The organism is Desulfitobacterium metallireducens DSM 15288, from assembly GCF_000231405.2.
Lineage (GTDB): Bacteria > Bacillota > Desulfitobacteriia > Desulfitobacteriales > Desulfitobacteriaceae > Desulfitobacterium_A > Desulfitobacterium_A metallireducens.
On the sequence record NZ_CP007032.1, the window covers coordinates 2246624 to 2304294 of the forward strand.

Consider the following 57671-nt stretch of genomic DNA (forward strand, 5'->3'; position numbering starts at 1 on the left):
CGTTACCATTTCCTCGCCAATCAAGACACGATGCTTCTCCTTTTCAATCTGTAGCTTGCCAAACAAGAGAGCTGAGGAGTTTCCTAACAAGTTCCCGCTCGTCCGACGAAGCAGAGCTTTGACACGTGCCACTAATTCTTTGGTGCTAAAAGGTTTAACTAAATAATCGTCAGCCCCAAGTTCTAACCCGAGGACACGATCAAACTCCTCCCCTCGTGCAGTCAGCATAATAATCGGGATAGTAGAGACTTGTCTAACCTCACGACAGACATGCCAGCCATCCACCTCAGGCATCATTAAATCAATAACTAAAAGCGCATAGCTACCCTTGTGAAACTTCTCTAAGGCTTCCTTTCCATTTTCCGCTTCTTCAACCGTAAATCCTTCATTTTCTAAATACATGCGCACTAAATGCCGAATTCGTTCTTCATCATCAATAACTAAGATGGGCTCCACTGGGCCTTCCCCCTTTGCTCTAATTTTAACCTAGAGAAGTGAAAAATTCGTGAACGATCTATTAATTATTAACAAAACCTTTCATATTCCTTTAATCCATTTCGTTTGAGGATTATCTTCATCCCAACGTATTGCAATTAAGTCAAAACGGATGGGTGGCCATTCTCTATATTGACGACTTAAAAGAAAATACTCTGCAATCCGTTGTAAGCGACCTCTTTTTTTAGACTGGATCGATTCTTCTCCCCACCCAAATTTGGGGGTAGATCGAGTTCTAACCTCAATAAAGATCAGCCTATTCCCCTCTAGGGCAATTATGTCCATTTCCCCAACAGAACACCGAAAGTTTCTCATGAGGATTTTTAGCCACTTGCTTACTACGATTTGAGCAGCAAGATTTTCCCCTTGTTGTCCTCTCTCTTTTTTTGGTCCTGCAGACAATTTTTCGTCCTCCCTAGGGGATGACAAGTCATCCAATAATTTTATTTATATCTACTTTAACATATTTTTCCTATCTTGTCCCTTCGAACATGACGTCCTATCACCCACTAAAAAAAATGAAGGGATCCTCTCATTTCGAGGATCCCTTCATAAAATAAACCCATTGTTTGACTTGGATTATTTCACCAAGCTCGTGGCAGCCGCTATCGCCATTTGAGCAAGCGGTGTCGGATAAATACCAAGAGCTAAAGTGATGATTAACGTAAACACCATTGTGAATTTTGATGATCCGTGTACAGGAATATCAGGTAGTCCTTCCCCTTCTGTCCGGAACATAGCTTTAACAACACCAAGATAGTAATAAACAGAGATCATACTCATGACAAATCCGACATAAGCAATCCATACATACCCTTGATCCATTACAGCCGAGAAGAGATAGAATTTACCAACGAACCCTGCCAATGGAGGAATACCAGCTAAAGATAGAACCGAAGCAGTCATTACAACCGCAGCTAAAGGAGATCGTTTCGCTAACCCTGCGAAATCTTTGATTTCAGAGCTTCCCTGTGCTTGCTCAACATGAGTTGCAACAGTAAAGGCTCCCATATTCGCGAAAACATAAATCATCGCGTAGAAGAGTACAGCTTTAATTCCGCCAATAAAAGTCGAAACCGAAGGAGTCGCTACCGCAATAACACCGATTAACATGTAACCTGCTTGCGCAATACTGGAGTATGCTAACATCCGTTTGATATTAGTCTGTGGAATCGCAATAAGGTTACCCACAATCATCGTGATTGCTGCAAGCACTAAAAGCAGTGTTTGTCCCGTTTGAGCAAACGATTGACTATACATCATGAGGAGATAGAACCGAATTAAAGCCGCAAAGCCAGCAGCTTTAGATGCGACAGCAAGAAAAGCCGTAATAGGAATTGGAGCTCCCTCATAGATATCGGGTGCCCACAGATGGAAAGGTATCAATGAAATCTTGAAACCAAAACCTGCAAGCAAGAATACCGTAGCCAACACAGTTGCCGGCGACACATCCGTCCCTAAAGCTTGAGCAATCATAAACATTTGAGTAGAACCGGTCAAGCCATAGATCAAACTGATGCCGTAAAGCAAAATGGCTGACGAGGCTGAGGCCAGTACTAAATATTTAATCGCTGCCTCAGAAGCCTTGCCATCATTGACCCGATACCCTACAAGAATAAAGAAAGTAATCGTCATAAGCTCAAGCCCGATATACATGGTGATTAAATCACTGGCACCTGCCATGAGCATCATACCCAAGGCTGCCGCCATAATTAGAGGATAAAATTCACCACGATGAACAGGCAATGTGCTGACATAGCCTTTCGAGGAAAGTACGACCAGCAACGCAGCAATCAAAAATAAGATTTTAAAGTACACTGCGAATTGGTCATGCATGTACATCCCTTGAAGGAAGGCTGCTCGTTCTCCATAAAAGAAATCATAGAACGTATAGGCGAGTGTTCCCAGCAAAGCAAAAACGGTTAATGGGAACATTCCTTTTCTCTCACCTGGCGGGATCAGAAGGCCGATAACTAATAGCCCAAGGCTCAGTACTGCCATGATGATTTCCGGAGTGAGTAAAGCGAAATTGAGATCCATCATTAGAACAACCCTCCAATCGTCGCCTGACCCACAGTTTCAAGCACCTTGACTAGACCTGAGGAATAAACCCCAGAATCAATAAGTTGGAAAAGACTGTTCGGGAACATCCCCGTTGCAAATATGACAAGGACTAAGACGATAACCGGCACAAGTTCAGCTCCACGGATATCCTTGAGATGATCCCACTCGGAACGTCGAGGTCCGAACAGAACGTTCGCAATTACACGCAAGGTGTACACTGCGGTAAAGACAATCCCGATCACTCCAAAGACGGCTTGTGCGGGCATCACTTTAGCAACACCGTTAAAGATGGTAAACTCAGCGATAAAGTTCACTGTTCCTGGAAGACCCAGACCTGCCATACCTGCAATTAAGAAACCAGTAGCTAAGCGGGGCATTTGATGAGCAAGTCCCCCAAGATCTGCAATATTCCGAGTATGCGTCTTCTCATAGATAAACCCGATCATGGAGAAGAAGAGCGCTGCCATAACACCATGAGCGAACATCATGGCCACCGCACCATCAATACTCGTCACATTAAGAGCTGCTATAGCCAGTAAAACATTCCCCATGTGACTGACGGACGAATATCCAACAACATACTTTAAGTCTTTTTGGGCCAAGGCAATAATGGCTGCGTAAAGGATGTTCACGATGGCCAAGACTGCAATGATTGGAGCCCAGAACCTTGCCCCTAAAGGAAGTACCATCAAGCCTAAACGAATTAACCCATAGCCCCCAATTTTCTTAAGGACACCAGCATGGATCATACTGACTGCTGTTGGAGCACCAGCATATCCATCAGGAGACCAAGAATGGAACGGGAACATGGATATCAACGATCCAAAACCAAACAGGAACAAGCCGAAAACAAGAATCTGGAAGTTCTGATCATAATGAAGCTGTGCAAGCTGCGCAAACATAAATGTCGGACCTTGTCCTAATGCAGCCAACTGATGTGACGCATTAAGATAAAGCGCAACCATCGCAACGAGCATGAAAGCAGACCCGATCAAAAGGTAAATCGTTAGTTTCATCCCTGCATATTCTTTGCTGACTCGTTTATCGGAACCCCAGATAATAACCATAATATAGATCGGGATAACCACGATTTCATAGCAAAGGAAGAAAATGAACAGGTCAGTCGCAATAAACGTTCCCATAACCCCAGTGATTAAGATAAGGAGGAGAACAAAGAAATCTTTAACCCGCTTATCCGTATTCCACGAGGAATACACAGCCGTAAAGCCGATCAAGTTGGTTAGGAGAAGCATGGGTAGACTAATCCCATCCACGCCGAAACCAAGATTCACTCCGATATCACGAACCCAAGGAATCGTCATCGTGAACTGCATTCCACCAGCAGCTTTGTTATACGCGAAGAATAGAAAAATCGAAAGAGCCAGTGAAATAAAGGTGCCCAAGGCTGCTACAATTTTAATCGTCTTCGATTCTTCTCTCGGAAGGAAAACAATAACTAACAGCGCAAGGATTGGCGCAAGTAACGTCATGAGTAGAATATAGGAGTTAGACATTATTTCACACCTCCTAGCATCGCTAAGGGATTAAGAGCTGAAAGTTGTCCTTCTCCCACCGCAAAGACGAGATAGAATACGACTACAGCAAAGAAAAACACCAAAGCGTACGTTTGTAGTTGTCCTGTCGATGTACGACGTAAACCACTTGCAGCGCCACGGACAGTCAGGGCAATACCGTTGATAATTCCATCAATGATATAGAGATCAAACCAGTAGAGCACTTTAGCAACGAATCCATCCATAACCATAGTAATAAGCCATTGGTAAATCTCATCGATATAGTATTTGTTCTTCAGAATCTTGTAGACTCCTGGAAAACGAGCAACAACATCATCTGCTTTAATCGCTTTTTTCATATAGACAGTATAAGCTAGCCCAATTCCCAAAAGTCCAGCGATTACCGATATACCCGCTAAACCCCAGTTCATAGCTTCATGCTCAAATTCTCCATAATGAACAAAGTAAGCAAAATTATGCTCAGGAAGAGCAGCCCAACCACCCACAACGCTGAAGAAAGCCAAAATCATAAGCGGTATGGTCATTGATTTTGGAGATTCATGAGGATGATTTTCGGGTTTTGCATCACCCATAAAAGCGACAAAGAAAAGTCGACTCATATAAAACGCGGTCAAGAAAGCCGTGAACAAACCTACAGCATAAATAACAGGATGGCCATTATTCAAGGCTGCTGCAAGGATTTCGTCTTTCGAGAAGAAACCGGCAAATGGAGGAACGCCAGAAATCGCTAAAACACCAATCGCAAAGGTAACCGTGGTAATGGGCATTTTCTTATACAGACCGCCCATGTCCCAAATGTTTTGCTTTTCATGAAGGGCATGAATAACTGATCCTGCTCCAAGGAACATCAACGCTTTAAAGAAAGCATGTGTCATTAGGTGGAACATAGAGGCCGTCAAGGCTCCAACTCCTAAAGCAAACATCATATAACCCAGTTGACTTAAGGTCGAATAAGCGAGAATCCGCTTAATATCATCCTGGGCGATAGCAATTGTGGCTGCAAAAATTGCTGTAAAGGCACCCAATCCTGCAATGAATTGAAGAGCAACAGGAGATGCATGATCAAAGAGGAAGTACATCCGAGCAACCAAATATACCCCTGCAACAACCATGGTCGCTGCATGGATCAAAGCACTTACCGGCGTAGGGCCTTCCATTGCATCTGGCAACCAAACGTGAAGTGGGAACTGACCGGATTTTCCGATCGGTCCAATAAACACAAGGATAGCCATAATTGTCAGGTAACTTACGCTGCCAATTAAGGCGAAATCTTGGAAGTTTGTCGCCATTTGGGCAGACAAGGAACCAGCACCATAGAAATCTAACGTACCGAATTGCTTGTATAGGAACAAAATTCCCAAAAGCAGTCCAACATCCCCAACACGTGTTGTAATGAATGCTTTTTTAGCAGCTTCACGTGCCGAAACTTTGAAATAATAATATCCGATTAACAGATAGGAACAAAGACCTACCAACTCCCAAAAAACAAACAGCTGCAGGAGGTTCGTTGCTAAAACTAAACCTAACATTGAAGCCGCAAACAAGGATTGATAAGCATAGTAACGAGAGAACCCTTTGTCCCCATGCATATAACCAAGCGAATAAATTTGTACCATCGAAGCTACAAGTGTAACCACAAAGAGCATCATCGCACTGATCGGATCGATTAAGGTTCCGAAATCAATTTTAAGACCACCGATACTCAGCCAGTTCACGGTACTCATTACAGGATTTTCAACCACTTCTGTCCCAGAGGAAATTACACCTATGCCTATACCTATGGCTAAGCCTAAAGATGTAAGAATCGCTAGGATTGAGATTGTGGAAGACAGTCCTTTGGAGCGCTTCGTGATAAAGGCAATGATGAGAAACGAGAGAAAGGGCAAGAATGGGATTAACCATGCCCATTGAAAGAGATTATGCATTTCCTTGAACACCTACCTTCTCCATAGACTCTCTACCACTTCAGCCAGTTGAGGTCATCAACATTAGTCGTCTGACGATTACGGAAAATCGTGATGACTAGAGCAAGTCCGACCGCGACTTCAGCTGCAGCGACAACGATGACAAATAAAGCCGCGACTTGGCCAATTAAGGGATTGATGGCCGAATTTGTCCAGGGCGTAAACCGACTAAAGGCAATAAAGTTAATATTCACAGCGTTGAGCATCAATTCGATTGACATCAGGACTGCTATGAGATTTCTTTTAGAAAAAACCCCATATAATCCAATACAGAAAAGCATTGCCCCGACAAGGAGATACGTTGAAAGTCCTACACTAATGTTCATTTATGCTCTTCCACTCCTTTCGCAAGGATCACAGCACCGATTAAAGCAATCGTCAAGAGGAAGGCCGCCGCTTCAAAGGGGACCATATACCACTGAAAAAGCAAAGCAGAAAGATCAATTGTTCCACCCGCAGCGGGTGCCAAAGGTAGAATCCGCCAACTTTCATTCGTAAGAATGACTAAAGCGATTAGAGCAAAGAGTAATCCAGCAACGCAGACTCCCCAAGTCCATTTACTCGTGTTCGGGTTGCTTACGGCTACATCGCCACGTAAGGTCAACATGACCGCAAAAATAACCAGAATGGATACTGCTCCTGCATACACTAGAATTTGTGCTGCTGCTAGGAACTCAGCATTTAATAGAACATAGAGTACAGCCACTCCTAAAAAGGATAGTGCGAGGAAAAGGGCACTGTGTACAATATTCTTTGAGGTAACGACTCCCCAAGCAGCTGAAACTGCTATGATCGCGAAAATGAAGAATACAACCGTCGCCATCGTGCTCATTCGGTGCCCTCCTTCCTGTTTCGCTTCGAACGCTCGATCATATCCCATTTCAAATGTTCAGGATAATAAACTGCGTTTTCATATTCCTGCGTCAACGTCAAAGCCTTAGTTGGGCAAGCCTCAGTACATAAACCGCAAAATAAACAACGTCCAAGGTTCATCTCGTAGGATTTCAAAACTTTTTTCTTCGTTTCTTCATCCTTTTCACTATTAATGGCAATAACTTTGTTCGGACAAGCATTCGCACACATCATGCAGGAAATACATTTATCCGGGTCAAGTCCCATCGAACTACGAACCGTTGTAGGAAGTTCGGGTTTTGTCTCAGGATAAAATTCGGTAACATTGGGTTTCAACATTTTCTTAAACGTAATATTTAGTCCTGTAAAAAGTCCTTTACCAAATAACACTCTGTCACCCTCCAATCACGAGCTGGTAAATATAGATTCCCAGTCCCGTAAGTACGATGTTGAGAAGCGAGAGCGGCAACAAGACTTTCCATGCGAAATGCATTAACTGGTCAATTTTGATCCGTGGGAATGTCCAACGAACCCACATCATAAAGAAGATGAGAACGCCGGTTTTCAACCAGAACCAAACCCAACCGGGTAGGAAAGCCGGACCTTGCCAGCCACCTAAAAACATGGTAGTCGCCAAAGCGCAAACCGCAGTCATATTTCCATACTCACCAAGGAAGAATAACCCCCAGCGTAAACCAGTATACTCTGTCATCGGACCCGCAAGAATTTCCTGATCTGCTTCTACAAGGTCAAACGGAGCACGGTTGACTTCAGCAATACTTGCAATCACATAGATCACAAAAGCGAGTGGTTGTAAGAAGATAAACGGAACATAGCTTTGAGACTCAACAATGTTGCTAAGGTTAAACGATTGGGTGATCATTACTACCCCTAGTAAGGAGAAGATAAGGGGGATTTCATAACTAATCATTTGAGCGACAGCCCGTAAACCACCGATCAAAGAGAATTTGTTATTTGAGGCCCACCCTGCAATCAAAAAGGCAATCGTGGAAATTGAAGACATTGCTAAGAAATAGATTACACCGAGATCAAGATCGATTGGCGCCATCCCTTTTCCATAAGGGATAACGGCTAAGGTCATCAAAGGAAGTGCAAAGACAATCATTGGAGCCACTTTAAAGAGAAAGCGATCTGCTCCAGCAGGAGTTATATCTTCCTTACCGATTAGCTTTAACGCATCAGCAATAGTTTGAAACCATCCCCGGGGGCCTAAGCGATTCGGGCCCGGTCTTAGAGACGCCCAACCCGCAATTTTCCGTTCTACCAGAATGAGAACCAATGCTGCTAGAACAATAATGACAATAACCGCGATTAGCCCAATAATTGTCATTGTTAAGTCCGCCCAAATAGACTGGGGATCTGTAAACAAACCGCGGATGGCAGCTGCAATAGTCAGTGGTATTTGATTTAAAGCTTCCATCATATTCTCCCCTCGTTGAGAGTATTTCTACTTATCCACTTCTCCGAGTACGGCATCCAAGGTCGCAAAATTGACGACAAGATCTTGGATATTTGAGCCTATACAAATTTCGTTTAACACCTGAATGTTGATAAACGTTCCTGTACGGATTCTTAACCGGGCAGGTTTTGGAGAACCATCACTTACAATATAAAAGCCTAATTCACCTTTGGGATTTTCAACACGATGATAAACTTCCCCAACAGGCGGCTTAATCAATTTGGGTACTTTGGCGATAACCGGTCCATCTGGAATATTCTCCATCGCTTGTTGAATAATCTTGGCACTCTCTTGCATTTCATAAATACGGATCATATTTCGGTCATAGGAATCGCAACCGTGAAGTACAGGAACCTTAAAATCAAAGCGATCATAAATTCCATACGGTTCCGCTTTACGCACATCATAATCAATTCCTGAAGCACGAATGACTGGACCCGTCAGTGAGAGATTTTGGGCCACTTCCTTTGACAGTATTCCTACATGCTTCATTCTACCCATTGCAATTTCATTACCCAGGTAAATGCCATAATATTCTTCGAGCATATCTGGGAAATCTTCCAGGAACGATTTTAGCGCTGGCCAAAACTCTGCAGGAGGCTCGGAGCTTACTCCACCAATTCGCATCATATTCGTGGTCATTCGGTTTCCAGAAATCATTTCGTAGATGTCCAGAATTCTTTCTCGATCACGGAAAGGATATCCCCAAGTTGTCCAACCCGCTATATCGAGTGCTGCACTCGCAATAAATACCTGATGACTGGCAATACGAGCTAATTCAGCATAGATGACACGTAGAAACTCTGCCCGTTCAGGAATCTCAAGTCCCATGAGTTTCTCGACCGCTTGAACGTAACCCATTTCGTTGTGGGGCGATGCAAGGTAATCTAAACGATCCATATAAGGGATAACTTGGGTATAAGTGCGACCTTCAGCTAATTTCTCAATACCGCGATGCAGATAACCCAATTTAGGTTCAATTTTGGTTACAATTTCGCCCTCTAGATGAATGACCATCCGAAACACACCGTGCATACTCGGGTGCTGGGGGCCCATGTTAAGAATAAGTTCTTCGGTTTTTGCTTCCGCCACGGTTCAACCCCCCCTATTCATTTTCCGTTCGTACACGCGTGATATCGCGGACTTCTTCTGATTCTATGACATAATCCTTACGTAACGGGAATCCTTCAAAATCATCCCACATATAAATCCGTTTTAAATTGGGATGACCTTTGAACTGGATACCAAACATATCATAAGCTTCACGTTCCATAAAATTCGCGCCCGCCCAAATCCGAGTGACCGAATCAATAACGGGGTTTTCATGATCGAGAATCGCTTTGACTCTGAGTTTTTGTGGGCCATTCCAACTTGTTAAGTGATAAACCACTTCAAAGTGATCTCCGCCATCTACTCCACCTAAGTCGTGGAGAAAATCACAAGGAACCCCTTCGAAACTCTTGGCCGCAGTCAAGACTTCCGCAATATAGGTAGCCTGGATCTTTAAGACCAAGGTACCTATTCCTTCTTCCACTTCTCCGCCAACGCGAGCCGCTAATTCGTCAACACGTTTTCTTAAAATCTCTTTATTTTCCATGTTTCATTAACCTCACCTTAGCTGGGTAGCTAACTTTTTGTTGAAGTTGCAACAACCCAAAGATTAAGGATTCTGGACGCGGAGGACAACCCGGAATATAGACATCAACCGGAACAACCTTATCCACACCAGTATTCATGGCATAAGAATCTACGAAAGGACCTCCACCACTTGCACAGCTACCCATGGCAATAACCCACTTCGGCTCAGGTATTTGATCATAAACTCGACGAAGTAAGGGAGCCATTTTACGGGTACATGTTCCTGCAACGATCAGTACATCCGCCTGACGTGGTGAAGCACGGAAGACTTCCCATCCAAAACGAGCGAGGTCAAAGCGAGGTCCACCCGTTGACATCATTTCAATTGCGCAGCAGGCCAAGCCGAAAGTTACTGGCCAAAAAGAATGCCCTCGAGCCCAATTCAGCGCCTTGTCAATATTGGTGACCACGGCATTTTTTTCAGCCATCAATTCGGCCTCGCGCATCTCCTTCTCTTTTGCTACATCCACTCTAAAGCACCTTCTTTCCATGCGTACCAGAAACCAAGGAGTAGAATTGTAATAAATACAAACATTTCAACAAAGGCAAAGGTTCCCAGCTTTTGGAACGATAATGCCCAAGGATAAAGGAATACCGTTTCTACATCGAATGCTGTAAAAACAATTGCATAAAGGAAGTAATTACTTTTGAATCCTAACCATGTTCGCCCAATGGTCTCATTACCACTTTCAACGGGTTTGAGTTTTTCTGCGTGCGGTTTATTTGGAGCAACTAGTTTTGGCAACGCCATCATGATTAGATTAAGTGCAATTGCTCCAATGAGAAAAATACCTACAGCAGCAAAATTATCGGACATCTTCCTTACCCCCCCTCCTTAAAAATAATAAATTATTTCAATAAGCCAAACTCATTTTGCCATAATCATTCATACGCGTCAATGATCAGGCTTAATTCATAAATATTCTGAGTTTTAGCTTAAATTCAGCTAACTGATGTCTTTTCCTCCACAGGAGAAAAGCTTCGGCGGTGAATAGGACACGGGCCGTATACTTTGAGCGCCTCTAAATGTTCTTTTGTTCCGTACCCTTTGTTTCGGTCAAACCCATATTCTGGATATATCTTATGGAGTTCAACCATCCAACGATCACGGGTAACCTTCGCCAATATCGACGCTGCCGCAATACTCGCGCTAAGAGAATCACCCCTAATAATTCCCTTCTGGGGAATCTTAATCTGGGTCAATTCCAAAGCGTCAATCAACAAGAACTGAGGACGTATTCTTAAATCTTCTACAGCTCGCTTCATCGCTAGTTTCGTCGCTTGTAAAATATTAAGCACATCGATTTCGGCCGATTCTGCACTTCCAATAGCATACCCCAAAGCTTGACTTTTAATTTGCTCAAATAGTTTTTCTCTTCTACTCTCTGATAATTTTTTTGAGTCATTGAGCCCTGGCAAATCAAATCGAGCAGGGAGAATACAGGCAGCAGCCATAACCGGGCCTGCTAGGGGTCCCCGTCCCACTTCATCAATCCCCGCAACATAGAGAAAACCTTTTTCCCAAAGTCCTTTTTCTTCTGCGAGCAGGCCTTCAATTCTCTGCTTCTCTGCCCTTTGTGCCAAATCGTGCTTACGGTGGCGCGCAACAAGACGCCGAATCCCTTCTCTAGAATCTTGAACGCAGAGCTCTAAAAATTCCTCGGATGGTTCCGACTTCATGATATCTTCCACCTCACGAATGCTCAATTGAGACAATTGTTTCAATGGACTTCTCTTCTTTCCCCAATATTATTGAATTCGACGTCAAATGTTACTTCCCTTTTTTGTATACAAAATTATAATATATTAAATTTCTATATTACTATATAAATATGTTATATACGGTCCAACGTCATTTTCCCCAGAGCACCCGCTCGAAATTCACGCAAAAAAATTTGGGACGCTTTAAGGATATCCACTTGTCCTCCTTTAATTAAACATCCCCGACTTCGCCCGATACCTTCAAGCGTCAATTGAGCTGGTTCTTGTGTATACCGCTCTAAAGAAGTCGGATAATATGCTTTAAGCTGCATTAGCAACCACTCGGAGAGCTCTTCCTGATTGAGTACCTCATCCCGAATAGTGCCTGTCGCGGCGAGTTTATTTCCCACTTCTGGATCTTCAAATTTAGGCCAAAGCAAACCCGGTGTATCCATAAGTTCTACTTTATCATGGATGCGAATCCATTGATTGCCTCGTGTGACTCCCGGCTTATTCCCTGTCTTCGCTTTTGCGCTTCCAGTCAGTTGATTGATCAGTGAAGATTTCCCAATATTGGGAATTCCAATGACCATTGCGCGGATACTTCTGGCACGTACACCTTTAGCTGCCATCCGCTCCTGTTTACCTGCCATTAGTCGTTCCAATTCAGGAACAATCTTCCCAACCCCGAAACCTGCCGTAGCACTTACAGCTAAAACAGGGCTTGTCTTCTTTAATTCATTAAGCCAAATATCAGTCCATTGAGGGTCGGCCAGATCTGCTTTATTTAAGAGGACAATTTTGGGTTTGTCTTTAATCAATTGTTGCAAAAGCGGATTACGACTACTTTCGGGCACACGTGCATCGCCTAGTTCAACAACGACATCTACCCACTTTAATTGATCTAAAAGTAATCGTTTAGCCTTTGCCATATGACCAGGAAACCATTGAATACTCATGAAAACACCTTCAACTCTTCCTAAACTTCTTATATTCTATGGAGAAGCTCATTATTACTGGAGAAATTTAATACGCTGTAAGGGATAATAAATCATCGTAGCCTTACCGATAAGATAATTATAGGGAAGTAACCCCCATTCCCTTGAATCTTCACTCTGACGTCGATTATCGCCGAGCACAAAAACGTTTTTCTGGGGAATCGTTTCTGGTCCAAATGGGGGGTAATCTCCCGGTTTCAAATAAGGCTCATTAACCAATTGGCCATTGATAAACACCTGATTATCTTTTAATTCAACCGTTTCACCTTCAAGCGCTATAACGCGCTTCACAAACGTCCGACTTGGGTCACGAGGATATGCAAAAACTAGAATATCTCCACGTGATGGTGCTCCAAAACGATAAGAAAGTTGATTTACTAGGATTCGATCTCCAGACGTAATGCCGGGCTCCATGGATGCTGAAGGGATTAAGTAAGGTTTAAACACAAAGAGTCGCAAAAGTATACCAATCAATATAATTCCAATCAGAGTCCAAGTCAGTCCGCCTAATCTCATCTTTTGTCTCATAATAATATTCCTCCCCGTTCAAAAGAACTCCTCTTTAGTATGAACAAGGGATTTATAGAGCATACACTCAAAATTTTATCCTGGAGACCCAAGCCAGAAAAAGAAACTTGGCCAAAGCCAAGTCTCAATGCAAAAAAATCCAATTAAAAAGGACTGGATGAATCCAGTCCTTTTTAAACTAGCGACGATCGCGAATCCGAGCAGCCTTACCGGAAAGCTGACGGAGATAATACAATTTAGCGCGACGCACTTTACCGTGGCGAACGACCTCAATCTTGTCGATTCGAGGAGAGTGGAGTGGGAAAGTTCTTTCCACACCGACGCCATAAGTAACACGACGTACCGTAAAGGTTTCGCGAAGTCCGCCACCTTTCACTTTGATGACGACGCCTTCAAAAGCCTGAATACGTTCCCGAGTTCCTTCCACGACTTTAACGTGAACACGTACAGTATCTCCGGGACGGAAGGTAGGAAGATCCTTTTTCATCTGTTCTTCTTCAATCATGCGAATATAATCCATTTAAATTCCCCCCTTCCTTGCTTAGATGTTCATCACTGAGCCGGTTTAAACGACTTCTAAACAGCGAGCGGACCATCCATCATACGTCAGTATATATTTTAGCATATGGTTTGCAAGCTCGCAACCATAAAAAATATTCTTATCAGTGTCCTCGAAGTCGATCAAGAATAATCGAGGCAGCGGATCGAACAGAAAGGTGATTCCATTCTCCCGGGCCATATACCGGATCCAGAATCAGGTCACAACTCTCCAACACATCGTGAATCAAGCCCCAGCCCGTTCCAAAAAGAAGCAGGACCGGGTCATCCGTCTCTTCAATGCGTTGTCTAAGTGCAGGATAGCTAGTCGTATTAGGATTTTGATGGGCATCTGTAGCTACTTTTAATGCTTTTCGCCCCTGCTCCTGCGCGATGTCCGCTTCAACTTCAGATATATCGAACGCTAGACGTACCCGAGAAAAAGCTTCCTGGCGATTCTGATTATACTCCGACCCGAAGCCTTCTTGCCAATACCCCATAATTCGTCCAGCCAATGCCCTCTGTGCTTCAGCCGGGTGAACGATATAATAACGCTTCGCCCCAAATGTTGTCGCACTCCGAGCTATGTCATGGATATCCAAATTCGTGATCGAAGTTGCGATCGTTTCCATGTTCTTATTATAAACTGGTGCATGAATCAAGGCGATATACAAGTCACCCATTCAACTTCCTCCTATTTCGTTTAGGCTTAGGCTTAAGATGCTCCCACCGAGCGTGTTCCTTCCTAATCTCCGGATATTCCTCAGCGAGTTCCTCGAGAAGAGAATAATCTCCAGGCAAAAACTTGATATTCGGAATCATATCTGGGCGTATTAAGAAAGTCCTCCGGAGAGATTCTTTACGTCGCCAAGCTTCAATTCGTGCATGATGACCGGAGAGCAATACTTCAGGGACTTCCATTCCTTCAAAGACAGATGGGCGAGTATATTGCGGATACTCCAACAAACCTGCACTATGCGAGTCTTCTTCGAAGGAAGCACTCTCGCCAAGTACCCCTGGTAGGAGACGAGCTACCGCATCGATCATGACCATCGCCGCAAGTTCTCCTCCAGTTAAAACAAAATCTCCTAACGAAACTTCCTCATCAGCCAGAGAACGAATCCGCTCATCAAAGCCCTCATAATGCCCACATATAAAAACAAGCTCATCCGCACTGCTCCAGTTTTGAGCTCGTTTCTGATTAAAAACTTGACCCTGCGGAGTCAGCATGATAATCCGACGCTGGCCTTGAGCCAGTGGAAGATCACGCACGGCAGCATAGAGCGGTTCTGGCTTTAAAACCATCCCTGCTCCACCTCCATACGGAACATCATCTACATTTTTATGTTTACTTAGGGCATAATCCCGGAAATTAATAAGCGCTATGTTGATCAGCTCATTATCTTGCGCTCTCTTTAAAATGCTTTCCTGCAAAGGAGCAAACATTTCTGGGAATAACGTAAGAACCGTAAATTTCATCATTGAGATTCATCCTCCAGGAGACCAGGAGGTAGCTCTACCTCCATTCTGCGTCCAGGAACATCAACCTTCTTAACAACACTTTTCAGTGCAGGAACACAGATTTCTCTTTGTTCCCCTTTAACGAGGTAAACATCATTTGCGCCTGTTTCAATAACCTGGGTTAAAACACCAAGGCAAATCTCACCTTCAAACACTTGCATTCCTTCTAGTTCGAAGTAGTACCAGCCTTCCTTCAGTGGAGGTACATCGGCTCGATCGATTTTCACTGCTGAACCCCGAAGTTTATCCGCCTCTTCCCGGGTCTCGATTCCCTCCAAGGTTAAATAGACCTCATCCTGATGGACTCGGGCTTTCAGAATTTTGAAGGATCGCGTCACTCCCTTTTGCTCGAGGGAAACCCTATCCAGCTTTTTGAACCGCTGCGGATTGTCAGTAATGGGATATACTTTAAGCTCACCTTGAACACCATGCGATTTAATCACTTCACCGATTAGAACCTCATTCATTCAGAAAGACTCTCCTTCCCTAAAGAGAACGCTATGCTTTAATAAGTACTCTAACGTCAAAAAGGGCTTAAAGCCCTTCTTAACGTTACTGATCAATGTCGACATGAACTCTACGTCCATCTTTTACTGCAGCTGCTTTCACGATTGTACGAATGGCATTAGCGATTTTACCCTGTTTTCCAATAACCTTGCCCATATCTTCCGGAGCGACCGTCAATTGCAAATGAACAGCTCTCTCCGAATCGGTTTGAGCGACCTGGACTTGGTCTGGGTGATCAACTAAAGCCATTGCGAGGACTTCTACGAGTTCCTTCACAGGAACCACCCCCAACCATCCACTTACTTTTTAGATTCGTGGAATTTAGCCATAATACCGGCTTTACGAAGCAAAGATTTAGCAGTATCCGAAGGTTGAGCACCGGTAGCCAGCCATTGGAGGACTTTTTCCTCATCAATTTTCATGATTGCCGGATTCTTCGTCGGATCATAATAGCCAATTTCTTCAATAAAACGTCCGTCACGGGGAGCGTTAGAATCAGCTACGACTAAACGGTAAAACGGATTCTTTTTAGCACCCAAACGGCGTAAACGAATTTTAGTTGCCATACTCTATTCACCTCCTCAAAAGAGTACTTGATCATTTCATAATATTAATTCTCCAAGGGAGAAAAATAACGTTCTTAACGGGTAATCTTATTGTCCAAAAGGAAACTTAAAACCGGGTTTTTTACCCTTCTTTCCTTTTTTCCCTTTAGCCCCAAGCATCCCCATTCCAGGCATTCCGGGCATTCCGGGCATTCCAGGCATACCGCCTGCAAATTGCTTCATCATTTTTTGCATTTGTTCAAACTGTTTAATCAAGCGTCCCACTTCTTGAATGCTCGTCCCGCTCCCCTTAGCAATCCGTCGTTTACGGGAATCTTTAATAATTGCCGGTTTGCGGCGCTCCTCCGTTGTCATGGAACGAATAATCGCTTCGACGTGAGCTGTATCTTTCTCATCGATCTGCACATCTTTGAGCTGTTTTCCTACTCCAGGAATCATTTCAAGAATCGAGGACAGAGGGCCCATTTTCTTAATCTGCTGCATTTGATCCAAAAAATCATCGAGCGTAAATTCCTGCTTGCGCAGTTTTTGCTCCATTTCTCGGGCTTGTTTCTCATCAAAAGCGGATTGGGCTTTTTCAATCAGGGTAAGAACATCACCCATCCCTAAAATTCGAGAAGCCATACGCTCCGGATAGAAGGGCTCGAGCGCCTCCATTTTTTCCCCAATACCTGCGAATTTTATGGGACAACCGGTTACAGCCTTAATGGAAAGAGCAGCTCCACCCCGTGTATCTCCATCAAGTTTAGTGAGGATAATGCCATCAACCCCGAGTTCACTATGAAAACTCTCCGCGACATTCACTGCATCCTGCCCCGTCATTGCATCAACAACAAGTAGAATTTCATGAGGTCTAACGGTAGCTTTAATATCGCGCAACTCACCCATCAGTTCTTCATTGATATGCAACCGCCCGGCTGTATCAATAATCACGACATCTTGGCCCTGACTATTGGCGTGGCGAATACTCTCTTGAGCAATTTTCACTGGGTTCTCCCCATCTATGGAAAAGACCGGAACCTTGATCTGCTCTCCCAAAACTTGGAGTTGTTTTACGGCAGCCGGTCGATATATATCGCAAGCAACCATCAGGGGGTGTTTTCCCTGTTTCTTAAGCAAGGTCGCTAACTTAGCCGCGTGCGTTGTTTTACCTGCTCCTTGCAAACCAACCAAAAGAATCACCGTTGGCGGTTTGGAGGAAATATTAATTTTGCTTGAAACGCTGCCCATTAAGGCAACCATTTCTTCATTAACAATCTTAATAACGTGTTGAGCTGGAGACAAGGATTCCAGAACTTCCTGTCCAATGGACCGTTCCTTAACCTTGGCCACGAACTCTTTAACCACTTTATAGTTCACGTCGGCTTCAAGTAAAGCCATCCGCACTTCGCGCATTGCTTCACTGACGTCTTCTTCCGTGAGCTTTCCTTTTCCTTTTAAGCGTTTAAAGGTTTCTTGAAGTTTATCACTTAATCCTTGAAACATACCTGTCCCCGCTTTCTAGGAGGATTCCATTACATTAAACACATCATTGAGCTGCTTGCGAATCTGTTGATAGTTTTCCCAAGCTTTGGGATTTGCAAAATCCACCTTAGCAAACACCTGCAACTGTTCCCTAACTTCGCTTAGTTTTCCTTGCTCTAACAAAAAGCGCTGAACTAAGCCAAGCTTCGCTTCATAATCGCGTAAGATTTTTTCGGTTCGCTTGAGTAAATCATAAACGGCTTGGCGGCTAATGTCCTCTGTAGAGGCGATTTCCACTAGAGATAGGTCCTGGTCATAATGAAGATCCCATATATACCGCTGCTTTTCTGTAAGAAGCGGACCGTAGAAATCAGCGAGTAATGCCATTTCTGCAAAACGTTCCATTTTTCAAACCACCTGTAAAGGAGTTTTGCTTTACTAAAACATTCTAGTTGATTCGAGAATATTTGTCAACCTAACCCACCCATTTTACTCTGTGAATCCTTTCTGTTGCATGAGCTTTTGATTTAAGAACATTCCCATTCCCGTTTTTAAGCGTTTAAAACCAAGCTTTTGATAAAATTCCTCTTTACCCACCGCAGCATAAAGAATGACATTGCACTTCGGTAAACGAGCAAGAAGATTTTCGACGAGTAAGCGCCCTATCCCTTGTCCTTGAAACTCTGGCAGCACAGCTATATCGTAAAGAGTCGCTTGATAAGCCCCATCAGACAAGGCTCGACCCAAACCGATCAGCTTGTCTTCATCAAAGATAAAAACGACGGCATAACTGTTCTCAAAAGCCTTCTTGTGAATTTCCGCATTGAAGTAAGCCATATTCACCCGTTTTAACGTGGCTCTAACCCACTCCCAATCGATATTAGAGCAGTCTTGTTGAATTCTTAGGTTCAAGTTATTCACTCCTTAGGCATTCAGATTATCATTCAACTGCCTTCAAAGCTTCCACCATGTCAATCCGTTTGAGCCTTCGATGCGTAATCAGCATGACAACAAAGGAAAAGGCAAATGTGAAGACTGTTGACCAAATATAGCTGTCCACTTTAACCGCAGGGTCCAACAGCACGTTTGGAGGCGCCATCGTTGTGACGATGAAGCCGTGCAGGAGTAACCCCAAAATGTAGCCGATAAAAATCCCGATTGTTGTAAGAAGCATCGTTTCTCGGTAAACATAGGCTGTTACCTCACTTGGATAAAAACCCAGCACCGAAATTGTAGATAATTCTCGTATCCTCTCCGAAACATTGATATTAGTTAAGTTGTACAAAACCACAATGGCCAACAACGAAGAAGCCAGAACAATGACCACCACCACAATGTTTAAGGATTTCGTCATATCCCCGATTGCGTCACTGGCGGTATTGGTATTCACCATCCGCAAAACAACATCTTTCTCCAGCATGCTTCTGGAAAAATGGCTGATACTTTCAGCGCTGTGGTCCTGTAGCGAAATATAATTGCTATTCGGGTGATAGGCTTTTCCGAAGATTTTTTCATAATAGCTTGGTGACATGTAGAAATAGTGACCAGCGTAGTTCTCTGTGATCCCTGCTATTTCAATGGTTTTAAACGTGCCGTCATTATCCTTGAATTCAAGCGTATCGCCCACACCCAGCCCGAGGAGCGTGGCAATCTTCTCCGAGATAACCGCACCATCCCCTAGCGTAATCGGCTTTTTGTTTTTACGCTCCCGCAACTGGTTGATCGTCTGGAAGGCCGACACATCCTCGGGTACAACAACAGCGACAGTTTGGTCAAGCTTCCCTGGGATCTGAACAATGCCTTGTTCAAATCGTGCTGGATAAATTTTAGAAATACGGCTGTCGCTCCCCAACCCGTCGCTCAAAGCCTGAAGATCTTCACTTGCAGCATTCTCGTCAAAGATCATAATGGTGTCATAGCGTAAAATCTCACCGTACTGCTTGACAAAAATGGAGCCGACCGAATCGCGAATTCCGAAGCCCATAAAGATCAGCGCAGTACACCCAGCCACCCCAAGAATCGTCATCAGCATCCGCTTTTTGTAGCGGAAAATATTTCGGGCTGTAACCTTAGAATTGAAGGATAGGCGATGCCACAATGGCGTGAAACGTTCTAGCAAAATGCGGTTTCCGCTCTTCGGCGCCTTGGGTCTAAGCAGTTCGGCGACATTCTCCTTCAACGATTCCCGGGTTGTCAGAAAGGCGACAAACCCTGTGCATAACAAGCTAATCAGAACGGCGAGCACACTGAAGACAGGCGAGAGCTGAGGCAGCTCCTGTTTAAAAAGGAAATTTGCGGAATAGGCGTCAAAAATGACCGGCATTATGATTTTCTGCCCTGCAACGATACCAATCAAACTTCCGATCAGACTGGCAAGGCTCCCGTAGGCCAGATATTTCTTGTTGACGTCCCGGTTCGAATAACCGAGCGCTTTCAGTGCGCCAATCTGCAGTCGTTGCTCGTCCACCATACGCATCATTGTCGTCAGTGAAACTAACAGGGCAATCACGAAAAAGAACACGGGGAAGAAAAGGGACAACAAATCCATGCTCTCGGAATTCTGGATATACTGGAAAAAGCCCTTATCCTTATAGCGATCATTAATGGTATAGTCAGGTACCTTCAATCGAGCGAGGTCATTTTTGGCTTTGTTAAGATCGATCTTACCTTGATTAATCTCCTTCTGGGCAGCGGGCAGCTTATCCATATATGTACTCCGCCCTTGCTCATAATCCCCTTCGCCATCGAGGAGCTTCTGATGCATTAACTTCAGGGCGGACTCATATTCTGCTTTTTTAACGTTAAAATCAGTTTTCTGCTTATCTAGCGTCTGCTGACTGTTGTTCAGCTTGTCTCTCGCGTCGGTCAGCAAGGAAGAGGAGTCAAGAGTTGTCTGCCTTTGGGCGACTAGGGTGGTGTACTGTGCCTGAAGCTCTTTCTTCTTGTTCATAGCATCAGTCTGTTTGTTCAACAGATCGGTCCGTTGGGCCAGTAACGATGCTTTTTTAGCTTCCAAAGCCGTTTTTTGAGCTACAAGATCGGCTCTTTTCTGTTCAAGCTCCGCTTTAGTTTGCAACAGCTGCGTATTTTGGGCGTTAGCATCTAGGCTCTTGTTGACATCTGCCAATTGGCTATCAATTAATGCGATGCCATCAGCAAGGGGCGCAAGGCCAGCCTCAGTTTGCTGCAAACCGGTTTCGACCTGAGACAGACCTGCAGCAAGCTGGGGAAGGCTTGCATCGATCTGTGCCAAGCCAGCGTTAATCTGGCTCATCCCTGTCTCAATCTTGCCCAGCCCATTTTGAAGCTCAGTCGTCTTCACATCAAGCTCCGCTCTGCTGTCATCGATCTTTTTCTGAGCCTCATCAAGCTGTTTCTGACCGTCTGTAAGCTGTACCTTTGCCTCGGCAAGCTGAGCATAGTCACCTTGAGTCGTCTTCGAAACCCGCAACGCTTTCTGTCCGGAGGTATTTTGCGCCTGCAAGTCCCAGTAAACAGCCCAGCCTTTGTCCATTTCAACTCTTGCATCATCCAGCTTTTTTTTCGCATCGCTCAGTTGTTGTTCCGCATCGTTGAGCTTCCCCTGAGCTGTGGAAATGTCAGCAGTTCCTTCCTTGCGATACTGCTCAAGCCGGATTCCTGGCCTGGAAGCAAAAGCCTGTTCCACTTCGTTACTATGCGCTTTCATCTTGTCTTTGTACTCCGTCGAATAGCTGTCAAGGCCTTGGATATCACTGAATGTCAGTCGCGCCAGACTGACATTTTTCATAATGAAATTCTCTTTCGCGATCACAGCGAAGCAGTCCACAACGCCATCGCCGATGGAGGACGTACCCTTATCCGACGGCATTAGGTATTCGGGAGAGTTCACAAAGCCGACAATGACAAAATCGTAATTTTTCAGGGCATAGCTGCCCCGCACTTTGTCAGGGATAAACGAGAGGTGGTCACCCAATTTATATCCCTTTGCTTGCATTTTTCCATCCAAAGCCAGCTCATCCGCCCCCGAAGGCAGTCTTCCCTCGAGGATCTCATAGCTTGGCAGTCTCCCTAAAGACTCGGCTCGGACAATAATGTCTGCATCTCGCTGCATTAAATCGGTACGATAGCTGTAATCTAGGATCTCAACTCCCGGAATAGAACTGAGAATCTGCTCGTCTTCCATGGCTAGCCCCAGTGGAGATGTCACCATCAGATCTTCGAGTTGGTACTTATCCGCATAAGTAAGTAACGTATTGCGCATCGTCGGACCGGTCACAAATAGCCCAACAAAGATAAGTGAACCCAAAGCGATCATTACCATGATCGACAGAAAGCGAGTGATTGATTTTGTAAATTCCTTAAGAATATCCTTATTTAAAGCTTTTTTATGCATGATCTTTACCGCCTACCATTCAATAACGTCGATGGAAACAGGATGTTCATTGACCTGCATTTTTCTAACCCTGGCGTCATTGATCTCAATTACCCGGTCAGCGATTGGCGTAATTGCTTGGTTATGGGTGATCACAATAACGGTCGTTCCGGTCTCTTTACATGTATTTTGTAAAAGCTTCAGAATCTCTTTTCCGGTCTTGTAATCTAGCGCACCCGTCGGCTCATCAGCCAGCAGCATTTTCGGATTTTTCGCCAGTGCACGTGCAATAGCTACCCGCTGCTGCTCACCCCCGGAAAGCTGGGCTGGAAAATTATCCAGGCGGTCACCGAGACCGACGCTTTCCAAAACCGACTTGGCATTCTTGGCGTTAGGTACAATTTGCGCCGACAGCTCAACATTTTCCAAAGCGGTCAGATTGGGCATCAAGTTATAAAACTGGAATACAAAACCAATGTCCAACCGCCTGTAGGTTATCAACTCTCTATCCGTGAATTGGGCGATATCCTTGCCATCGATCAGTACCTGGCCCTCGTCGCAGGTGTCCATCCCCCCCAGAATGTTAAGCACGGTCGACTTGCCGGCGCCTGAAGGGCCAACAATCACCACAAATTCGCCCTTTTCAATTTCAAAATTAATTCCATTATTAGCTACAATAATCGTGTTGCCCATTTTATATCTCTTATAGCATTCAACCATCTGAATAAATGGCATAGAATCAACTCCAAACTACATTAACTTCATCTTTATATGTATAGCTATTGTATCACATTCTATTTCAGGAGGCAGAAGTCTGAACTTATACGTTTGATGGATCAATCTATCTCATTTTTTATTTAACGATATTGCTTCTTTAGCTTATTGAGAATTTCCTGTTTCCCCTGTATTATTTAAAATGGAATTATCTCCTTTTTAATCCAATTTTAATGTTAGGCAAATTTCACTTAAATTTTTTTGGGTTAGAATTTACTCATCATCAATTCAGGAATTCTAACAAAAAAACAAGGGGGAATTTTCATGACAACGCTAGACCAAGTGGAAAAATTATGCGCAATGGGAAATATAAGCTACGAAGAGGCCAAGGCTGCCTTAGATGCGACAAACGGTGACTTACTTGAAGCCATTATCTATCTTGAAAAACAGGGAAAGATACATGCACCGACCGGAGGCGGTTATTACAGTAGCAAAAAAATTATCGACGCCAGCGTCGAGCCAACCAAAGATGATTACTGGAAAAAGCATGATCAAAAATCCGATAAGGAAAACGCCTTTATTTCTTTCCTGAAAAAAGCCGGGGAATTTTGCTTGAAACTATTCCGCAAGGGCAATACAAATTCCTTCGAAGTCCTCAAGGGCGAAGAAATCAAAGCATCTTTTCCGATCTCTATCCTTGCTCTTCTGCTGATCTTCGCATTTTGGGTTACCCTCCCGCTGATCATTATCGGGCTGTTCTTTGGTTTACGCTATCGTTTTGTTGGACCTGAGTTTAAAAGCAACACAGTTAATGACGCGATGAATAGCGCTGCAGACGCTGCTGAAGAAATCAAAAAATCTGTAAAGATTTAAAACTATATTGAAATGGTGGGACTTCGATGCGCTCGAAAATACTGATTATTGAAGATGAGGAAAAGATTGCCCGATTTATTGAACTTGAGCTTGGCTATGAAGGATATACCACAACGAAGGCCTTTGATGGCCGAACAGGCCTTGAGCTCGCCGAGACCGGCGAGTTTGACCTCGTTTTGCTGGATGTCATGCTGCCTCAGTTGAGCGGTATGGAAGTTCTGCGTAGAATTCGCCGAACTTCCTCCGTTCCCATCATTATGCTGACGGCACGAGACAGTGTGACGGATAAGGTCTCCGGACTTGACAGCGGAGCAAACGATTATATCACCAAACCCTTTGCCATTGAGGAGCTTCTTGCACGTATCCGCACCGTCCTCAGGAATACCACACCAGAGGACGCAGTCGTGTTGTCCGCCTCGGGTCTGTTGCTGGACACAGACCGCCATACAGTTACAATGAAGGGTAAACCCATTGATCTCACCAAACGTGAATTTGACCTTCTTCACTTCCTGCTCAAAAATAAAGGAATCGTCATTTCCCGGGAAACACTGCTCGGGAATGTATGGGGCTTTGATTTTACGGGAGAAACAAACGCGGTGGATGTCTACATACGTTTTCTCCGTGGGAAAATTGACGAGGCGTTTAATATTAAATTTATTCACACCATCAGGGGAGTAGGATATGTGATCAAAGATGAAAAATAAAACGCCAAACAGTCCACCCAACAGTCTTGGCCATAAAATGCGGTTTTCCATTGTCTGGAAGCTCAACCTTAAGCTGTTTCTTCAGAAGCTGGGTCTTTTTCTGGTTCTCGACCTAATTTTATGCCTGGTGTCAGTAGCTGGGCTGTTTGTTCATGCGGAACAGATTGCGGCAGTAGCGGCCGAAACGCTAATTCAAACGGGCCTTCCTACCTCAGATGCGAAAAACTGGCTTGCGCTTACTGGCTACAGTATTTCTCCACAAACGGAAGAAATGAAAGGCTTCCATATCCCCCAAAACCTACAGCCCTATCTTTCCCCACGGACAGCATCCGGTGTCCGAAGTATTGATCTACCGGATTCAGAAAGCTCAACTTCTTGGGAACTCTTACAGGATGTTACCTACAACGTGACTATCGAAGCCAACAATAGTTCCTATCTTATTTCCTACTATCCTCAAAAAATCCTCCAAATATTTGGAGGGATGTTTGCCGTTGTATTGCTTTTAGAGCTAATCCTGCTGTTTAAAAGCATTCCCTCAGGAGCAAGAATGATCCGCAAAACCCTCCGCCCTATCCAAGAATTGTCTGAAGCGGCACAAAACCTCAGTACCGAAGGCTTATTCGCACCGGAGCAGTTAAAAGTCCTAGCCGGTAAATTAGATAACATCAATGCGGCCAAGCTGGACACGAGAATTTCACTGGGCGAAACGCAAAGCGAACTTAAAAGTCTCGCCTCAGCGATTAACGAAATGCTAGACCGTATAAACGAAGCCTACCGTTCTCAGGTTCGCTTTGTATCCGATGCTTCCCATGAGCTAAGGACACCCATTTCCGTTATTCAGGGATATGCAAATCTCCTTGATCGCTGGGGGAAAAACGATGAAAAGACCATGCAGGAATCCATTGATGCGATCAAGGAAGAAGCAGCGAATATGAAGGGGCTGGTGGAACAGCTTTTATTTCTCGCACGGGGCGACAATAACACCATGGCTCTGCAAGTCGAACGTTTTGAACTTTCCACCTTTGCCGATGAAGTGTTGCGCGAAACCCAGATGATTGATGGTGGGCACGAATACGATTCGCGGCGTGTTACTTCTGTTTTCATCAATGCAGATAAAAGCCTGATCAAACAGGCAACACGAATACTCATTGACAATGCGATGAAATACACGCCCTCAGGTAAACGAATAACCATCTCTATTTCCGGTGCAGATGGCTATGCCCGCCTGAGTGTACAAGATGAAGGCATTGGTATTGCGCCCGAGGCAGTTCCCCAGATTTTTGACCGGTTCTTCCGCACTGACGAATCCCGCGCCAAAGCCACTGGCGGGTCGGGATTAGGTCTTTCCATTGCGAAGTGGATCACCGAGCGGCATGGCGGGCACATGGAGGTTCTTAGCCGGCTTGATATCGGTACTCGGATTTCTATCGTACTCCCCACTGCGCCCGAAGTGGATTAAAAAGGACATTACCCATCAATGGAACCCTATTTTCTAGGACTTGTCAGATATCATAACCCACTTGTCATATAATAAATTAAGCTGGCCTTCAATTGTCTCCCGTTCATGCTGAAGCGAAGCAAGTCTTGATGAGTCGCAAGAAATTGCAGGGTCAGACATTTGAGCCTCAATATCAAGAATATGTTGTTCCAGTGCGGCTATTTCCTTTTCTAGTTGAGTAGCTGATTTACACGGGTCAGTCATCTTTGCAACAGACGCTTTAACTTGCTGACCCCGTTTATTAGTAAGGCTTGCCGGGCTGTCTGTTTTACTTACGATCTTAATAATTTGTTTGTTCTTTCTTTCCAGATAGTCATTATAATTACCCAAGTACGCAGTAACCTCGCCTTGGTCAAGGACCCAAACCCTGTGAGCCAAACGATTGATAAAATACCGGTCGTGAGAGATTGCCAATAGCGTGCCGGGGAATTCCTCCAATGCTTCTTCCAGAGCTTCACGCGAATCAATATCTAGGTGATTCGTAGGTTCATCGAGCAATAAGAGATTTGGCTTTTGATACATGAGTAATGCGAGTTGCAATCGGCTCCATTCTCCGCCGGACAAACTGCTAATCTTCTGGAAAACGTCGGAACCGTAGAAGAGAAATTTTGCCAACTGTTTTCTGGCTTCACCTTCTTCCATATCCAGTTCTGCACGGAAATATTGAAGGACGGTTTGGTCGGACTTGAGCGGTGCACTGTCTTGGGAGAGATATCCGATGTCAACTCGTGAGCCAAGGCGAATTTCACCGTGATCTGGGTTTTCCTGATCTAAGATTAATTTTAGAAGAGTACTTTTACCGCAGCCATTTTTCCCGATGAGGACGATTCGTTCGCCGTAAAATAGCTGGGCGCTGACTTGACTGAAAAGCGAGCGGTTAGCATAGGATTTGCTGATTCCCTCCAGCAAAATCACTTGCTTTCCGGAACGGTCACTTTGTTCGAGCTGAAGGTCAATTTTTTTGCGTTCTAAGATCGGTCGCTTTAATTTAATCATTCGATCTAAGGCTTTTTGCATAGATGCAGCACGGCGATGAAAACCGGGATTCGGTGGATTGGAGCGGTTGCCCCAGTCCATTAATTGTTTAATGGATTCCTGCATCTTTTTAATCTTTTTTTGTTGTTCTTGATAATTTGTAAACTCTGAGAGCAGGCGGCTCTCTTTTTCTTTCTGATAGTCGGTATAGTTCGTTTGGTAAGTTACAGCTTCTCCGTCTTCCAGTTCAATGATTTTAGTGATCGCTCTATCTAAAAAGTAACGGTCATGAGAAACAACGATGACAGTGCCCCTATAGTCATTCAAAAAAGTCTCAAGCCATTCAATAGAGGACATATCCAGGTGATTGGTTGGTTCGTCCAGCAATAAAACATCAGGCTGCGTCAAGAGTAAGGCTGCTAAACCCACCTTCGTTTTTTCTCCGCCGGATAAAGAGGAAAATGGCCGTGAATAGTAATCTGCTGTTACACCGAGTCCGTTGGCAATCCCGTCGATGCGGGAAGAAATTTGGTATCCACCAGCCTCTTCGAACTTCTCCTGAAGTTTGCCATATTCCAGCATAAGCTGACTCAGTTTATTATTCTCTGCGTTCATGGAGTCAGACATTTTTTGCTCTAATCGTTTTATTTGCTGCTGCCACTTCTTTACTTCTTGAAAGCACTGTTCCAATACTTCATAGACGCTCATTTTGGCGTCATATTCAGGGGCCTGAGCTAAGAACCCAATCCTGCTGTTTTTGCGTATTGCGATTTGTCCTTGTTCAGGTTGAAGGGATCCTATGATTAACTTTAAAATTGTGGACTTTCCTGTTCCGTTACGACCTATTAGACCTACTCGTTCTCCTTGCTGAATTTCAAAGGAGATGTCGGCAAGCACTTCATTGGCGCCAAAAGATAGTTTGATGTGTTGAAAATCAATAATCATGTTCATTCTCCTCCGGGGAAATGACACTTTTACGGATTTAAGCATAAAAAAACCGCAAGGAAATGTCCCTACGGTCGCAGCTTCAATTTTTCGTTGCGGTTATGGTAGGTGTGTCATTTCGCAATTTTGTTGATCCGTACTCAGTTGTTTAAAAACGGGCATAGCTATCCCGTTAAATGAAACTGCATACATAATTCCAAAGATTGCTATTGGCAACTGTTCAAGACGAAGCATTGCAAAATCGCGATTCATCCTACCACACCTCCTTCACTGAATTAGTATGAATATAGTAACATAATCCAAGTGGAATAATCAACCAAATTCTCAGTCTATATTAAAAGCTACGGGCAGTATCTTTTTTGCCTGCCTTTCTTAAGTTATCCTTAAGTCCCAACAGTCACATTACAACAACACATTTTTCCTTTTCACGCCTATTAGGTATGCTTTTTCAATTCTTTTAAAGAATAAAAAGTCCCCCGCCATTCGAGACCGCCCCGACTTAAAATCCTAACCATCGAGTTTAATATTGCATAAAGGTGGAGAGAAACGGATATTGGGTGAACAAGAGCATGTTTAAGGGATATGCCCCCAAATCTTTTAGCCACATTATAACAAGTAAATATGATGATAATAGAGAGTCCACATAGTATTCTTGACAAAGTTGAACCTATGAATATTCCCAGGAAAGGATATATTTGTATAAATCCATTAAACAAACCTGCCGCAAGTGTTGCTGCAACATCATAGTTCATACCAGGAAATTGATTTTTCTCGATGCCTTTTAGCATCGTAAAAATACTGTCATATAATTTAACAGATATTAACCCGTTACTGATTCCATATTCTTGTTTATACCCTTTCTTTACCACCAGTTTACCTAGAGACCAGTCATCAACTGGTTCTAACGCAAGAGCTTTATAACTGCCGATTTCTTCGTAGGTTGATTTTCTTATTAAGTTAAAAGCGCCTACCCCTGCCGCTTTGCTCGACATAAAAATAAAAGTAATTGAAAATTGAAACCAAGACATTAAACTGCTAAAGAAAAAGCCTTTTGTAGTAACATTCGGACCTATGGTTAAATGATCAAGATTATTATTAACGGCATAATTAACAGCTTTCTTTAAACTGTTAGGTGAGAACATTACATCGGCATCGGTAAAAAGAAGCCACTCGCCTTTTGCCTGTTTCGTTCCTTGATAAACGGCATGAGTCTTACCTAACCAATTTGAAGGCAAGTCAGTAATTGTAATTACTTTCAATTGAGGATATTCGTTTTCAAGTTCCTTTAAAATATCCCCTGTATGGTCAGTCGAACGATCGTTGATAACAATTACTTCAAAATTAGGATAATCCTGTACAAGCAATTGATGGATTGCCCGTTTAATGGATTCTTCTTCATTGCAAGCTGCAACGACAATAGATAATGATGGATAAGTCATGTTTTTATCAGAACAATCCCCATTGTAAAAAATCGGTCTTTTTCTCATATAACTAATTAACATTGATCCAAGACCCAACCATAGCACAACATTTGCGATAGCCAAGATTAAAAAAGGGTTATTCATTCTCATCCTCCTCCCAACCCAATCTATCCTATATGTAAATATTCGGGATTAGAAGGGATTAGACAGCATTAACTAATTTTCAGCATTATTTTAGCCCACTGTCAAACGAAATTTCCCAAGTATCTTACCTTGGCGGATTATGCTTAAATTTTAAAGTAATAGGACAAAAGTACGTTCCAATATAAATGTTATAGCGACGTCCAAAATTAAGGAGCAGTATAACATGTTTTATATAATAGGAAAAAGTGTATTTAGAAAAGAAGCCTTGGATAAAGTTACAGGCGCAGCTAAATATACAGGTGATTTTAATATTACCGGACTATTGTATGCCTGCATTGTTGCAAGTCCTTATGCACATGCAGAAATTAAACAAATTCAAACCTCTGAAGCATGGAAAGTACCTGGCGTACATGCTATCGTGTCTGGAAAACAGTGCCCTATCCTAACAGGTTCTCCTATTTTAGACAGACCACCTATTGCTTTAGATAAAGTACGATATCACGGAGAGCCGGTAGCATTAATCGTAGCTGATAGTGAACAATCCACAAGAAAAGCAGCCGCTTTAATAAAGGTAGAATACATTCCTCTGGATGTTGTAAATTCCCCTAATGCTGCTATTAAGAGTAATGCTCCACTCATTCATGAAAATCTAAAACATTATAAGCTCTTAGAAGAGGCTTATCCGGAACCCGGAACAAACATTGCCAATCGCACAAAAATCCGAAAAGGCGATCTAAAAAAAGGCTGGGCTAAAAGTCAAATTATTATTGAATCAAATATTTCATTCCCACAATCTGACCATGTAGCAATGGAAACCAGGTGCTCTATCGCTCAAATCAAGCCTGATGGAGAAATCATCATTTATACCTCTACCCAAACCCCTTTTTCGGTAAAAAAATTAATCAGTTTATATTTTAATATTGAGCCGCAAAAAGTTACAGTGAAAACGCCTCTCGTGGGCGGGGCTTTTGGTGGCAAAACAAGTGTGCAATTAGAGATTTTAGCCTACATTGCTTCAAAATCTGTAGGTGGTAAAGCTGTTAAAATGTTAAACTCCCGGGAAGAAGACATGATCACCTCCCCGGTTCATATAGGACTAGATGCAAAAGTTAAACTTGGATGTACTACAGAGGGGAAAATTGCAGCAGCAGAAATCACCCATTTATTCGACGGTGGTGCTTATTCAGACAGAGGAGCAATTATAAGCAAGGCTGCAGCAGTAGATTGCACCGGTCCCTATAATATTGACAACTTATGGTGTGATTCATTATGCCTATATACAAACCATCCCAATGCTGTGGCTTTCAGGGGTTTTGGGCACCTTGAGCTTACCTTTGCTATAGAAAGAGCAATGGACATTTTAGCTGATCAGTTAAATATGGATCCGATAGAATTAAGACTGAAGAACGCCATTATCCCCGGAAATACCACGCCTACCCAAACTTTGCTTAACTCTAGTAATATTGGTAATTTGCCGGCATGCTTAAAAAGATTAAGAGAACTCATCCATTGGGATGAAGGAAGAAGGATCCAAATCGGAAACAACAAAGTTAGAGCAAAGGGTGTCAGTTGTATTTGGAAAAACTCAAACACACCCATTAATGCAGGTGCAGGGGCTATTCTTACCTTTAATCACGATGGAAGCATCAATATCCATACCGGAGCAATTGAAATTGGCCAGGGAACAAAAACAGTACTTGCTCAAATACTCGCCGAAAGAATGAAAATGGATATCTCTAAGATTCATGTTGACATGGAGGTTGATACAAAAATTGATCCAGATCATTGGAAAACAGCTGCAAGCAGGACTATTTATCTCGTTGGAGGCGCAGTTTTGGAAGCTGCTGAAGATGCAATGCATCAGCTCAAAACTACGGCCTCTAGAGTTTTAAACATTTCCACTCAAGATCTGGATGTATCGGAAAGCAGGGTATTTTGGAGGCAAAATCCAAGGGTGGGCCTTGGTTTTGAAAGCATTGGAAGCCAGGTCATCGGACGGGGACGTTTTGTTATGAAGGGCCTAACCGGTCTAGATCCTGAAACCGGCAGAGGAAATCCAGGTCCTGATTGGGCAGTAGGCGCACAAGGGGTTGAAGTAGAACTGGACTTGAAAGAATATACCTATAAAATTTTGAAAGCTGTATCGGTCATAGATGCTGGAAAAGTGCTGAATCCGGAAGCTGCCAAAGGGCAGATTACAGGTGGTATGAACCTGGGCCTTAGCTTTTCAAGCAGAGAATATTTTATTTTTAATGATAATGGAATTATTCAAAACCCACAATTACGTACATACAAGATATTACACTTTGGAGAAAACCCTGAATATATTGTGGATTTTATAGAAACGCCTCAGATGGATGCTCCCTATGGTGCCCGGGGAATTGGTGAACATGGTGTTATTGGAATGCCGGCGGCACTGGCAAACAGCCTATCTGCTGCCGTACAGGTACCGCTTAATTTTATGCCCCTCTTACCGGAATTCATTTGGAAAACAACAAGGGGGGTTAAGAAGTGATACCATTTGACTTTGAATATTATAAACCCTCTTCAATGATGGAAGCAGTAGATACATTTAGATTATTGAATACCCAGGGAAAAGAGCCTTTATATTATGGCGGCGGAACAGAAATTATCACCATGGCAAGAAGATCCCATATATTCACCGAAGCTGTCATTGATATAAAAGGAATACCTGAATGTAATACCTTTAATGTGCAAAATGGAAAACTTGTCATAGGCGCCTCAATAACGCTTACACAGCTTCAAGAATCCAAAATTTTTCCCCTTCTAGGAAGAGCAGCCAGAAAGGTTGCAGATCATACGGTCCGCAATAAATTAACTGTAGGCGGCAATATTTGCGGTAAAATAACGTTTAGAGAAGCTGTTCTGCCCTTTTTGCTTTCAGACAGCACGGTGGTTTTAGCGGGACAAAAAGGAATAAGAAATGTCCCTATTAGTCAAGTGTTTAATAAAACATTAAATCTGGAAAAAGGAGAGTTTTTAGTCCAGCTTGTAACAGATATAGGCTACAGTCAATTTCCTTTTATGAGTATAAAAAAGACGAAGCAGGAAAAATCTGCTTATCCGCTTATTTCTATCGATTCATTAAAAAAGGACGGACAAACCCGGTTTGCTTTTAGCGGTGTCTGTCCTTTTCCCTTTAGATCATCCACTATAGAGCAAGTTTTAAACGATAAGAATATTCCTTTGGAACTCAGAATAAATAAGGCACTATCCATGCTTCCGGCTCCTATCAATAACAATATTGAAGCATCCGCTGAATATAGAGAATTCGTCCTTAAAAATACATTATCAGATACTATTAAGGTGCTTGAAAGGAGTTAATATGCTGGTATCCCACAACGAAAATAAATTCCCTCTGGAAATTGACGTTAATGGTGAAATAAAAAACATTGTGGCAAGACCTGCAGATACTCTGCTTTACGTACTGCGTGATTCGCTTGGTCTTACAGGTGCCAAACCCGGTTGTGAAAATGGAGATTGTGGAGCCTGTACAGTTCTTGTAGACGGATGGCCTGTTAAATCATGTCTAATGCTCGCCGTTGAAGCAATAGGGCACAAGATAACGACAATAGAAGGGCTTAAAGATACTCCTATTCAAAAGTCTTTTATAGAAAATTGGGCTTTTCAATGCGGCTATTGTACATCTGGATTTATCATGAATTGTTATGCATTATCGAAAATCCACCCGGATGCAAATGACGAAGTCATTCAAGAGTGGTTACAATCTAATCTTTGTAGATGTACCAGCTACGAAGAGATAAAAAAAGCTGTAAAATCGGTGTTAAAATCCAATCATCATCATTCTTCTCTTGGAATAAATATTAAAGAGAATTGGAGGGATATGAAAATGAATTACACCATCCAACCCGGTGATTCGTTCTATATAATTGCGCAAAAATATAATATACCGCTAAATGAACTGATAAGAGCCAATCCTCAGATTGATGACCCCGAGCACATTTTTCCCGGGCAAATAATTAACATACCCCTAAGCAGTTGTTCGCAATTACCTAATCCATATCGTCTGCCGGATCCTTACCCTGAAAGACGTGTTGCCGTTAAAAATCCCTACTATGCTCAACTCATATTAGACGATTATGCCGGAAAAGTGAGCGAGACAACAGCCATCATGCAGTATATTCATCACCATATGGAGATGGAATCAATCCCTTCCTGGCAGGAAGTATCCGACCTTGAAGAAGGGATTAGCATTGTTGAGATGCTTCATCTGGAAATGTTGGGGGAAATAATTATCCACTTAGGCGCATCACCCTGCTATTACGACAGCAGACAACAGCCCTGGACCCCTCAATATATCGCCTATCACAACTTCGACCCATGTGCACAACTACGTGCGGATATCCAATCCGAACACGATGCCATCCACCAGTATCAGGCCCATATTCAAGTGATTCAGGATCCCTTTATTCAGGCCCTTCTAGCCCGGATTATTAAGGATGAGGAGTTTCATATCAAGCTCTTTTCCGAAAAACTGGCGAAATTCTGCGGATCATAGTAACAACAACCCAGTTTACTAATATGGCTATAAGTACACCAATTATGGTATCTCTGACTCGATCTATAGTATATCCCCCATTATTTTCGACTGCCAAAATCAGGAGAGCACTTATTGATGCATGATTTGCAACCTCATTGCTTAAAGCCAACAGCTTGGCCATTCCCATCCCTAATAAAACAACAAGTCCAATACTCCAAGCGTTGCTTCCTATATAAGGAGCAATAAAACCAGTCGCGAATGCGCCTAAAAACGTACCAATTATTCTCCGGTACCCGTGCAGAATGGATTCATCGAGCGTTGCATGTAAACATATTATCACTGAAAGAGGGGCTAGAAAAGGATGACTCGACCCGGCAATCTTAGATAATTCCCAAGCTAAAGATGCACCGATAACATTTTGGATAAGGGTAATAACGGTAATATTTTTTTCCTTCGAATTATTGATACTAGTTGACATATATTCTATTCTTCCTTCGAATTAGATTTTATTGTTCTATATCTTTCTTAAGGTGGATTACGGGATTAGTTTATATTTTACGACTTAGCCAACTTATACTCTCAAAATATTGTAATGAACTACTCTGAATATTCAAAACTTGTCTGGCGGCCGCGCGAAGATACTTTCTTCGCACGAATTAAGCCTTCTTGCAACTAAGTTGTGATAGTAAAAAAAAGCCCAGTAGCTGGACTTCAAAATCGAATTATGAATTGGTGAAGCGGCCTGACACTGCTGGAGCGAGAACCCAACTTTAAGGGGCCTCGCTTCATAATTGCATGAAGTAAATTATTATCCCGTAATCTTACTAAAATATTTGTGTTTGGATATTCTTTATAAATAAATGAATAACCATGAAATTAAGCAAGAACATAAGTCGCTAAAATAGCCTGTATTGCATAAATATTTAAGCTTTTATTAAATTGCTTTTGTATTGGAACAGGATTTCCTGAAATATAAATTTTTAATTCCGCATCCAAATCAAAATGACCTGCTGTCTCTATACTGAAATGAGTAATGCTTTTATAGGGTATAGAATGATACTCGCATTTCTTCCCTGTAAGACCTTGCTTATCTACAAGAATTAATCGTTTGTTGGTGAAAATGAACATATCTCTGATGAGTTTATAAGCCCTTTCAATATTTTCATTCTCTCCGATTATTTTGTCATATTCAGTTTTTATCTCTCCGATATTTACTTCTGAAGCATTTCCCAATACACCATCAAAAAATCCCATAATAACCTCCTAGTCGTTTTTCAAATTATATCCCTTGTAATTGTTGCCAAAAGCAACTTTTCTATGCTTTTTCTTTAAACCCTTCTCAACCAACGCATTAAAACCTCTAGATCAACGTATCCATCCTGTCCAGCAATCCTTTAAGACTTTTTAGTTCCTCGGCGGTAAGTGTTACCCCTTTACCCATTTTATAATGATCAGGTGACCAATCTCGGATATCATACTTAGGATCTTTGATTAGGCGTTGGGTATCGTCTCATTTTGCATTATATGGATAATGGAAAGTTGATTAAGTTGCTAGTTTGCCGTCTTTAGTTAATTGTTGCTTTACTTGATCTATAAAAGGGCGCATACGCCTATAAGCTTTTTTACTTAAATCCAACTCGTACTGTATTCCCTTCCGTTGCTCTGCAATAATATGAATTCCATTTCGATAGCTATATATCGTTATAATTTCTTCTGTTAGATTAATCTGTTCACTATTCTCATTTTGAAATGTGTGTATTAAGCCGAGCTTTTCTGCTGTTTTACATTTACTATCAAATCGTATAGATGTACCTTCTTTTTCCTTTCTGTCATAGTAAAATGCAGATAATTGCTTGCCATTATGGCACAGTTCTTTTTCTAGCTTCTCTCTTTTTTCTTTAGGTATATCAATTTTGACTGGAATCGTATGATGAGTCATCTCATCAAATTCAATAGAATCGGAATAATATGTATATAATACATAGTCGATTACTGCTTCATAAAGCGTTGCATAACTTAGTATTTGGCATCTAATTTCAAATAGATAATTTTCATCTTGTGCCTCAATCCCTTCATATAACTTATAAGCAAAGCGAATTGCCCTAAATTCTGCAACTAGTCGATCCCTCAACTTTTCATTAGCTATGAAATCAAATTCATGCTGATACCACGCTTCATCAGCAAGATGATTATTGCAATACTCATATATTTCTTTTTTGGTTTCTTCTTTAAAAGGCACAGTAATACCCCCCATAATATTTACATCTACGGTGTCAAGATTTTTTATTATTGATTTATTTAATATACATTTTTTCGGTGGCTCTTCTTTATTTCTTCGAACAAAGGATTAATGTAACAATAACATCTATCTTTGTTTTTATGAAAAATCCAATTGGTATTATACGTAATTTTCAAATTGTCATCTGGCTCACCATTACTATCAGCCGTATGTAAGAAAAAAATGGTCGTTTCATTGCAATTGTAGTTTATAACATGTTTGTACGTATATTTTAAATTCCATCAACGCTCTCTACATCCATCAAAATTCTTTAAAAATATTATCTATAACTAAATACGAATCTCGTTCTTTTAACAATTCATTTCTTCGTGATTTCCTTCCAAGATACAAAAACTCCATTATAGAGTTGAACTCTAGTACATCAGGTGTTTCACCTTGAACTATACCTTTTTCATAATAATGGTCAATAGCACCTTCAAAATCATCGTATAATTTTCCTTTTTGTTCTAAAATGTTTCCTACCATCCTTATTCGTTCATTGCAAAGGTCATACATATTTGGTGCTTCAGCAATAATAATGCTTGCAAGTTCTTTGCCTATTTTTTCTTCGAGATCTTGTTCTGCTCTTTTACTCACAGAGGGAGTGTTACTTAATGTTTCTTTCCTTTCTTCAATCCAATTAAAGGCTTTTTCTTTATCAAAAGCTTTTAAAATTGCTAAAGCAAGTTTGTCTATTATGATAATATTTTCAGGATATTTATCATTTAGGTATTTCAATGTTATATACCTTATAATAGGCGGTAATATTGAGAAAGAAGATAAAATTTCCATATTGGAGCCGAATTCATACTTTTCAAAATAACTAGTTAATAAGTAAGAATATAATTCAAAGAGACTATTAATAACATCATTAACATCTTCTTTAGTTATACATTCTATATTCTTACTATGAGTACATTTATTTCCAATATTAGTGATAATACTTAAAGCGCCTAATAGAAGGGGATTATTTTGACTTTGTTCATTAATTGCAGATAAAATGTTTCTATTACCCAAGGTAACAAAATCTTCATTTGATAGGTTTAATATTCTTCTTACGATAACTTCAGAGTATTGTCTTATTGTAGCAATTGTTCCCCTCCTAGAACGTGCTTCAAGGTAAAAAGCATCATTTATTAAGTCTTTAACTAATGATTCATAAGTACTATTGTTAAATCCCGGCATCTTAATATCCTCCAGTTTTTAAGTCTACTTGCATTCCAGCTTCAATAACTAATTCCAAACTTTCTTAAAAATTAACTTTTCATCTATTGCATAATTTAACGATTAACACTTTAGGACAATCGGGGTTTAAGGTACCCTTCTTGCTATTAAAACCTCCAGATTTATAAAATTATTTTCAATTTCCCATTATTCATAGGCAGTTATCCGAAGTTAGGTATAAAAAAATCAAGCTTCATGGAGAGCATGAGTATCTAAAAACAATTTGTTAAGAGGATAAATGAACCTAACTTTGGATAACTAAAATAGCACGAAACCGCGGTAATTGGTGCTTCTCGCTATGGGGATTGAATTCCTCATCCCCAGTCTAATTTCATGAATACAAGGAAAAGTCGGCAACAAAATTGCATCAAAGAAGCGTTAAATCTGTAAAAATGGGTATAGCTTCCCCTTCCCCATATAGGGCAATTTTTAAATATATGCAGTTTCATAAGTAATCGGTGGAGATTTGTCCAGGCACGTAAAGCGTTTAGGTTTATCCGAACCGCAGATAGGACATTTGGATAGATCGGCTCCGGTAATCTTTTGGATAAGTTGAAGGGTAGAGGCTTTTTCCTTAGTTAAAAGAGGAGTATGGGTAAGTTGCTTACAAAGCTTTAGCTTTGTTGTCTTATTACGATTACCAAGCAAGCCGTAGTGTCTAATTTTCATAAATCCATCCGGTAAAATATGAATAAGAAATCTACGGATAAACTCGTTGGCCGAGAGTGTCATCAATTTCTGCTTACTACCATCCTTGTAATCCCGCCATTTGAAGGTAACTGTATCTTTTTCAAGGTTTACGATACGCTTATTGGAAAGAGCCACTCGGTGAGTGTATCGTCCCAGGTATTCAACAACACAAACAGCATTTCTGAATGGTGGTTTACAGTAAACAATCCACTCTTTGCTATATAAAGAAGATAGCAGCTCTTCGAAGTCTTTTTTATTAGAAAGATAGGTTTGACTGCCGTGAAATTCTAACTCGTTTTGGTAGTAGCGCTGTTTAAGGAAATATAGAAATTTTCCTTTAAACTTTCGAGAGAGAACTTTAACCGGAATAAAGAATTTCTTTCGGCTGTTAACCCATTTGCCGATAGAAGATAACCCGCCGCCAGGGACAATGCAGTGGATATGGTGATGGTGCATGAGGTTCTGTCCCCAGGTATGAAGAACCGATGTAAAACCAATTTTGGCACCAAGATATTTTTTGTCGGAAGCCAATTCAATAAGCGTTTCAGCAACGGTCTTAAATAAAAGAGTATAGATAACTTTTTGGTTTTGGTAAGTCATTGAATTCAGCGTATCGGGAATTGTGAATACTACATGAAAGTATCCAACATCGAGGAGATTGTATTTTTGGTTTTCGATCCAGCGTTCTTTAGCAAGAGCTTGGCATTTAGGGCAGTGCCTGTTGCGGCAAGAGTTATAGGAAATTCGAGTATGACCGCAATCATCACAAACCTCCTTGTGACCGCCTAACTGTGAGGTTCTGCATTTTTGCATCGCGGACATCGCTTTATGTTGAACAAGAGTGAGCTTGTGGTGGGTGCGATAGATATTGCCGTATTTGCGAAATATATCTTGAACCTCAATCATTGACCTTATCCAATTGAGCCAGCTGATCAGGAGGACTCTTAACGCCAAGTGATTCTATCTTAAGCAAGTGTAAATAGAAACAGGTTGATGCAATGTCGGAGTGTCCGAGTAATTGCTTAATATGGAATACACTTGTATCGGATTCTAAAAGATGAGTCGCAAAACTGTGGCGCATGGTGTGAACGGTTACATTCTTGGTAATTTTAGCTTTACTAACGTATTTATGAAATAGATTGCTAACAGCTCTAGCTGTCATATGAGTTCCGGTATTATTTCTACTGTAAAAGAGCCATTCTTTAGGGCGGTAAGCTTTCCAATACGTTCTGAGTATGTCGAGATTAGCTTGCGAAAGCAGAGCATATCGATCTTTACTGCCTTTAGCATTGCGAATGAACAATTGCATCTTATTGCTGTCAATATCAGAAACTTTAAGGGCAGCCACTTCACTGATGCGAAGTCCTGCACCATAAAGAGTCATAAGAATACATTTATCCCTTAAGTTATCACAGGCATCCAAAAGGGTTTGAATTTCCTCTCTAGTAAGGATGTTGAATATTACGGTTTTAGAGAGCCACTATTCCAGATGTCACTGAGCCATCTCTCTGGAAAAAATGATCCACTGCTCCGGACAGAGAGCCACCCGAATTTCCTTGAGTTTGTGGAGAGTGTGGGCAAGTTCTTTTGAGAAAGACCCAAAAGGGCTTGTCCTCACTCTCCACAGCTCTCTAAACTAGAGTAAGGTTTTGTTATTCCTGTATTCCTTTGCGTTTACGCATGGAATCTTGGCCATCGATCAAGATTGTATAGGAATCATGAACAATTCTGTCCAAGATGGCATCAGCTAAAGTATCCTCACCAATTTTGCCATGCCATCCGGCGGGTGAAAATTGAGAACTGAAAATGGTTGATCCCTTTTTGTGTCTCGCTTCCACGATTTCTAAAAGATCACGTGCTTCACTATTACCCAGTGGAACGAGTAACCATTCATCTAGAATGAGCAGACTGACTTGCTTGTATTGCTTCATTACTTTTTTGTAGATACCTTCTCCTCGTGCTACTGCCAGTTCATTCAGTAAATCGGGAAGCCGAATATACTTCACTGTATAGAAGTTGCGGCAGGCGGCAATACCGAAGGCACAGCTGAGATAGGGTTTTCCTGCGCCGGAAGCACCAAGGATAATGATGTTGTGTTTTTCTTGGATGTAAGTACATGTTGATAACCGAGCGATTTGTGCTTTGTCCAATTTCCTATCCGCATGATATTCAATATCCTCAATGCACGCTTGATTAAAGTAAAGATCGGCTTTGCGGATGAGGCGAGTGAGTTTATTGTTCTTACGCCTTGCCCATTCCGTGTCCACCATGAGCCCGAATCGTTCTTCAAAATTTAATGCGGTATAGGATGGATCTTGAAGTTGTTGGCGAAATGATTCTGCCATAGCAGTGAGTCGCATTTCATTAAGCTTGCCGATTGTTGTTTCGTTAACCATTATGAATTCCTCCTGTAGTAGTCTGCGCCTCGGGTAAAACCAAAGCTGTTAGAGGATTTCTCAGGGTTAACCGGCTCTTCCTTGACGATTTTGTCTTGTCCCGTTTTGATGATGGTCTGAATGCTTTTGTAGCTGGGGTTGGGTGTGTAGGAGAGTGCTTTTTCACAGGCTGCTTCTAAGCGACTAACCGAGTATTTATCTGCTAGTTTGAGTAAACCCATACAGCTTTTGTAGCCTTGTTGTTCTATACGGTGAGAAGACAAGATTGCCTTCACTACCACGGCGGTATGTTTACCAACGTTTTCTGCCCAAAATACGAAGCGTTCGCCATTCCATGCTGTATACTTTTGATGGTCTTCCGGCATATGTTCCGTAACTGTGCTGTATTGTCCGGGACGACCATGCAAGCGAGGATGGGAACATATCCGGTGATTATTAAAAAACACTTCAACTACATAACGGGTGATTCGGACATCGACTTTGTGTTTGATGTATTCATAAGGGACGCTGTAATGCATTTTCTCTACAGTAACATGATAGTTAAATTGGACGGTGGCAACCTTCCAAACTGCTAATTCATAGGGTACTGCGGGAAGAGGTAGTAACAGGGCTTTCTCTTCTTCTCGAAATACGCTCTGACGGCTTCCCGTTTTCTTCTGAAACGGTTTACTGTTGAAGGCCTCCAGTTTCTCTCGTATCGCCAGGTTAAGTTCTGGAAGAGAAAAGAATTGTTGACGACGGAGAGCCGCAACGATCCAGGTGGAAATGGTGCCAACCGTCCCTTCAACACTGGGTTTATCCTTGGGCTTTCTTACCCGAGCAGGAATAACAGCGGTCCCATAGTGCTCGGCCATTTCGTGATAAGACTTGTTGATTATAGGCGTATACCATGAGGAGCGTTCCACACCGGTCTTCAGATTATCCGGTACAAGAATCCGTGTAACGCCTCCAAAATACTTGTAGGCATTGACATGAGCTGTAATCCAGGATTCTTGGCCTTGATTCAGAAAAGCTTCCACATAAGCATATTGACTGTACGGTAGAACAGCTACAAATATGTAGGCAGCAATGCTCTCTCCTGTATCCGTATCCACGAGGCTTGCCGTTTGGCCTGCCCAGTCGACCTCCATTTGTTCGCCAGGCTTTCGTCCGATATGCATGGTCGCTTTGGTCTTCGCCACATACTGCTGATAATGGTAGCAAAACTGAGTATACATGAGGGGAATCTCATTGCTGAGTCTGCAGGATTCGCAGTATTCATTCCAAAGCAGACTGAGCGTTACTCCGCTTTTCGCCATTTCTTTATGAATGTACTCATTATCCGGGCGCTTTCGGGTAGGAGGTAATGTGGATTCAGGATAGAAAAGCTTGTGCAATTCACCATTCGTCCGATCTGGGTTTAACGGCCAAGTAATATTAAGCTCGTTGGATCGTTTCACCACCTTGGCAACAGTGTTGCGTGAGCATTCGCAGCTCACTGCGATGCTGCGTTGACTGATTCCTTGGCTAATTAGCCGAAGAATCTCTCGATAATTGGTCATTTGATGACCTCCTATGAATGTATTTACACTCCTCTCTCGGGTGTATAACTACATTCTAATAAGAAGTTTCATCAAGTGGCTCACAATCCGGAAGGGTGGCTCTAAAAATCCGGAGCTGTGGCTCTCACAGTCCGGAAGCATGGCTCATTTTGCTCCGTAATATTCAGATGTCTGGAAATTTACGCTGTTTACGATGACGAGGGATTTGCCTTAAGTTCAACTTGATGTTTAGTGTTACACCGTACAAAAAGCGAAGAGCGCTGTTGTAAGTATTTACGGATGCGGAAGCTAGCTTTTTTTCGGTGGTAAGATAGCGGAGGAACTCTCTAATATCCTCTTCGCCCAATTCAGTTGCAGGTTTATTGTAGTGGTTCTGATAGCTCTTTACTCTGGAATAGTATTCATCCTTGGTATTCTTGCTTAACCCCTTCAGTTCTACATCGAACATTAATTTGCTTAAAACCTCTTCCTTTGTCATAAAACAAACACATCTCCTTTGAAGTAAAATCTCTAACATTTTACAGGAGATGTGAAAAGACTTATAGATATTTGAGTAAACAGCGAAGACACATTTACGGAAACCACCGCGCCAGCGGTTTAGTGCTATTGCTATAATTCGGCCTCAACCGAGATGCACATTATTAGCCTAACTGGTATATGGATACCGAGAAGTTATGATTTCATTCTAGTAGACATTTTATAAAGAATTCAAATTGTCTTAACTACAAATTGGAATTTATCGGATCTTTACGATGCACAAATCTAAAATGTTGATTTATTTTTGCTATCATTGTTATTCATAATTATGTTTTTTAGGTTTTTCAAATATGTTTCATTAAAACTATAAAAACTGTTATATTCGGATATAACACTATGATCTTCCAGATTAAGCACTTTATATTTTGAATTTACAAATCTTATTAAGCACATTTTTTCAATAAAATCCTCAAACCCATTAAATGTCATAAGCCAATTATATGTTCCGAGCTTATTTAAATATGCTTCATTTAATTTGCAGTTATCCTTCACATTATCTTCAAATTGCTCTTGATTTTTATTTCCATCAAAAATTTTTTTACAACCAAAAAACTTACTAATGTCAAATAGCGTATAATCAACTCTGTCTCTAAAAATAGAATATCTGAGTGTATTAATTGTCGGTTTGTTATGTCGTGGCCAAACTAAATAAGCAGCGGTACACGTTCTCATTTCTTCATAATCATGCAACCATTCTTTGCTACCTTTCCGCAGGTCGTAGAGTTGTTTCCAACCACATACAGCATCGGCAGATAACTTAATTCCTACATTATTATACAATTCGAATTTACCATCTTTATGTTTCAATTTTAATCTTTCAGATAAATCCTTGTACACATGTTCATCTCTATTATCAGGGTCGATATATATTGCATTAATGATAGCTTTTATCAAGCTTTTTTCTTTCAAATCTCTGTAATAATCACTATTATAAAAATTTTCGATTACTTTAATATTTCTTTGATAAACGTATTTTTCATTTTCCATCAAAATATCTCCATATCTGATTCCTATAGTATAATTATGGAATCAAAAAATCATCCACTGCAAATCAGATGATTCCACGCTATCCTTTTGTACCTTTAGCAAAAGATGCCATTATTATATGGATAATGCGAGGCACGTCGGAATCTATTAACATGCCATTATGCTCAGATGTTGCAAATTGTCGAAAAGTAGTTCACACGTTCTTCTCGGAAACTTTCCGAGTTATGAATCAAAGAAATTTGAAACACAAACCTGCGATGTGTGTAAATATAACAACATCGCAGGTTTGTGCACACTTCTTCTGAAATAATATCAATTATCTTCTCTTCCAACTTACGTTCTTCTACTGCCCCCCATGCTTTTTTGAGCATCACCGCATTATACATCAATATAATCTAGAATTAAAGAATTATTGTTCTATCCATTCCATACGATTATTCCTATTACACATCATTCCATTTAACGAAATATGTCTGTACTCAAACTCATCCATAATTCTTTTTGAATCTTCTTCTACCAACCATCCGTCTTCTAGTTTTTGGAAGTTTATAATATGTTTCATTAAAACATCTTTTGCTTTACTAGTGAAAACTAAATCCTTGCAATCTTTCCAACTTCGATACGAAGATAAACGTTTAAATATTTTAAAGTCTGTATCTCTTTGTATATCCGTTAATAGATCATATGTTTTTCTGCTGCAAATATCTAAATAGTTATTTTTTAACTTTCTAATTTCGTTTATTACTTCTTCATACGAATCACTTAGATATTTTACTGCAATATCAAATCTCTCTAGTGGTTCTTTGTCTTCCAGAATACCCCTGAAATTCCACAATTGAATGTACCCATGCATATCTTGCATAATATTCATTATATGAATTAAGTCTTCTGCTTCATCCTTTTCTCTCAATTTGTTTTTATGTAAATTAGGAATATACATTTGTATTATAAAAAATATTGTAGATGATATAAATGCTAATGAAAGTGTTAATAGAATATTAGATATAACATCAGCATACAAAAATTTTACTTTATATTTTAAAGACAAAACATTTATCATAACAACAATAATTATTGATATTACATTTATTAAAAAAATTGCTTTATTTTTTTCTTTAAATCTTTTTATATCACTTAACGTATCTTTGATATTTACTTTTAATTTTTTCATCATAGCCTATTCCAACTTTCTATAATTAGCCTAATATGGATGATGGGAAGCTCACAACTTGACGCGTTTTAGTTGGTTATAAAGGGAAATTTGTTTAAAAACGTACATTAATCTGAGAAAAATCGATGTTGATTTGAGATTTGATTTCAGGTATTTTATTCGCCAATAGTCTTTGTACGCCTTGCTTTGCTACTTCTGGTTCCATCATAGGTGCTAACGTTATGCTTCGAATAGATTGAATTGGATCAAAAGTTACTACTAAGTGGGGCACAATCAAACCGCCTCCACCAACATGATGCTCAACAGTGCCTCCACTATCTGTCGTAATAGCTGGCGCCTCAATAAGAAACCGATACTCTTCTTCATGTTTAAAAGCAGGGTTCTTATAAAACATACACCGTTGCAAAAGATATTCTGCAAGTTTCTCTTGATAACTCTCAATGCACAACTCTTCATCAATTCCTGCTTTAATATTGTAATCAAATTCCTTGCTTAACTCCATAATCTTATTATGAGTATGCAGTATCTGTTCTTCAACATTATAATTCACTTTGCCATGTGTTAACTTCTGCCCAAATTGGGGTATAGAATCCATCAATGCATCCACTGACAGGCCGAAGTTGTAGCCCTGATAGTAGCCATTCTTAACGTAGTAATTCCACATACTATGACTGTCCGGGTCTAGTGAAATGCAAAAAAGATAATAACGCGTCCGTATAATTCCACGACTAAATGAGCCTTTACCTGAAATTGCATGCTGAGTTGTAATACCTCCATAAGGAACCCCCATCAGATAATCAACAAATTTATCGTTATCATCATGAGGTGTCCCTTTTGCAGCTTGTTTGAATATATTCTTTATATGCACATACTCAGATCGGTCATTCATGAATTGACTATCACTGAACCATAGATTTTTATTTTTAACTACGGAAAGAAAGCTGTCCGGAGAGGTATAGTGATAGACGATTTTCCCGGTTTCGCAATAAGGCTTTACCTCGTGCCCATCAAAGCACACTATATTTGTCATCAAGGTATTCACCTATACTTTCGATTCTGACTTCACTTTCATAAAACATAAATTTATCCTCCTAGATGAGATTTAACCAAGTAAATAACCATTTCTCCGCGCAACAAATACTTAGATCCGCTTCCCATTATTAGCCTAACAGGTATATGGATAACGGAAAGTTAAGTAGATAGATTATTTTATGTTTCTTGAGCAGCTAGTTGAAAGCTTAAGCACGCTCCCATGAACCTTAAGAAATTGGCATGGTCTTACTAAACCACGGCCCTCTTTGCTTTTAATCTAAATACTTTATAAAAGGTCACAATTTCCCACTTACTGTAAATTTAATGCCAATTTATATTTAAAAGTCCCTCGAGCTCAATAATCATTTCATTTGGATTAACTCCAGGATACTTTTTGGGATAATCAAGCAATGAACGTACTTTTAGGTACTCCGGTACAATCATATTACACCACTTAAGAGCTACGTCAGATCTTCTCTTTGCAATGATAGTAAATCCCAGTAAAACATCTCCAATAACTGCAGCATTTTTGTACATTAATCCTTCCCGAAAAAAATTATATAATACATGTGCCAGATTATCTAACCTCATATCGCTTCCTTCAAGAGAGTACAAAAATTCACCTATAAAATTACAATATACATTTTGCAAATCTCTTTTTATATACTCTCCGAGTATATTGGATGCTGAAACTAGCATCTCAAACGGTGGCATACTCCATTGATTAGAAGCCTTGGCTATCCTAATTAGGGGCCGGGCTAAAAGATAGATAAATCTATACATATCGTTTTTTAAAAGCACATCAGATAGTCGTTCTAATGATCTAGGTATTTCTCTTAAAGGATGACGTAAATTACTATTTATTTTTCCTTCCTCGTTTAGCTCTGGATTCATTTCAAAATAGACGGTGGCTAATTTAGAATAGGCCTCAATGACTGTTTCGACTATACTTGTATAGCCTTTTTGTGCAGCATTCCATCCCATTTCCTCCAAAGACATAACTATTTTTACCCGTTCCTCATTAGTTGTTGTTTGATGCGCCTTTAATAATAAATTATCAATTGTCTTCTTGGGGCTCATCCAGTTTACGATTGAAAACACATAACTAGCGATTGTAATTACGGATAAGGCATTCATGTATAGTAGAGAATTATAACTAACTGCTAAGTGATTTGAAATTATTTGTGGAAGAGTTGTTAATATTAGTCCGTCAATTAACATTAGCGTTGAAATAATAATTAGCAAAATAAAAAAACTTTTTTTAGGAAAGAAATCCAGACTCGTAGGAGCTTTGTCTGAAGATAACTGAAGAATTAATAATGTTACAGTTACTATTAAAGCAAGCATACTTGCAAGAACCTGAAGCGCGGAACTAAAAATATATCTGTAATTATCGAGCAAAAAGGAAGGTAAAGGTAAAAAATTGAATAGAATTAACCAGATAGCACCAAATAATATAATAAATTTGATAGGTCGCGGTAGTCTGGTCAGCTTTTTAATTACTTTTCTCTTAAGATTATCAATACTAAGCATATAATTTCTCCTTAAAACATATATTCTTAGGTCTTCGTCATTGTTATTACATTTCCTTCATCAGAAATGGATAGTGAAATTTAGGAAGATATAATGAACTCGTATGATATATAAGTTTCATTGTTATTAGATAGCCGTTCTAAATGACGGTACAAAAAAAACTACGATACAGTTCAAAGCCGAATCCTAGTCTTTAAATTTCATAAACGGTTCGCATTATAGACATTAGACGAATTATATCTAATCTAATATAAGGAAATTTATTTTTACTCTTGATCACATTTCTTCTAACATTCAACTTATTTTCATAATATTCCTGCCTATTCTGACATATTTTTGCAAAATAAACTATTTCTATTACTTTCTCCACTCACTTCCTTCTCTTTAAGGCAAAAATAAAATGCGTTGGCTAGAAATTTGATTTCTCTACCAACGCATTTATGATTTCACACTGTCTTTATAATCTCCTGAACTCTACCGATTTGTCCATCCGTCAGTCTTACTTTAATTCCTCTCGGATGTTTTTGGGAATTTGTCAAGATATCTTTAACGGTACCGCGCGTCCTTTTTCCTGTCCTCTGATCTTCTTTTAAAACAATATCCACTGTGATTCCAGCCTGAATATTGCTTCTTATCTGCCCATCCATGTTCTGAGTCCTCCTATCAGTCCGCGAACTCCGCCGCAATCCGTTTAGCCCTTTGCTCAACTTCTTGGCAAATCTTTTTAACATCCATTGTTAAAAGCTTGCGCTCTTCCATGATGAACTTTCCATCGACCATCATTGTACGTACATCACCCGCATGGGCGACATAGACGAGATGGGCTGGGATGGAAAAGCGAGGGTAGAAATGCGGTTGATCAAAGTTAATCGTGATCAAATCCGCTTTGTAACCTGGAGCAAGCATGCCTATATCTTCATAACCTAAAGCCTTAGCTCCTTGAATGGTCGCCATTTCCAGAACTTCATAGGCGGGAAGGGCCGTTGAGTCTTTTTTCAACTTCTGCTGGAGGGCCGCGCTGCGCATTTCTCCGAAAAGATCAAGATTATTATTGCTCGAAGCGCCATCCGTTCCTAAGCCGACTACAACTCCCTTCGCAATCATTTCAGGGACTGGAGCTGTGCCGCTATTCAGCTTCATATTGCTTTCAGGGTTATGGGCTACAGCGACCTTTTTCTCAGCTAAAATATTGATATCTTCTTCTGTAAGATGGACACAATGGGCTGCAACCACGTGGCCTCCGAAAATGCCCAGATCGTTTAACCATTGAACTGGGGTTTTTCCCTCTTGTTCTTTAATCGTATTGATCTCATCGAGTGTTTCAGCAACGTGAATATGTATACCAACGCCTCGGCGATCTGCCTCCGCTTTGACCTTCTGTAAGAACTCTCCCGAGCAGGTATAAGGAGCGTGAGGTCCGAACATGACCTGAATTCTTCCGTCGCCAGCCCCATGATAGTTCTCCACAAGCTCGATTTGTTCTTGAAAAGCCTGTTCTCCGTTGGGAGCATTCCCAATCATACCCCGTGAAAGGACTGCTCGAGTCCCTGTTTCAAGTACAGCATCTCCCACCCGATCCATATCGCCATACATATCAAGCATCGATGTCGTTCCGGACAGAATCATTTCTGCTAAGGCCAGTTTTGTTCCCCAGTATATATCTTCTTTCCCCATTTTCGCCTCGAACGGCCAGACCTTATCTGTTAGCCAAGGCATTAGCGGAAGGTCATCAGCATAACTTCTCAGCATCGTCATCGCTGCATGGGTATGAGTATTGATCAGCCCAGGCATCACGACATCATTGGGCAAATCAAGTACGCGATCCGGTACGAAACCGGCAGGAGCTGAACCCTTCGGTCCTACTGAGAGAATACGGTCCCCTTCAATCGCAATTTCTCCTTCAGGATAAAAATCATCAGGCCCAGTCATGGGTAAGATCATCGCTCGGATTAGGGTTTTTGACACGAAAACTCACTCCTTCTACTTTCTATTCATAAAAAACCTTTAAGAATAACTAAAAAGGGACCAGCAAGCGTAGCTTCTTGCACAGGAGTGAACGATTTCGCGAAGGGGCGATAAGGCAAACAAAGCTTCCGTAGCTTAGCGTAGCCATTGGTTCACTTCAGGTATTGCCCAGAGGTTTGGCGTAGCTGCTACGGAAGCGAGTGCGCCAGCCCTGGAGCGCTGAGTGAACGGATGGGCAAGAAGCTACACGACCCAGACCTTTTCATAATCTGATGGTGCTACGTAGTAGTATAAGATTCTACCCTAAGACTGGCAAAGTAATGCTTAATCTCTCTGCCCATACTGGTTTATATAATCGGATCGCAGCCCGCGCTTATCTTCGTCACTTAATTGAACCGGAGTTCCCAGCAGTCGCGACATAATATGGATTTGCGCGCTCTTCTCCACAATCTGGCAGACTTTAAGGGCCTCTTCAACAGAGCGCCCCACTCCGACCAAACCATGATTAGCTAGAAACACAGCATTTTTATCAGCGAGTGATCGCACGGTAGCCTCTGCTAATTCTTCAGTGCCCGCCCGCTGGTAATCCGCGACGCTGACTTCTTCACCCACAATCATTGCGAAATCCTCGACTAAACCCGGAAGAGGAACATGGGCAACGGCATGAGCTGTCGCATAAATGGAATGGGTATGAACGATTCCTTTTACCTCTTGGCGTTGTGAGTATATGGCTCGATGGAGTTGTTCCTCAGAAGAAGGTTTACGATAGCCTTCAAGGACAACCCCTTGCATATTCATCAGCACTAAATCTTCTTCTTTTAGGGCGAGATAATCCATTCCACTGGGGGTAATCCAAAACCCATCTCGTGAATCATCCCAAGCCGAGATATTTCCCCAGGTTCCAGCCACTAAGCCAGTCTGGATAATTTCTCGGCCAATCTCAATAATTTTTGTTTTTAGCATTTAAGATCTCACCATTATTTTCAAGAGATTTACAGAAAATGGGGGCGAAACGATCCCTTTTTCCGTAATAATTCCGGTAATATACTTCGCCGGTGTCACATCAAAAGCCGGATTATAGACTGGAACATCGAGCGGAGCGGTCTGCACGCCAAATAGTTCCCGCAATTCTTGAGGATTACGTTCTTCAATCGGAATTTCCTGTCCGCTCGGCACTTTAAGATCAATCGTGGATGTTGGAGCCGCAATATAGAAAGGGATTCCATGAGCATGTGCTAAAACCGCAACGGAATACGTTCCAATCTTATTCGCGGTATCCCCATTTGCCGCTATTCGGTCAGCGCCCACGATCACGAGATCGATTTTCCCTTGTTGCATCAGATAACCGGCCATATTGTCCGCTATGAGCGTCACCGAAATATTATCCTTCATCAACTCAAAGGTCGTCAATCGAGCTCCCTGTAAAAATGGCCGTGTCTCATCAGCATAGACATGAATATTCTTGCCCATCTGATGTGCCGCCCGAATCACGCCCAAGGCCGTTCCATATTCAACAGTAGCCAAAGCTCCCGCATTGCAGTGTGTCAATATATTGGCTTCTTCGGGGACAATCGGATTACCTTGCTCACCAATCAAATGGCAAACCCTCCGGTCGTCCTCAGCAATGCTCTCTGCCTCTACAACCAATGCCTTTCGAATCTCATCCAAATCCTCGACTTCATATAAGTCGCGCAGACGATCTTCCATCCGGCGTAAAGCCCAAAATAAATTGACAGCAGTCGGTCGCGTTTTAGTCAAACGCTCTTTTACCGTATTCATATAATCTTGAAATCCAACTCGAGTGCCAGTGTATTGTATCGCTCCTAGAGCATAGCCATAGGCAGCTGCCGCTCCGATAGCTGGCGCCCCTCTCACGACCATGCTTTCAATTGCTTCAGCCACTTCTTCATAGGTTGTTACATCATTATAGATCGTTGTCACCGGAAGCTTTGTCTGATCTAATATTCGCAGGGAATCACCCAGCCATTCTAATGCTTTCACATCCCTACCGCCTTTCTAAAACTTACCAGCCTCTTCATTAGCTAATCTGCACGTACAATCCTGTTCGAGACGAATCATCTGGAAGGTCTCCTCGACTAACATCGCGACCGTTTTGCCCATCATTTTCATGCTTGATAATACTTCAGCGTGGGTTAACGGATGATCAGCAATTCCTGCCGCTTCATTCGTCACCATTGCAATTGTCGCATAACACATACCTAATTCCTTGGCGAGCACAACCTCAGGAACACTGGTCATTCCCACCAAGTCTCCCCCTAGCATCTGATACGCTTTGATTTCCGCAGGGGTCTCAAAACGTGGGCCCTCCGTACAAACATATGTTGCTCCATCCTTCAGCGCTACTCCGAGCTTATCCGCAGCTCTGCGGATATCGTCCTGCACAGAATGACAGTATGGTTCCGTCATATCAACATGCAGAACCCCGGAGTCGCCTCCTTCATAAAAGGTTTGTGGACGACTTTTTGTAAAATCCAAAAATTGCTCGACTAAAACGAGATCACCCAGCTTATAGCGCGTAGACAAGGAGCCCACGGCTGCAGTTGCTAAGATCTGTGTAACCCCCAACTCGTTTAAAGCCCAGATATTCGCTCGGTAATTCACGAGATGAGGAGGAGTCGCATGGGTTTTACCATGCCGACTCATGAAAACAATCGTTTTTTTACTTTCACCGATTCGACCGAGATCGACTTGCACCTCTCCATAAGGAGTCTGTACTGTTTCCTGATCATAGTCTTGCAAAGACAAATTTTCTAACCCTGTTCCGCCAATCAGTGCCAAACGGCTCAAGCTTCTTCCCCCTTCTCAGGTGAGTCTTCTTCCTCCGTTTGACTAAATAAAGCATTGGCGAAATCCTGTGGAACGAAAGGACGTAAGTCCTCCATCCCTTCACCGACACCTACCCATTTCACCGGAATCTTAACTTCCCCTTGAATTCCTAAGACGACGCCGCCTTTAGCCGTACCATCCAATTTTGTGAGAACGATTCCAGTTACTCCAGCAGCCTCCTGAAATATTTTGGCCTGTTGTAAAGCATTTTGTCCAGTTGTCGCGTCGAGTACGAGTAAAACCTCATGCGGAGCACCCGGAATTTCCCGTTCAATGACACGTTTTACTTTCTTGAGTTCTTCCATCAAATTCACTTTATTGTGGAGGCGACCGGCAGTATCCATAATAATAAGGTCAACGCTCCGAGTTTTCGCATAATGAATGGCATCAAAGGCCACAGCCGCAGGATCGGCACCTTCACGCTGCTTAATGACTTCCACGCCTGCACGTTGTCCCCAGATCTCGAGTTGATCAATTGCAGCCGCTCGAAAGGTATCGCCAGCAGCAAGAATAACCTTTTTACCCTCATCTTGAAAATAATGCGCAAGTTTGCCAATGGTCGTCGTTTTCCCTACCCCGTTTACCCCGACGACCAAAAGAACGCTCGGGCCGCTTTCGGCAAATTGAAGAGGAACTTCTTCTCCTAAGAGATCCGCTATTTCTTCTTTCAGTACTTCCCGAAGTTCCTGAGCTTCAGAAAGTTTTCTTTTCTTTACTTCTTGGCGCAAACGCTGCACCAACTCAAGTGAGGTCGTAACCCCCACATCTGAACGAATTAATACCTCTTCTAATTCTTCATAAAGATCTTCATCAATTTTCCGGCGACCGGTTAGAATTTCTTCTACCTTCGTTACGAACTGATCCCGTGTTTTTGTCAGTCCTTCTTTTAATTTTGCAAAGAAACCAGCCAAGTGGATTTCCTCCCTTATGTAGGCACACCTATTGACGATATTGTACCACAATTTGGACAGGCGCTCAAACACGCAAAAAACCCTAAGTTCTACGACAATTTGTCAAAAAGAACCTAGGGGTTTCCTTATTCGCTGATAAACCTTATGCGGTTTGTGTATTCTGTTCTTCCAACTGCACGGATAAGAGCTTAGATACCCCAGACTCCTCCATCGCGATTCCATAGAGCACATCCGCTTCTTCCATCGTTCCTTTACGGTGTGAAATAACAAGAAACTGTGTCGAATCTGCAAGGCGATGGATATACTGAGCAAACCGGCTGACGTTCGCATCATCTAAGGAAGCTTCTATCTCATCAAGGATACAAAATGGGCTCGGCTTCACCCTCAGGAGGGCAAAAAGAAGGCCAATTGCAGTTAGCGCTCGCTCTCCTCCAGATAAGAGGGAAAGAAGTTGAGGTTTCTTCCCAGGAGGCTGTGCAATGATCTCTACCCCGGTCTCTAAGAGATTGTTTGGGTCATCCAATCTCAGTTCCGCATTTCCCCCGTTAAACAGTTCCTTGAAGACGGTCTGGAAGGCTTCGTTAACGGCTTTAAACCCTTCTGCAAAGCGCTCTGACATTGTTATATCCAGCTCACCAATCAACGCGTGTAAGGACTCGTTGGCTTCCACCAAATCCTGCTTTTGTGTCGCCAAGAACTCATGTCGGCTTAACATTTTCGGGTATTCTTCAATCGCAGCCTGATTAATCGGTCCGAGCTTTTCTATTTGGCGCTTGAGTTCCTGAATACGGGCCCACAAAGCGGCTCGATCCAGCTCGGTCTGATAGGTTTGGACCTCATCCCAGGTTAGGGCAAATTCTTCTTGTAAGCGATTGAGCCCTGTCTCCCACTCAGTTTCCCAACGCGCTGTTCGAAGTTCTAAGGCGTGAAGCTTTTGTTCGACACTTTGTTGCTCTTGCCGTTTTTTCTGGACGACCTGCTCCTTCTCGATCAGACGAAGGGATAAGGTTTCTCTCTCCTTGCGCACCAGAAGTAGGGCTTCTTGATGCTTCATTTGAAGTTCTGAGGTTTCCACACGACGTGTTTCTAAATCCATCTGTTCTTGGCTTAGCGTTTGTTGGGCCGTTTCCAGACTTGAGCATTCTGCCTGCTTCTGCTCCAGCATTTGAGTCAATTCAACCCACGCTTCATTCTCATGTTCTAATCGTTCTCCAGCCTGCTGAAGTTCTTGTTCCCACTTCGCAAGCTGAATCTTCGCTTCAGTCAAACGTTCTTGAATAGCCTCAGCTTCCTGACTGGCCTCTCTCGCTTTTTGTTCTTGAAGCGTAATGGCTTGACTGGACATTTCCACCCGTTCTGTAATTTCAGTTAAAGCTTGTCCCCGTTCTTGTTTGCGCTCTGTCCACGTTTTCTTCTCTTGGGCGAGCACTTCTTCACGGTCCCTGAGCGTTTCTATTTCCTTTTCCAAACGTTTAAACTGTTCACGTAAATTTTGAGCATTGGTTCGACCCACAGCAAGTTCTTGTTTCAGTCTCAAGCCCTTAGATGTGAGATCTTTACGGATTTCATCGCCTTCTCGCAGGTGGTGACTCAAAATTTGTCCTTCTTTTTCGAGTTCCGTCTGTTTAATTCTCCGAAGTTCAAGTTCCTGGCTCAACTCCTGTATTTCCCGTGAGCGCCCCAGCAAGTTAGTCCCTTTACGTTGTTGGCTTCCCCCTGTCAATGACCCCCCGGGGTGCACTTGATCCCCTTCTAGGGTCACAATACGTGCTCTATAGCCCGAGGCCCGAGCCACACGGGTGGCCGCTTCCATATCACTGACGACCAAGATCCGCCCTAGTAGGGATTCCATTGCCGGTTGAAAGCGGTCAGCGAACTGAACTAAATCAACAGCAATTCCGACGAAGCCCGGGTCTTGACTAGCCTCTCGTGTAACGGTTGTCCGTCCTCCGCGAATCACATCTAAGGGCAGGAACGTCGCTCGACCCAACTGATGTGTCTTAAGATACTGTACTGCAACTTTCGCGTCTTTTTCCGTTTCAGCAACAAGATTCTGGAGACCTGCTCCTAAAGCCGTTTCAATGGCTACTTCATACCGTTTTTCAACTGTAATCAAATCAGCAATCGTCCCGCACAATCCCAGGCAAGCTTGAACCTTATTCTTTTTAGCCTGTAAAAGCTCACGCACGCCTTTTTGATAACCTTCTCGCGAGTCTTCGAGCCCTTGTAAAGCATGGTGACGCGCTTGCATCCGTTCGATCTCTCGATTAAATTCACGCAGTTTACCTTGTAATTCCTGACTTTGCTCGTTCATTGCTTGCAGCTTGACCTGATTTTGCTCAAGCTCTTCACGGGTATTCTGTTCTTGTTGTTCAAGCACTTGCAAGCCCTGAGCATGGACCTCAATCTGCTCTTGAACGCGCGTTTGCTCTAATTCTTTAATGTTTCTTTCTTCCATAACCCGCTGGACTTGGACTTGAAGGCCGGCTAAGGTATGCTCCGCCTTCTGGTAATCTTGGCTGAAATGAGTTTGCTCGGCTAAAATCTGCGCAGCCTCAGCTCTCAGCTCTTCAATCTCTTTTACTCCGGTCTTAGATTTCACATCAGCCCATCGTAATTCGTCGTCTTGTAGCTTACGACTTGATTCAGCAACCGTCCGCACTAGTACAGCTTGCTTCCCCTCTAAAGCGGTCAGTCGTTCCTCGGTTTCGTGCTTCTTCGCCAGACTTTCTTCGGCTTCTTTACTCACCCTAACCCGTTGCTCAGCGAGATATCCCTCACGTTCCTGCCGTATCCTTTGTTCTTGAATTATTAAATTCAGGGATTGCTCATTCTTATAGTTCTCTTCCTGCTGGTTTTGAATTTTTTCATCAAATTGGTTTAGGCGAAGCTTATCCTCAACCGTTTGGCTCTCCGCTTGACCCAATTCACTAATCGCGGCGGCTAGATCAAGCCGCAATTGCTCCGCTTCCGCACCCGAAAAATTAAGTTTTTCACGAACATCTCTTAAATCTCGGACGACGATTTGAATTTCAAGTTTTTGCTGTTCCTGGGTTAACGCTAAGGACTGCTCTGCAACCCGTGCTTGTTCAGCTAAAGGGGTCAGTTGCCCCTCAATTTCATTCACGATATCTTCTAAACGTTCTAGGTTATGTTCGGTCTCATCCAAGCGTTTCAATGCTTCGCGTTTGCGCATCCGGTACTTTGTAATTCCTGAAGCTTCTTCAATTAAATTTCGACGTTCCTCCGATTTAAGGTTCAAAATCTCCTCAACTCGGCCTTGTCCGATAATCGAAAAGCCCTCTTTACCAGCACCCGTATCCATGAAAAGTTCATGAATATCCTTCAAGCGACAAGGAGCACGGTTGATGAAGAATTGTCCTTCTCCATCACGGTAGACACGGCGGGTAATCGTTACTTCCTGAAAATCAAGCGCAAAAATTCCGGTGGAATTATCAAACACTAAGGATACTTCAGCCATCCCAACGGGACGCCTTACCGTACTCCCTGCAAAGATAATATCCTCCATTTTTCCGCCTCGCAGATTTTTGGCACTTTGCTCACCAAGCACCCAGCGCACAGCATCTGCAATATTACTTTTACCACTCCCGTTTGGACCAACCACAACACTCAAACCATGTCCTAACTCCAGCTTGACTTTATCCGCGAAGGACTTAAACCCTTGGATCGAAACTGACTTCAAAAAAACAGGGAACTCACTGGCCTTATTCGCCATGGTTCTCCCCTCCAAGTTCCTCTAAAACTTGCTGAGCAGCCTTTTGTTCCGCTTCTTTTTTAGTTCGACCTACCCCTTGACCTCTAAGTTTACCTTTCAAGAAAACGCCGGCCGTAAACCGTTTATTATGATCTGGGCCTTCTTCTGCTAAAATCTGATAACTCACTTCAGATTCATCATGTTGCGCTTTTTCTTGAAGCGTCGTCTTATAATCCCCGTAATTTCCTTGGGCAACTTCCTCAATCTCCGGTGTTAACAAATCAAGAATGACACGTCGGGCTTCTTGAAGTCCGTATTGAAGGTATATCGCGCCAATGACCGACTCAACCGCATCAGCGAGAATTGAAGGTCGTTCCCGTCCCCCTGAGACTTGCTCTCCTTTTCCCAGTAAGAGTTCTTTTCCTAATTCAATCTTCTGAGCTATGCGCGCCAAAGTCGATTCGTTAACCACTGCCGCCCGCATTTTTGTGAGCTCACCTTCGGGTCGTTCCGGATATTTCAAATAGAGATATTCCGCAATCACAAAATCCAAGATGGCATCTCCCAAAAATTCCAAACGTTGATTATTCTCCACACCAGACTTTGGATTTTCAAACAAGTAGGAAGGATGCGTAAGGGCTATCTTAAAGAGTCGATTAGGAAAGGGGTTAAGTTCCAAACGCTTTGCGAGTTGCAAGCCGATTGGATTTTTCCGCATTGGAACAGTATTCACTCTCCGGCGAGAGCTTTTGCCCTCACCGGATTTTTTCATATCAACCCTGTCTCGTTGTTTTTGTATCACTTTGTCTTACTCCTTATTCCTCCATATACTTCTTGATTACAA

At 42.1% G+C, this 57671-nt stretch carries 56 protein-coding genes and 4 pseudogenes (2 of these 60 running past the window's edge); 7 read left to right on the forward strand and 53 right to left on the reverse strand.

The window, feature by feature from the left end; all coding sequences use genetic code 11:
- The 27 genes from DESME_RS10975 to DESME_RS11105 form a co-directional block, all read right to left on the reverse strand.
- Window positions 1–456, reverse strand: the 5' portion of a protein-coding gene (locus DESME_RS10975) for a response regulator transcription factor (RefSeq protein ID WP_006718188.1). It extends 237 nt beyond the left edge of the window; only the first 456 of its 693 coding nucleotides appear in the window; its start codon is at window positions 454–456; its stop codon lies beyond the left edge, outside the window.
- Between the two features lie 81 nt (window positions 457–537).
- The gene (locus DESME_RS10980; protein ID WP_006718186.1) at window positions 538–897 is read right to left on the reverse strand and encodes a YraN family protein; all 360 of its coding nucleotides are present in this window, start codon (window positions 895–897) and stop codon (window positions 538–540) included.
- A gap of 177 nt (window positions 898–1074) precedes the next feature.
- Complete coding sequence (locus DESME_RS10985) at window positions 1075–2538, reverse strand: NADH-quinone oxidoreductase subunit N (protein ID WP_006718184.1); 1464 nt, start codon at window positions 2536–2538, stop codon at window positions 1075–1077.
- The gene (locus DESME_RS10990) at window positions 2538–4073 is read right to left on the reverse strand and encodes a complex I subunit 4 family protein (RefSeq protein ID WP_006718182.1); all 1536 of its coding nucleotides are present in this window, start codon (window positions 4071–4073) and stop codon (window positions 2538–2540) included. Before DESME_RS10990 ends, DESME_RS10985 begins: the two co-directional genes overlap by 1 nt.
- Complete coding sequence (gene nuoL, locus DESME_RS10995; protein WP_006718180.1) at window positions 4073–6031, reverse strand: NADH-quinone oxidoreductase subunit L; 1959 nt, start codon at window positions 6029–6031, stop codon at window positions 4073–4075. Before nuoL ends, DESME_RS10990 begins: the two co-directional genes overlap by 1 nt.
- A 20-nt stretch (window positions 6032–6051) precedes the next feature.
- The gene (gene nuoK / locus DESME_RS11000; protein ID WP_006718178.1) at window positions 6052–6384 is read right to left on the reverse strand and encodes an NADH-quinone oxidoreductase subunit NuoK; all 333 of its coding nucleotides are present in this window, start codon (window positions 6382–6384) and stop codon (window positions 6052–6054) included.
- The gene (locus DESME_RS11005) at window positions 6381–6890 is read right to left on the reverse strand and encodes an NADH-quinone oxidoreductase subunit J family protein (protein ID WP_006718176.1); all 510 of its coding nucleotides are present in this window, start codon (window positions 6888–6890) and stop codon (window positions 6381–6383) included. Before DESME_RS11005 ends, nuoK begins: the two co-directional genes overlap by 4 nt.
- The gene (locus tag DESME_RS11010; protein WP_051414026.1) at window positions 6887–7249 is read right to left on the reverse strand and encodes an NADH-quinone oxidoreductase subunit I; all 363 of its coding nucleotides are present in this window, start codon (window positions 7247–7249) and stop codon (window positions 6887–6889) included. The genes DESME_RS11005 and DESME_RS11010 overlap by 4 nt, the downstream gene beginning before the upstream one ends.
- A 55-nt stretch (window positions 7250–7304) precedes the next feature.
- Window positions 7305–8351, reverse strand: coding sequence for an NADH-quinone oxidoreductase subunit NuoH (gene nuoH, locus DESME_RS11015; RefSeq protein ID WP_025248778.1), 1047 nt, complete (start codon window positions 8349–8351; stop codon window positions 7305–7307).
- Window positions 8352–8378: 27 nt separating this feature from the next.
- Window positions 8379–9446 carry an NADH-quinone oxidoreductase subunit D gene (locus DESME_RS11020; protein WP_242837458.1) on the reverse strand — a complete coding sequence of 356 codons (1068 nt, stop codon included), beginning with the start codon at window positions 9444–9446 and terminating at the stop codon, window positions 8379–8381.
- Between the two features lie 49 nt (window positions 9447–9495).
- Window positions 9496–9987: an NADH-quinone oxidoreductase subunit C gene (locus tag DESME_RS11025; RefSeq protein ID WP_006718168.1), complete on the reverse strand. Its 492-nt coding sequence runs from the start codon at window positions 9985–9987 to the stop codon at window positions 9496–9498.
- Entirely contained in the window at window positions 9977–10498 is a 522-nt protein-coding gene (locus tag DESME_RS11030; protein WP_006718165.1) for an NADH-quinone oxidoreductase subunit B, read from the reverse strand. Before DESME_RS11030 ends, DESME_RS11025 begins: the two co-directional genes overlap by 11 nt.
- Complete coding sequence (locus tag DESME_RS11035) at window positions 10489–10845, reverse strand: NADH-quinone oxidoreductase subunit A (protein WP_006718163.1); 357 nt, start codon at window positions 10843–10845, stop codon at window positions 10489–10491. The genes DESME_RS11030 and DESME_RS11035 overlap by 10 nt, the downstream gene beginning before the upstream one ends.
- A gap of 125 nt (window positions 10846–10970) precedes the next feature.
- A complete protein-coding gene (locus DESME_RS11040) occupies window positions 10971–11753 on the reverse strand; it encodes a ribonuclease HII (protein ID WP_025248779.1) in 783 nt (260 codons plus the stop codon).
- Window positions 11754–11863: 110 nt separating this feature from the next.
- Window positions 11864–12688, reverse strand: coding sequence for a ribosome biogenesis GTPase YlqF (ylqF, locus tag DESME_RS11045; RefSeq protein WP_006718159.1), 825 nt, complete (start codon window positions 12686–12688; stop codon window positions 11864–11866).
- Window positions 12689–12742: 54 nt separating this feature from the next.
- The gene (gene lepB / locus DESME_RS11050) at window positions 12743–13255 is read right to left on the reverse strand and encodes a signal peptidase I (RefSeq protein ID WP_006718157.1); all 513 of its coding nucleotides are present in this window, start codon (window positions 13253–13255) and stop codon (window positions 12743–12745) included.
- A gap of 178 nt (window positions 13256–13433) precedes the next feature.
- Window positions 13434–13775 (reverse strand): 50S ribosomal protein L19, encoded by a 342-nt coding sequence (gene rplS, locus DESME_RS11055; protein WP_006718154.1) that lies wholly within the window; start codon window positions 13773–13775, stop codon window positions 13434–13436.
- 142 nt (window positions 13776–13917) lie between these two features.
- Window positions 13918–14475, reverse strand: a complete 558-nt coding sequence (locus DESME_RS11060; protein ID WP_006718152.1) for an RNA methyltransferase — start codon at window positions 14473–14475, stop codon at window positions 13918–13920.
- Window positions 14468–15274, reverse strand: coding sequence for a tRNA (guanosine(37)-N1)-methyltransferase TrmD (trmD, locus tag DESME_RS11065; RefSeq protein ID WP_006718150.1), 807 nt, complete (start codon window positions 15272–15274; stop codon window positions 14468–14470). Before trmD ends, DESME_RS11060 begins: the two co-directional genes overlap by 8 nt.
- Window positions 15271–15780, reverse strand: a complete 510-nt coding sequence (gene rimM / locus DESME_RS11070) for a ribosome maturation factor RimM (RefSeq protein WP_006718148.1) — start codon at window positions 15778–15780, stop codon at window positions 15271–15273. The genes trmD and rimM overlap by 4 nt, the downstream gene beginning before the upstream one ends.
- Window positions 15781–15865: 85 nt before the next feature.
- Window positions 15866–16096, reverse strand: coding sequence for a KH domain-containing protein (locus tag DESME_RS11075; protein WP_006718146.1), 231 nt, complete (start codon window positions 16094–16096; stop codon window positions 15866–15868).
- A gap of 23 nt (window positions 16097–16119) precedes the next feature.
- Window positions 16120–16386, reverse strand: coding sequence for a 30S ribosomal protein S16 (rpsP, locus tag DESME_RS11080; RefSeq protein WP_006718143.1), 267 nt, complete (start codon window positions 16384–16386; stop codon window positions 16120–16122).
- An 87-nt stretch (window positions 16387–16473) separates the two neighbouring features.
- Window positions 16474–17871, reverse strand: a complete 1398-nt coding sequence (gene ffh, locus DESME_RS11085) for a signal recognition particle protein (RefSeq protein ID WP_006718141.1) — start codon at window positions 17869–17871, stop codon at window positions 16474–16476.
- 15 nt (window positions 17872–17886) lie between these two features.
- The gene (gene ylxM, locus DESME_RS11090) at window positions 17887–18255 is read right to left on the reverse strand and encodes a YlxM family DNA-binding protein (protein ID WP_006718140.1); all 369 of its coding nucleotides are present in this window, start codon (window positions 18253–18255) and stop codon (window positions 17887–17889) included.
- A gap of 84 nt (window positions 18256–18339) precedes the next feature.
- Complete coding sequence (locus DESME_RS11095; protein ID WP_006718138.1) at window positions 18340–18762, reverse strand: GNAT family N-acetyltransferase; 423 nt, start codon at window positions 18760–18762, stop codon at window positions 18340–18342.
- A gap of 28 nt (window positions 18763–18790) precedes the next feature.
- A complete protein-coding gene (locus DESME_RS11100; protein WP_006718136.1) occupies window positions 18791–22225 on the reverse strand; it encodes an ABC transporter permease in 3435 nt (1144 codons plus the stop codon).
- 12 nt (window positions 22226–22237) lie between these two features.
- A complete protein-coding gene (locus DESME_RS11105) occupies window positions 22238–22939 on the reverse strand; it encodes an ABC transporter ATP-binding protein (protein ID WP_006718134.1) in 702 nt (233 codons plus the stop codon).
- A gap of 303 nt (window positions 22940–23242) precedes the next feature.
- Between DESME_RS11105 and DESME_RS11110 the strand changes: the two genes are divergently transcribed.
- Genes DESME_RS11110 through DESME_RS11120 form a run of 3 tightly spaced genes read left to right on the forward strand, consistent with a single transcriptional unit; the run spans window position 23243 to window position 25954 of the window.
- Window positions 23243–23791: a UBA domain-containing protein gene (locus DESME_RS11110; RefSeq protein ID WP_006718132.1), complete on the forward strand. Its 549-nt coding sequence runs from the start codon at window positions 23243–23245 to the stop codon at window positions 23789–23791.
- 26 nt (window positions 23792–23817) lie between these two features.
- Window positions 23818–24495: a response regulator transcription factor gene (locus tag DESME_RS11115; RefSeq protein ID WP_006718130.1), complete on the forward strand. Its 678-nt coding sequence runs from the start codon at window positions 23818–23820 to the stop codon at window positions 24493–24495.
- Window positions 24485–25954 (forward strand): sensor histidine kinase, encoded by a 1470-nt coding sequence (locus tag DESME_RS11120; protein WP_006718128.1) that lies wholly within the window; start codon window positions 24485–24487, stop codon window positions 25952–25954. The genes DESME_RS11115 and DESME_RS11120 overlap by 11 nt, the downstream gene beginning before the upstream one ends.
- Window positions 25955–25987: 33 nt before the next feature.
- Here the strand turns inward: DESME_RS11120 and abc-f are convergent, their stop codons facing one another.
- The 3 genes from abc-f to DESME_RS11130 form a co-directional block, all read right to left on the reverse strand.
- On the reverse strand, window positions 25988–27913 hold the full coding sequence (gene abc-f, locus DESME_RS11125; RefSeq protein WP_006718126.1) for a ribosomal protection-like ABC-F family protein: 1926 nt from the start codon (window positions 27911–27913) through the stop codon (window positions 25988–25990).
- 99 nt (window positions 27914–28012) lie between these two features.
- The gene (locus DESME_RS16080) at window positions 28013–28165 is read right to left on the reverse strand and encodes an RAxF-45 family protein (protein WP_006718124.1); all 153 of its coding nucleotides are present in this window, start codon (window positions 28163–28165) and stop codon (window positions 28013–28015) included.
- A gap of 182 nt (window positions 28166–28347) precedes the next feature.
- Window positions 28348–29478 carry a glycosyltransferase family 2 protein gene (locus tag DESME_RS11130; protein ID WP_006718121.1) on the reverse strand — a complete coding sequence of 377 codons (1131 nt, stop codon included), beginning with the start codon at window positions 29476–29478 and terminating at the stop codon, window positions 28348–28350.
- A gap of 223 nt (window positions 29479–29701) precedes the next feature.
- On the opposite strand from DESME_RS11130, the gene DESME_RS11135 reads away from it, so the two are divergent.
- The 4 genes and pseudogenes from DESME_RS11135 to DESME_RS16455 all read left to right on the forward strand — a co-directional run.
- The gene (locus tag DESME_RS11135; protein ID WP_006718119.1) at window positions 29702–31993 is read left to right on the forward strand and encodes a xanthine dehydrogenase family protein molybdopterin-binding subunit; all 2292 of its coding nucleotides are present in this window, start codon (window positions 29702–29704) and stop codon (window positions 31991–31993) included.
- Entirely contained in the window at window positions 31990–32823 is an 834-nt protein-coding gene (locus tag DESME_RS11140) for an FAD binding domain-containing protein (protein WP_006718117.1), read from the forward strand. The genes DESME_RS11135 and DESME_RS11140 overlap by 4 nt, the downstream gene beginning before the upstream one ends.
- 1 nt (window position 32824) lies before the next feature.
- Window positions 32825–33295, forward strand: a pseudogene (locus DESME_RS11145) ((2Fe-2S)-binding protein); the annotation flags it as partial.
- 381 nt (window positions 33296–33676) lie between these two features.
- Window positions 33677–34018 (forward strand): annotated as a pseudogene (locus DESME_RS16455) (ferritin-like domain-containing protein); the annotation flags it as partial.
- Here the strand turns inward: DESME_RS16455 and DESME_RS11155 are convergent.
- From DESME_RS11155 to fabF, 23 genes and pseudogenes are all read right to left on the reverse strand, one after another.
- Window positions 33975–34478, reverse strand: coding sequence for an FUSC family protein (locus DESME_RS11155; RefSeq protein ID WP_006718113.1), 504 nt, complete (start codon window positions 34476–34478; stop codon window positions 33975–33977). The pseudogene DESME_RS16455 and the gene DESME_RS11155 overlap by 44 nt on opposite strands.
- 398 nt (window positions 34479–34876) lie before the next feature.
- Window positions 34877–35254, reverse strand: a complete 378-nt coding sequence (locus DESME_RS11160) for a PH domain-containing protein (RefSeq protein WP_006718110.1) — start codon at window positions 35252–35254, stop codon at window positions 34877–34879.
- A 106-nt stretch (window positions 35255–35360) separates the two neighbouring features.
- Window positions 35361–35489, reverse strand: a pseudogene (locus tag DESME_RS15725) (PC4/YdbC family ssDNA-binding protein); the annotation flags it as partial.
- Window positions 35490–35543: 54 nt separating this feature from the next.
- Window positions 35544–36239 carry a hypothetical protein gene (locus tag DESME_RS11165; RefSeq protein WP_006718108.1) on the reverse strand — a complete coding sequence of 232 codons (696 nt, stop codon included), beginning with the start codon at window positions 36237–36239 and terminating at the stop codon, window positions 35544–35546.
- Window positions 36240–36539: 300 nt separating this feature from the next.
- A complete protein-coding gene (locus DESME_RS11170; RefSeq protein ID WP_006718106.1) occupies window positions 36540–37463 on the reverse strand; it encodes a hypothetical protein in 924 nt (307 codons plus the stop codon).
- A 468-nt stretch (window positions 37464–37931) separates the two neighbouring features.
- Complete coding sequence (locus tag DESME_RS11175; RefSeq protein WP_006718104.1) at window positions 37932–39098, reverse strand: IS91 family transposase; 1167 nt, start codon at window positions 39096–39098, stop codon at window positions 37932–37934.
- Window positions 39091–39645, reverse strand: a pseudogene (locus DESME_RS11180) (tyrosine-type recombinase/integrase); the annotation flags it as partial. The gene DESME_RS11175 and the pseudogene DESME_RS11180, both read right to left, overlap by 8 nt.
- Window positions 39646–39844: 199 nt before the next feature.
- Window positions 39845–40588 carry an IS21-like element helper ATPase IstB gene (gene istB / locus DESME_RS11185; RefSeq protein ID WP_025248781.1) on the reverse strand — a complete coding sequence of 248 codons (744 nt, stop codon included), beginning with the start codon at window positions 40586–40588 and terminating at the stop codon, window positions 39845–39847.
- Window positions 40588–42129, reverse strand: coding sequence for an IS21 family transposase (istA, locus tag DESME_RS11190; RefSeq protein WP_006716270.1), 1542 nt, complete (start codon window positions 42127–42129; stop codon window positions 40588–40590). Before istA ends, istB begins: the two co-directional genes overlap by 1 nt.
- Window positions 42130–42292: 163 nt before the next feature.
- On the reverse strand, window positions 42293–42607 hold the full coding sequence (locus DESME_RS11195; RefSeq protein ID WP_006716516.1) for a phage integrase N-terminal SAM-like domain-containing protein: 315 nt from the start codon (window positions 42605–42607) through the stop codon (window positions 42293–42295).
- A gap of 284 nt (window positions 42608–42891) precedes the next feature.
- Window positions 42892–43653, reverse strand: a complete 762-nt coding sequence (locus DESME_RS11200) for a hypothetical protein (RefSeq protein WP_006716517.1) — start codon at window positions 43651–43653, stop codon at window positions 42892–42894.
- Between the two features lie 409 nt (window positions 43654–44062).
- Complete coding sequence (locus DESME_RS11205; protein WP_006716518.1) at window positions 44063–44824, reverse strand: hypothetical protein; 762 nt, start codon at window positions 44822–44824, stop codon at window positions 44063–44065.
- Window positions 44825–44918: 94 nt separating this feature from the next.
- Complete coding sequence (locus tag DESME_RS11210; RefSeq protein ID WP_006716519.1) at window positions 44919–45854, reverse strand: DUF2971 domain-containing protein; 936 nt, start codon at window positions 45852–45854, stop codon at window positions 44919–44921.
- Between the two features lie 323 nt (window positions 45855–46177).
- Complete coding sequence (locus tag DESME_RS11215) at window positions 46178–47389, reverse strand: hypothetical protein (protein ID WP_006716520.1); 1212 nt, start codon at window positions 47387–47389, stop codon at window positions 46178–46180.
- Between the two features lie 446 nt (window positions 47390–47835).
- Entirely contained in the window at window positions 47836–48036 is a 201-nt protein-coding gene (locus DESME_RS11220; RefSeq protein WP_006716522.1) for a YwbE family protein, read from the reverse strand.
- A 16-nt stretch (window positions 48037–48052) separates the two neighbouring features.
- Window positions 48053–49354 carry an amidohydrolase gene (locus DESME_RS11225; protein WP_006716523.1) on the reverse strand — a complete coding sequence of 434 codons (1302 nt, stop codon included), beginning with the start codon at window positions 49352–49354 and terminating at the stop codon, window positions 48053–48055.
- Between the two features lie 324 nt (window positions 49355–49678).
- Window positions 49679–50317: a class II aldolase/adducin family protein gene (locus DESME_RS11230; RefSeq protein ID WP_006716524.1), complete on the reverse strand. Its 639-nt coding sequence runs from the start codon at window positions 50315–50317 to the stop codon at window positions 49679–49681.
- Window positions 50318–51355, reverse strand: a complete 1038-nt coding sequence (mtnA, locus tag DESME_RS11235; RefSeq protein WP_006716525.1) for an S-methyl-5-thioribose-1-phosphate isomerase — start codon at window positions 51353–51355, stop codon at window positions 50318–50320.
- A 15-nt stretch (window positions 51356–51370) separates the two neighbouring features.
- A complete protein-coding gene (locus DESME_RS11240) occupies window positions 51371–52147 on the reverse strand; it encodes an S-methyl-5'-thioinosine phosphorylase (RefSeq protein ID WP_025248783.1) in 777 nt (258 codons plus the stop codon).
- Window positions 52148–52158: 11 nt separating this feature from the next.
- Window positions 52159–53112 (reverse strand): signal recognition particle-docking protein FtsY, encoded by a 954-nt coding sequence (gene ftsY, locus DESME_RS11245; RefSeq protein ID WP_006716527.1) that lies wholly within the window; start codon window positions 53110–53112, stop codon window positions 52159–52161.
- A gap of 142 nt (window positions 53113–53254) precedes the next feature.
- A complete protein-coding gene (gene smc / locus DESME_RS11250) occupies window positions 53255–56848 on the reverse strand; it encodes a chromosome segregation protein SMC (RefSeq protein ID WP_006716528.1) in 3594 nt (1197 codons plus the stop codon).
- Window positions 56838–57545 (reverse strand): ribonuclease III, encoded by a 708-nt coding sequence (gene rnc, locus DESME_RS11255; RefSeq protein ID WP_427846194.1) that lies wholly within the window; start codon window positions 57543–57545, stop codon window positions 56838–56840. The genes smc and rnc overlap by 11 nt, the downstream gene beginning before the upstream one ends.
- A gap of 97 nt (window positions 57546–57642) precedes the next feature.
- Window positions 57643–57671 carry the 3' end of a beta-ketoacyl-ACP synthase II gene (gene fabF, locus DESME_RS11260; protein WP_006716530.1) on the reverse strand. The gene runs 1216 nt beyond the window's last position, so 29 of the gene's 1245 nt are visible here — the last part of the coding sequence; the start codon falls outside the window, past its right edge; it ends in the stop codon at window positions 57643–57645.

Coding starts and splice junctions, on each gene's coding strand:
- DESME_RS10985 (WP_006718184.1), bottom strand. CDS start 2,538: ATGATGGATCTCAATTTCGCTTTACTCACTCCGGAAATCATCATGGCA.
- DESME_RS10990 (WP_006718182.1), bottom strand. CDS start 4,073: ATGTCTAACTCCTATATTCTACTCATGACGTTACTTGCGCCAATCCTT.
- nuoK (WP_006718178.1), bottom strand. CDS start 6,384: ATGAACATTAGTGTAGGACTTTCAACGTATCTCCTTGTCGGGGCAATG.
- DESME_RS11005 (WP_006718176.1), bottom strand. CDS start 6,890: ATGAGCACGATGGCGACGGTTGTATTCTTCATTTTCGCGATCATAGCA.
- DESME_RS11010 (WP_051414026.1), bottom strand. CDS start 7,249: ATGTTGAAACCCAATGTTACCGAATTTTATCCTGAGACAAAACCCGAA.
- nuoH (WP_025248778.1), bottom strand. CDS start 8,351: ATGGAAGCTTTAAATCAAATACCACTGACTATTGCAGCTGCCATCCGC.
- DESME_RS11020 (WP_242837458.1), bottom strand. CDS start 9,446: ATGGGCCCCCAGCACCCGAGTATGCACGGTGTGTTTCGGATGGTCATT.
- DESME_RS11025 (WP_006718168.1), bottom strand. CDS start 9,987: ATGGAAAATAAAGAGATTTTAAGAAAACGTGTTGACGAATTAGCGGCT.
- DESME_RS11035 (WP_006718163.1), bottom strand. CDS start 10,845: ATGTCCGATAATTTTGCTGCTGTAGGTATTTTTCTCATTGGAGCAATT.
- ylqF (WP_006718159.1), bottom strand. CDS start 12,688: ATGAGTATTCAATGGTTTCCTGGTCATATGGCAAAGGCTAAACGATTA.
- lepB (WP_006718157.1), bottom strand. CDS start 13,255: ATGAGACAAAAGATGAGATTAGGCGGACTGACTTGGACTCTGATTGGA.
- rplS (WP_006718154.1), bottom strand. CDS start 13,775: ATGGATTATATTCGCATGATTGAAGAAGAACAGATGAAAAAGGATCTT.
- DESME_RS11060 (WP_006718152.1), bottom strand. CDS start 14,475: ATGGGTGACTTGTATATCGCCTTGATTCATGCACCAGTTTATAATAAG.
- trmD (WP_006718150.1), bottom strand. CDS start 15,274: ATGATGAAATTTACGGTTCTTACGTTATTCCCAGAAATGTTTGCTCCT.
- rimM (WP_006718148.1), bottom strand. CDS start 15,780: ATGAATGAGGTTCTAATCGGTGAAGTGATTAAATCGCATGGTGTTCAA.
- rpsP (WP_006718143.1), bottom strand. CDS start 16,386: ATGGCAACTAAAATTCGTTTACGCCGTTTGGGTGCTAAAAAGAATCCG.
- ffh (WP_006718141.1), bottom strand. CDS start 17,871: ATGTTTCAAGGATTAAGTGATAAACTTCAAGAAACCTTTAAACGCTTA.
- ylxM (WP_006718140.1), bottom strand. CDS start 18,255: ATGGAACGTTTTGCAGAAATGGCATTACTCGCTGATTTCTACGGTCCG.
- DESME_RS11100 (WP_006718136.1), bottom strand. CDS start 22,225: ATGCATAAAAAAGCTTTAAATAAGGATATTCTTAAGGAATTTACAAAA.
- DESME_RS11105 (WP_006718134.1), bottom strand. CDS start 22,939: ATGCCATTTATTCAGATGGTTGAATGCTATAAGAGATATAAAATGGGC.
- DESME_RS11110 (WP_006718132.1), top strand. CDS start 23,243: ATGACAACGCTAGACCAAGTGGAAAAATTATGCGCAATGGGAAATATA.
- DESME_RS11115 (WP_006718130.1), top strand. CDS start 23,818: ATGCGCTCGAAAATACTGATTATTGAAGATGAGGAAAAGATTGCCCGA.
- DESME_RS11120 (WP_006718128.1), top strand. CDS start 24,485: ATGAAAAATAAAACGCCAAACAGTCCACCCAACAGTCTTGGCCATAAA.
- abc-f (WP_006718126.1), bottom strand. CDS start 27,913: ATGATTATTGATTTTCAACACATCAAACTATCTTTTGGCGCCAATGAA.
- DESME_RS16080 (WP_006718124.1), bottom strand. CDS start 28,165: ATGAATCGCGATTTTGCAATGCTTCGTCTTGAACAGTTGCCAATAGCA.
- DESME_RS11130 (WP_006718121.1), bottom strand. CDS start 29,478: ATGAATAACCCTTTTTTAATCTTGGCTATCGCAAATGTTGTGCTATGG.
- DESME_RS11135 (WP_006718119.1), top strand. CDS start 29,702: ATGTTTTATATAATAGGAAAAAGTGTATTTAGAAAAGAAGCCTTGGAT.
- DESME_RS11155 (WP_006718113.1), bottom strand. CDS start 34,478: ATGTCAACTAGTATCAATAATTCGAAGGAAAAAAATATTACCGTTATT.
- DESME_RS11160 (WP_006718110.1), bottom strand. CDS start 35,254: ATGGGATTTTTTGATGGTGTATTGGGAAATGCTTCAGAAGTAAATATC.
- DESME_RS11170 (WP_006718106.1), bottom strand. CDS start 37,463: ATGCCGGGATTTAACAATAGTACTTATGAATCATTAGTTAAAGACTTA.
- DESME_RS11175 (WP_006718104.1), bottom strand. CDS start 39,098: ATGATTGAGGTTCAAGATATATTTCGCAAATACGGCAATATCTATCGC.
- istB (WP_025248781.1), bottom strand. CDS start 40,588: ATGGTTAACGAAACAACAATCGGCAAGCTTAATGAAATGCGACTCACT.
- istA (WP_006716270.1), bottom strand. CDS start 42,129: ATGACCAATTATCGAGAGATTCTTCGGCTAATTAGCCAAGGAATCAGT.
- DESME_RS11195 (WP_006716516.1), bottom strand. CDS start 42,607: ATGACAAAGGAAGAGGTTTTAAGCAAATTAATGTTCGATGTAGAACTG.
- DESME_RS11200 (WP_006716517.1), bottom strand. CDS start 43,653: ATGGAAAATGAAAAATACGTTTATCAAAGAAATATTAAAGTAATCGAA.
- DESME_RS11205 (WP_006716518.1), bottom strand. CDS start 44,824: ATGAAAAAATTAAAAGTAAATATCAAAGATACGTTAAGTGATATAAAA.
- DESME_RS11210 (WP_006716519.1), bottom strand. CDS start 45,854: ATGACAAATATAGTGTGCTTTGATGGGCACGAGGTAAAGCCTTATTGC.
- DESME_RS11215 (WP_006716520.1), bottom strand. CDS start 47,389: ATGCTTAGTATTGATAATCTTAAGAGAAAAGTAATTAAAAAGCTGACC.
- DESME_RS11220 (WP_006716522.1), bottom strand. CDS start 48,036: ATGGATGGGCAGATAAGAAGCAATATTCAGGCTGGAATCACAGTGGAT.
- DESME_RS11230 (WP_006716524.1), bottom strand. CDS start 50,317: ATGCTAAAAACAAAAATTATTGAGATTGGCCGAGAAATTATCCAGACT.
- smc (WP_006716528.1), bottom strand. CDS start 56,848: ATGGCGAATAAGGCCAGTGAGTTCCCTGTTTTTTTGAAGTCAGTTTCG.
- rnc (WP_427846194.1), bottom strand. CDS start 57,545: ATGCGGAAAAATCCAATCGGCTTGCAACTCGCAAAGCGTTTGGAACTT.